General features: G+C 62.6%; 44 protein-coding genes (2 of these 44 cut by a window edge). 35 read left to right on the top strand and 9 right to left on the bottom strand.

What is annotated here, in order from left to right:
- From KVT38_RS14075 to KVT38_RS14090, 4 genes are all read left to right on the top strand, one after another.
- A protein-coding gene (locus KVT38_RS14075; protein WP_217594362.1) for a glycoside hydrolase family 2 protein crosses the window boundary here: on the top strand, positions 1-1,963 show its 3' portion. 1,016 nt of this gene lie to the left of the window's left edge; 1,963 of the gene's 2,979 nt are visible here — the last part of the coding sequence; the start codon falls outside the window, past its left edge; the stop codon is at positions 1,961-1,963.
- Positions 1,956-4,640, top strand: coding sequence for an alpha-L-rhamnosidase (locus KVT38_RS14080; protein ID WP_217594363.1), 2,685 nt, complete (start codon positions 1,956-1,958; stop codon positions 4,638-4,640). Before KVT38_RS14075 ends, KVT38_RS14080 begins: the two co-directional genes overlap by 8 nt.
- Before the next feature lie 126 nt (positions 4,641-4,766).
- Positions 4,767-5,441 carry a GNAT family N-acetyltransferase gene (locus tag KVT38_RS14085; RefSeq protein ID WP_217594404.1) on the top strand — a complete coding sequence of 225 codons (675 nt, stop codon included), beginning with the start codon at positions 4,767-4,769 and terminating at the stop codon, positions 5,439-5,441.
- A 794-nt stretch (positions 5,442-6,235) separates the two neighbouring features.
- Positions 6,236-7,054, top strand: coding sequence for an MBL fold metallo-hydrolase (locus KVT38_RS14090; protein ID WP_254639218.1), 819 nt, complete (start codon positions 6,236-6,238; stop codon positions 7,052-7,054).
- Positions 7,055-7,110: 56 nt separating this feature from the next.
- Here KVT38_RS14090 and KVT38_RS14095 read toward each other — a convergent pair whose 3' ends face one another.
- The 3 genes from KVT38_RS14095 to KVT38_RS14105 form a co-directional block, all read right to left on the bottom strand.
- Positions 7,111-7,629: a YbjN domain-containing protein gene (locus KVT38_RS14095; RefSeq protein ID WP_217594364.1), complete on the bottom strand. Its 519-nt coding sequence runs from the start codon at positions 7,627-7,629 to the stop codon at positions 7,111-7,113.
- A 66-nt stretch (positions 7,630-7,695) separates the two neighbouring features.
- On the bottom strand, positions 7,696-9,693 hold the full coding sequence (locus KVT38_RS14100) for a hypothetical protein (RefSeq protein WP_217594365.1): 1,998 nt from the start codon (positions 9,691-9,693) through the stop codon (positions 7,696-7,698).
- Positions 9,694-9,778: 85 nt separating this feature from the next.
- The gene (locus KVT38_RS14105) at positions 9,779-10,408 is read right to left on the bottom strand and encodes an eCIS core domain-containing protein (RefSeq protein WP_217594366.1); all 630 of its coding nucleotides are present in this window, start codon (positions 10,406-10,408) and stop codon (positions 9,779-9,781) included.
- 168 nt (positions 10,409-10,576) lie between these two features.
- Between KVT38_RS14105 and KVT38_RS14110 the strand changes: the two genes are divergently transcribed.
- The 11 genes from KVT38_RS14110 (at position 10,577) to KVT38_RS14160 (ending at position 20,389) form a co-directional block, all read left to right on the top strand.
- A complete protein-coding gene (locus KVT38_RS14110) occupies positions 10,577-11,029 on the top strand; it encodes an ATP-binding protein (RefSeq protein ID WP_217594367.1) in 453 nt (150 codons plus the stop codon).
- A gap of 14 nt (positions 11,030-11,043) precedes the next feature.
- The gene (locus KVT38_RS14115) at positions 11,044-11,385 is read left to right on the top strand and encodes an STAS domain-containing protein (protein ID WP_217594368.1); all 342 of its coding nucleotides are present in this window, start codon (positions 11,044-11,046) and stop codon (positions 11,383-11,385) included.
- 62 nt (positions 11,386-11,447) lie between these two features.
- A complete protein-coding gene (locus KVT38_RS14120) occupies positions 11,448-12,815 on the top strand; it encodes a PP2C family protein-serine/threonine phosphatase (RefSeq protein WP_217594369.1) in 1,368 nt (455 codons plus the stop codon).
- A gap of 13 nt (positions 12,816-12,828) precedes the next feature.
- Complete coding sequence (locus KVT38_RS14125) at positions 12,829-15,054, top strand: AAA family ATPase (protein WP_217594370.1); 2,226 nt, start codon at positions 12,829-12,831, stop codon at positions 15,052-15,054.
- A 96-nt stretch (positions 15,055-15,150) separates the two neighbouring features.
- Entirely contained in the window at positions 15,151-15,747 is a 597-nt protein-coding gene (locus KVT38_RS14130; protein WP_368859095.1) for a Pvc16 family protein, read from the top strand.
- The gene (locus tag KVT38_RS14135) at positions 15,744-16,544 is read left to right on the top strand and encodes a hypothetical protein (protein WP_217594372.1); all 801 of its coding nucleotides are present in this window, start codon (positions 15,744-15,746) and stop codon (positions 16,542-16,544) included. Before KVT38_RS14130 ends, KVT38_RS14135 begins: the two co-directional genes overlap by 4 nt.
- A 306-nt stretch (positions 16,545-16,850) precedes the next feature.
- Entirely contained in the window at positions 16,851-18,560 is a 1,710-nt protein-coding gene (locus KVT38_RS14140) for a phage tail sheath family protein (protein ID WP_217594373.1), read from the top strand.
- A 70-nt stretch (positions 18,561-18,630) separates the two neighbouring features.
- A complete protein-coding gene (locus tag KVT38_RS14145; RefSeq protein ID WP_090112549.1) occupies positions 18,631-19,065 on the top strand; it encodes a phage tail protein in 435 nt (144 codons plus the stop codon).
- Between the two features lie 294 nt (positions 19,066-19,359).
- On the top strand, positions 19,360-19,740 hold the full coding sequence (locus KVT38_RS14150) for a phage tail assembly protein (protein ID WP_217594374.1): 381 nt from the start codon (positions 19,360-19,362) through the stop codon (positions 19,738-19,740).
- Positions 19,680-19,931, top strand: a complete 252-nt coding sequence (locus tag KVT38_RS14155) for a DUF6760 family protein (RefSeq protein WP_306795318.1) — start codon at positions 19,680-19,682, stop codon at positions 19,929-19,931. The genes KVT38_RS14150 and KVT38_RS14155 overlap by 61 nt, the downstream gene beginning before the upstream one ends.
- 8 nt (positions 19,932-19,939) lie before the next feature.
- On the top strand, positions 19,940-20,389 hold the full coding sequence (locus KVT38_RS14160; RefSeq protein WP_217594375.1) for a phage tail protein: 450 nt from the start codon (positions 19,940-19,942) through the stop codon (positions 20,387-20,389).
- A gap of 252 nt (positions 20,390-20,641) precedes the next feature.
- Here the strand turns inward: KVT38_RS14160 and KVT38_RS14165 are convergent, their stop codons facing one another.
- Positions 20,642-21,082 carry a hypothetical protein gene (locus KVT38_RS14165; RefSeq protein WP_217594376.1) on the bottom strand — a complete coding sequence of 147 codons (441 nt, stop codon included), beginning with the start codon at positions 21,080-21,082 and terminating at the stop codon, positions 20,642-20,644.
- Between the two features lie 3,063 nt (positions 21,083-24,145).
- Between KVT38_RS14165 and KVT38_RS14170 the strand changes: the two genes are divergently transcribed.
- The 9 genes from KVT38_RS14170 to KVT38_RS14210 all read left to right on the top strand — a co-directional run bounded on the left by KVT38_RS14170 (position 24,146) and on the right by KVT38_RS14210 (position 37,030).
- Positions 24,146-24,859 carry a hypothetical protein gene (locus tag KVT38_RS14170; protein ID WP_217594377.1) on the top strand — a complete coding sequence of 238 codons (714 nt, stop codon included), beginning with the start codon at positions 24,146-24,148 and terminating at the stop codon, positions 24,857-24,859.
- A 14-nt stretch (positions 24,860-24,873) separates the two neighbouring features.
- Entirely contained in the window at positions 24,874-25,500 is a 627-nt protein-coding gene (locus KVT38_RS14175) for a CIS tube protein (RefSeq protein WP_217594378.1), read from the top strand.
- A 6-nt stretch (positions 25,501-25,506) separates the two neighbouring features.
- Positions 25,507-26,604 (top strand): phage late control D family protein, encoded by a 1,098-nt coding sequence (locus tag KVT38_RS14180; protein WP_217594379.1) that lies wholly within the window; start codon positions 25,507-25,509, stop codon positions 26,602-26,604.
- Positions 26,601-27,314 (top strand): phage baseplate assembly protein V, encoded by a 714-nt coding sequence (locus tag KVT38_RS14185; protein WP_217594380.1) that lies wholly within the window; start codon positions 26,601-26,603, stop codon positions 27,312-27,314. The genes KVT38_RS14180 and KVT38_RS14185 overlap by 4 nt, the downstream gene beginning before the upstream one ends.
- 26 nt (positions 27,315-27,340) lie before the next feature.
- On the top strand, positions 27,341-27,742 hold the full coding sequence (locus KVT38_RS14190) for a GPW/gp25 family protein (RefSeq protein WP_217594381.1): 402 nt from the start codon (positions 27,341-27,343) through the stop codon (positions 27,740-27,742).
- A gap of 30 nt (positions 27,743-27,772) precedes the next feature.
- Entirely contained in the window at positions 27,773-30,868 is a 3,096-nt protein-coding gene (locus tag KVT38_RS14195; RefSeq protein ID WP_217594382.1) for a baseplate J/gp47 family protein, read from the top strand.
- A 65-nt stretch (positions 30,869-30,933) separates the two neighbouring features.
- A complete protein-coding gene (locus tag KVT38_RS14200; RefSeq protein ID WP_217594383.1) occupies positions 30,934-33,204 on the top strand; it encodes a putative baseplate assembly protein in 2,271 nt (756 codons plus the stop codon).
- 33 nt (positions 33,205-33,237) lie between these two features.
- Complete coding sequence (locus KVT38_RS14205; protein WP_217594384.1) at positions 33,238-35,343, top strand: phage tail protein; 2,106 nt, start codon at positions 33,238-33,240, stop codon at positions 35,341-35,343.
- A gap of 49 nt (positions 35,344-35,392) precedes the next feature.
- On the top strand, positions 35,393-37,030 hold the full coding sequence (locus KVT38_RS14210; RefSeq protein ID WP_217594385.1) for a hypothetical protein: 1,638 nt from the start codon (positions 35,393-35,395) through the stop codon (positions 37,028-37,030).
- 174 nt (positions 37,031-37,204) lie between these two features.
- Here the strand turns inward: KVT38_RS14210 and KVT38_RS14215 are convergent, their stop codons facing one another.
- Positions 37,205-39,430 (bottom strand): MORN repeat-containing protein, encoded by a 2,226-nt coding sequence (locus KVT38_RS14215; RefSeq protein WP_217594386.1) that lies wholly within the window; start codon positions 39,428-39,430, stop codon positions 37,205-37,207.
- A gap of 2 nt (positions 39,431-39,432) precedes the next feature.
- Complete coding sequence (locus KVT38_RS14220) at positions 39,433-39,819, bottom strand: DUF4280 domain-containing protein (RefSeq protein ID WP_217594387.1); 387 nt, start codon at positions 39,817-39,819, stop codon at positions 39,433-39,435.
- Between the two features lie 201 nt (positions 39,820-40,020).
- Here KVT38_RS14220 and KVT38_RS14225 point away from each other — a divergent pair, with 201 nt between their 5' ends.
- The 3 genes from KVT38_RS14225 to KVT38_RS14235 all read left to right on the top strand — a co-directional run bounded on the left by KVT38_RS14225 (position 40,021) and on the right by KVT38_RS14235 (position 46,425).
- Positions 40,021-42,768, top strand: coding sequence for an adenylate/guanylate cyclase domain-containing protein (locus KVT38_RS14225; RefSeq protein ID WP_217594388.1), 2,748 nt, complete (start codon positions 40,021-40,023; stop codon positions 42,766-42,768).
- A 75-nt stretch (positions 42,769-42,843) separates the two neighbouring features.
- Complete coding sequence (locus KVT38_RS14230; protein ID WP_217594389.1) at positions 42,844-43,368, top strand: GNAT family N-acetyltransferase; 525 nt, start codon at positions 42,844-42,846, stop codon at positions 43,366-43,368.
- Positions 43,369-43,383: 15 nt separating this feature from the next.
- Entirely contained in the window at positions 43,384-46,425 is a 3,042-nt protein-coding gene (locus KVT38_RS14235; RefSeq protein ID WP_217594390.1) for a HEAT repeat domain-containing protein, read from the top strand.
- A gap of 64 nt (positions 46,426-46,489) precedes the next feature.
- Here KVT38_RS14235 and KVT38_RS14240 read toward each other — a convergent pair whose 3' ends face one another.
- On the bottom strand, positions 46,490-47,146 hold the full coding sequence (locus KVT38_RS14240; protein WP_217594391.1) for a thiamine diphosphokinase: 657 nt from the start codon (positions 47,144-47,146) through the stop codon (positions 46,490-46,492).
- Between the two features lie 227 nt (positions 47,147-47,373).
- Here KVT38_RS14240 and KVT38_RS14245 point away from each other — a divergent pair, with 227 nt between their 5' ends.
- Positions 47,374-48,024 carry a trimeric intracellular cation channel family protein gene (locus tag KVT38_RS14245; protein WP_217594406.1) on the top strand — a complete coding sequence of 217 codons (651 nt, stop codon included), beginning with the start codon at positions 47,374-47,376 and terminating at the stop codon, positions 48,022-48,024.
- Between the two features lie 2 nt (positions 48,025-48,026).
- Entirely contained in the window at positions 48,027-48,512 is a 486-nt protein-coding gene (locus tag KVT38_RS14250; RefSeq protein ID WP_217594392.1) for a low molecular weight protein-tyrosine-phosphatase, read from the top strand.
- Between the two features lie 531 nt (positions 48,513-49,043).
- On the opposite strand, the gene KVT38_RS14255 is transcribed toward KVT38_RS14250, so the two are convergent.
- Positions 49,044-49,787 (bottom strand): alpha/beta hydrolase, encoded by a 744-nt coding sequence (locus KVT38_RS14255; RefSeq protein ID WP_217594393.1) that lies wholly within the window; start codon positions 49,785-49,787, stop codon positions 49,044-49,046.
- A gap of 289 nt (positions 49,788-50,076) precedes the next feature.
- Between KVT38_RS14255 and pdhA the strand changes: the two genes are divergently transcribed.
- The 4 genes from pdhA (at position 50,077) to lpdA (ending at position 55,096) form a co-directional block, all read left to right on the top strand.
- Positions 50,077-51,177 (top strand): pyruvate dehydrogenase (acetyl-transferring) E1 component subunit alpha, encoded by a 1,101-nt coding sequence (gene pdhA / locus KVT38_RS14260; protein ID WP_217594394.1) that lies wholly within the window; start codon positions 50,077-50,079, stop codon positions 51,175-51,177.
- A 141-nt stretch (positions 51,178-51,318) separates the two neighbouring features.
- Entirely contained in the window at positions 51,319-52,296 is a 978-nt protein-coding gene (locus KVT38_RS14265; RefSeq protein ID WP_217594395.1) for an alpha-ketoacid dehydrogenase subunit beta, read from the top strand.
- 19 nt (positions 52,297-52,315) lie between these two features.
- Positions 52,316-53,671, top strand: a complete 1,356-nt coding sequence (locus KVT38_RS14270; protein WP_217594396.1) for a dihydrolipoamide acetyltransferase family protein — start codon at positions 52,316-52,318, stop codon at positions 53,669-53,671.
- A 3-nt stretch (positions 53,672-53,674) separates the two neighbouring features.
- Positions 53,675-55,096 carry a dihydrolipoyl dehydrogenase gene (gene lpdA / locus KVT38_RS14275; protein ID WP_217594397.1) on the top strand — a complete coding sequence of 474 codons (1,422 nt, stop codon included), beginning with the start codon at positions 53,675-53,677 and terminating at the stop codon, positions 55,094-55,096.
- A gap of 72 nt (positions 55,097-55,168) precedes the next feature.
- Here the strand turns inward: lpdA and KVT38_RS14280 are convergent, their stop codons facing one another.
- Positions 55,169-56,977, bottom strand: a complete 1,809-nt coding sequence (locus KVT38_RS14280; protein ID WP_217594398.1) for an SgrR family transcriptional regulator — start codon at positions 56,975-56,977, stop codon at positions 55,169-55,171.
- Between the two features lie 189 nt (positions 56,978-57,166).
- Here KVT38_RS14280 and KVT38_RS14285 point away from each other — a divergent pair, with 189 nt between their 5' ends.
- Together KVT38_RS14285 and KVT38_RS14290 are read left to right on the top strand one after the other, a co-directional pair.
- On the top strand, positions 57,167-57,325 hold the full coding sequence (locus KVT38_RS14285) for a hypothetical protein (protein ID WP_217594399.1): 159 nt from the start codon (positions 57,167-57,169) through the stop codon (positions 57,323-57,325).
- Positions 57,326-57,472: 147 nt separating this feature from the next.
- Positions 57,473-57,671, top strand: partial view of an acyl-CoA thioesterase gene (locus KVT38_RS14290; protein ID WP_217594400.1) — the beginning only. Its footprint extends 311 nt past the window's final position; 199 of the gene's 510 nt are visible here — the first part of the coding sequence; its start codon is at positions 57,473-57,475; its stop codon lies beyond the right edge, outside the window.

A 57,671-nucleotide genomic window follows, 5' to 3' on the forward strand; every position in this document is an offset into this window, starting at 1 on the left:
TTATACCGCCCAGGTGACGCTGCGCGAAGCCGCCCTTTGGTGGCCGGCCGGATACGGCGAGCAGCCGCTTTATCGTTTGAAGCTTAGCGTGAAGATCGCCGATTCGGCGGAAACGGACGCTTCCGGGCGCGAGGCGGAGAAGGGCCGCAAGCAAGGAAGTGACGTCCCTGCGCTCACGGTCGCCGGCACGGAGACGACGTTCGGCGTGCGTACGGTTGAGATGCACGCTGCGCCGGGCGCCCGCCCGGAAGCCGATTACCGCTGGCAGTTCGTCGTCAACGGCGTACCGATGTTCATTAAAGGCGCCAACTGGTGCTGGCCGGACCCGATGCTCGAGCAGCGCGAAGCGCTGTACGCGCGGCTGATCGGCCTGGCGCGGCGAGGGCATGTGCAGATGCTGCGCGCCTGGGGCGGCGGCATCGTCGAGGAGGACGTCTTCTATCGGCTGTGCGACGAAGCCGGCATCCTCGTCTACCAGGAGTTCCCGCTGTGCTGGGGACCGATGGACGCGCCGTATACCGACCTTGGCGTCATCGACAGGCAGGTGACGAGATCGGTAAAGCGGCTGCGCAATCATCCGTCGCTCGTCATGTGGGGCGGCGGCAACGAAAACGGCGAGCACGGCGGCGCGGACGAAGCGCTGCACCTGGTCGGCCGCCGCTGCCGCGGGCTCGATCCGTCCCGGCCGTTCCACCGGACCGATCCGTGGGGCGGCAGCGCACACAACTGGAACGTATATCACGGCGGGGAACCGCTCGACGCGGCGACGCTGGCGATGCCGTCCGTTTTTTACGGCGAATACGGCGTGCCGAGCATGCCGGAGCGTTCAAGCTGCGTGCGGTTCGTGCCGGAGGAAGCGCTGGCCGCCTGGCCGCCGACGGAGGACAGCCGCGGCTGGCTAGCGCATTTCCACCAGTTTTCCCTGAAGGACGTCATCAAGGTGATGCGGTACGGCGCATACGGTCCGATTCGGGACTGGGAGACGTATATCGCGTATTCCCAAGCCGCGCAGGGCGAGTCGATCCGCTTTACCGCAGAAATTCAGCGCGCCGGGGCGATGGAGGGGAAGACGGGGTTCTGGTATTACAAATTCACCGACCTGTTCCCCGGACATTCCTGGGGCGTCGTCGATTATTACGGTATCCCCAAGCTGTCCTACTATCAGGCGAAACGGGCGTGCAGCCCGCGCGCCGCGTTCGCGACTTATGAGCGGATCGGAGGCTGGCAGCCGGGCGAGACGTTCGAGGCGGAGCTCCATGCCGCCAACGATACCGGCCATGCGCTGCAGGGCGCTGCGGCGATTGCGACCGTATACGACAGCGAATTAAGCGAACTGTGGAGCGAGCACTCCGAAGTCGAGCTTGAGGCGAACGGCAGGGTTAAGCTGGGGCGGATCGCTTTTGCGCTGCCCGGCGAGGCCGAGCGGGTGACGCCGTTTTTGATGGCGGTGAGGCTTCAGGATCAAGCTGGCGCCGTCATCTCCGATCAGTGGTACGAATTCAATGCGCAGCCGAAAACGACGGACCTGGTCGCGTTCGAGCAGGCGCATCTGCATGACGGCAACGAATATCCCGGGGCGGTCGCGGAGGAGGCGTTTGCGCTGTACGCGGGGCTGCCGGATGCGCCATTGCGCCGTCTGCCGCGGACGTCGTTGGCGCTGTCGGTCGAACGCACGAGAGACGGCGGGAACGTCCGCATTTGCAATACGGGAGCCGTACCCGCGATTCGCGTGACGCTCGGCGGATTTCCACTCGACTGGGACTGCTACCTGTCGGACAACGAGATCGGGCTGCGTCCCGGCGAGGAGCGGACAATTCCGTTTGAAGCGCCGGCCGGGATGGCGCTTGTCGGACTAACTGCGAGCGCGTGGAACGCGCCGGCCGTTCCCGCATGCGATGCGCGCCTTGCGCAAGATCACCTGTCCGCGAACGAACCTAGCCTGGGAGGACACAGCCATGACTAATGAAGCAAGCATAGACGCGTTCGCCAAAGCGAGATGGATCGCCGCCCCCGCCGCCGATCATCTCGATTGGGACGAATATGCGATTGAACTGAGCGTCGTTCTGGAGGCCGGCACGCTGGAGCTATTGTTCGGCGTGCGGTCCGAAGCCCGGTGCAGCGGCTTTGCGCTGGACGCGGATGCCGGCGTCGCAACGCTGTTCGCCATCGCGGACGGGAAACGTCAAGAGCTAGCGCATGCGCAAGCGCCCGAGCTCTCCAATGCGTCGGCTTCCATGAGGATCAGGCTCGAGCGGAATGCGGACGAAGCCGCCTTGCTCATCGACGGACGCACCGTGCTGTCGGCGCGCGAAGCCGGACGCGAGCCCGGTACGATCGGCTTCCGTACCGGCAGCGGAGGGGCCGCCGTCTGCCGGGATCTGCGCGTTTTTGCGCCGGACGGGCGCGCCATGTACGTGAACCGGTTCTACGATCCCGCCGCGATCCAGTTCGGCGGCGGACGCATCGACGGCTCGGGCAGCGGCTTGCGGCTGGACGAGAACGTCCTGGCGATCTGCGAAGCGCCCGTCGCGCCTGACAGTCCGCTGCTGCGCAAGCCATTCGAGCTGCCGTCGCCGGTCGTCCACGCTGAGCTTAGCGTGTATGCCCTCGGCTGGTACGAGGTCACCGTCAACGGCGCCAAGCCCGACGCCCGCGTGCTGACGCCCGCGAACTCCCCGTACGAGCGCAGGCTGCTGTATGACGTTTACGACGTGACGGATTCGTTGAAGCGCGGGGCCAACGCCATCGGCCTCTGGCTCGGCAACGGCTACAATATGAATTATTCGCGCTGGGGCTGGAAGTGGAAGCGAGGCAAAGCGGTCGCCCTGGCGCTGACGGCGACGCTTGAAGACGGCTCGACGGTCGCCGTGACGACGGACGACAGCTGGCTGACCAAGCCGAGTCCGCTGCTGGCGAACGACATCTACGACGGCGAGACGTTCGATGCCCGGCTTGTCGAGCCGGGCTGGGATATGCCTGGTTTCCCGGCCGAAGCGTGGGAACGGGCCGTGCTGGCCGAGCCGCCGGAAGGCGAGCTTGTCCGGAGCGGGCAGCCGCCCGTCCGGCCGTTCGCGCCGATGCAGCCGGTTCGCGTGCTGCGGCGGCAAGCGGACAACGCCGTTTATGACTTCGGGCAAAATATCGCAGGCTGGGCGATCGCGTCGGTTCGCGGCGCGGCCGGCTCCCGGATCGAACTGCGCTACAGCGAGCTCGTCAATGCGGAGGGCGCGATCGACCCGTGGACGAACCGCAACGCCAAAGCGACCGATATTTATATTTTAAGCGGCCGTCCCGAAGGAGAGACGTACGAGTCGCGGTTCACCTATCACGGCTTCCGCTATATCGAAGTTACGGGCGATGCCGATCTGCTGGAGCTGCGCGCGGTGCCGGTGCATGCAGACGTTCCGGAGGCGGGGGAGTTCAGTTGCTCGGACGAGACGCTCGTTCGCGTACAAAGCAATCTGCGCTGGTCCATCCTCAACAACCTGTACAGCATTCCGACCGACTGCTGCCAGCGGGACGAGCGAACGCCCTGCCTCATGGATTCCGCTGTCGTAGAAGAAGCCGCCATTCACAACTTCGGCATGCAGGCGTATTACCGCAAATGGCTCGGCGATATTCGCCACGACAGCGGCAATCCAGACTGGAGCGGAGACAAAGTGACGCTGCCGTGGTATTTGTACCTGTATTACGGCGATCGCAAGACGCTTGAGACGCATTACCCCGACATGTCCGCTTACGTCGATGCGCTCGCGGCAAAATGGCCTTCCGGCATCGTCGAGGAGGGCTTCGGCGACTGGTGCGTGCCCAACGAAGACGGCTGGGAAAACTACTTCAACGAAGTCGCGATCGTGAACTCGTCCTTGTATTGGCGGTTCGCGCGCATTGTGTCCCAGGCGGCGGAGGCAGGCGGCTTTTTGGACGATGCGAAGCGCTTTGCGGCGCTGGCGGACCGGATCGGCGAGGCGTTCGAATCGCGCTTCCATGACGGCAACGGCATTTACGGCAGCGGCTCGCAGACGGCGCAGCTCATGCCGCTGGCGTTCGGCATGGTGCCGGATGCCTTCGTCGGGAAGGCGGTCGACGGATTGTTGGCCGCGATCGAGAAGAAGGGCCGGCGTCTGGATACCGGCATTTACGGCACGCGCTATTTGATGGACGTGCTTGCGGATCACGGCCACATCGATCTGGCGCTTGCGCTGCTGACGCAGCCGGAATATCCCGGCTTCGGCTATCAGATCGCGCAGGGCGCAACGACGCTTTGGGAGCAGTGGAGCGAAAAGGGCGGCATGCATTCGCACGATCACGCGATGTTCGGCGGCGTCGGCGCGTCCTTTTATACGCGGCTTGGCGGCATCGAGCCGCTCTCGCCCGGCTACGGATCGATCCGGATTCGTCCGCGCGTGCCCGCGAGCCTGCAATGGGTACGGACCCGGTTGAGGACGGTGAAAGGCGAGATCGTATCGGAATGGCGCAAGGATGGGGACGCGATCAAGCTTGAAGTCGAGGTTCCGGAAGGTGCGACGGCGATTGTCTTACTGCCGCAGCTCGGGCCTGGCGCGCCTTCGGACGACGAGCGCCGGGTCGGTCCGGGGCGTCATGCTTTTGTCGTCGCGTCTTGGGCCGCAGCGGCAGAATAAACTTTACAAGACGACGGGATTCCTTTACGCTTGATGGCGTGAGCAAGCGATCGCACGGAAGACGGGGATGCATGCCGCCCCGTCTTTCTTTATTTTGAGCCGAGTATGGAGGAGACCGATATGGCGCTGGAATATCGCAAGATCGAATCGATCGAGGACCCGTATTTTACGAAAATGCATGAACTGATGGGGCGCGTATTTCCGCCGGAGGAAGTGCTGGCGTTCGAGCTGTGGCGGGAGCCGCTGCTGGACCCGACGATCCAGGTGTTCGTCGCCGTGCTGGACGGCGAGGTCGTCGGCGCGACGGAGTATCGGTACCGTCCCGAATTCGCCGTAGCGATGACGGACTTCACGATCGTCGGCCGCCCGGGACTTGGCATCGGCCGCTTTTTGCTCGTGCAGCGCGAGGCGCATCTGAAGCGGCTGGAGGCGGAGAGCGGCGTGCCGATGCTCGGCATGTTCGCCGAGATTTACGATCCTGCGCAGCTTGGCGAGTCGGAGGCGGCCGGTCCGGTCGGTCCGATGCATCCCGCCGTCAGGCGCGAGGTGCTGTCGCATCTCGGCTTCAAGCGCCTCGATCTGGCGTACGTGCATCCGTCGTGGGATCACGAGGGCAAGGCCGTCGAAGGCCTCGATCTATGCTTCAAGCCTGCGGACGATGCAGTAGCCAAGCTGCCAGCGTCGCTGGCTGCCGGATTTTTGCGCTGGTATTACGCGGCGCTGCCGAACAAGCCCGAAGCCTGGGAGACGATGGTCGCTCGGCTCGAAGCGCAGGACAGCGTCGAGCTGCTGCCGATCTAAGCTTGGCCGTCGGGTGTTTTGCCCGGAACCAATCGACGGGGGCCCTGCTATTGCGATCACGGTCGCGAGCGGCACTTTCTCGTCTTAGAATCAAGTGCACGTTAACGCGATAGAATCACCGGGGAGTGGGGGGAGTTGCCCGGAAAAACCGTGCAACTCCCGTGGTAGCCGCTACTGGGAGCGGAGTTACACGGAAAAACCGTGCAATCCCGTGGAAAGTGTCACCGGAGAGCGGAGTTACACGGAAAAACCGTGCAGCTCCCATAGAAAGCTTCACCGGAGAGTGGAGTTACACGGAGAAACCGTGCAGCTCCCATAGAAAGCTTCACCGGAGAGCGGAGTTACACGGAGAAACCGTGCAGCTCCCATAGAAAGCTTCACCGGAGAGCGGAGTTACACGGAGAAACCGTGCAATTCCATAGCGATAAGTGCAAAAAGGCGCTAACGCCATCTCCGAGACGCTCCGGACATCGCCGATAAGTGCAAAGAGGCACTAACGTCGCCTTCAAGACGCTCCGAACGGCGCCGATAAGTGCAAAAAGGCGCTAACGGCCCCTCCGAGACGCTCCGGACAGCGCCGATAAGCGCAAAAAGGCACTAAGGCTTTTCCGCACACACGCCGGACAGGGCCGAAAAACCGCAAGGGTCGCTAAGGCCAGCTGTAATGGCACATTCTTTACAAACATATTGCGATAGAATTCAAATTTCTCCATTCCGTTGCAGGATGATGGAGTTTTGCAGGAAAGCATAATACAGCAAGATAGTTCGGGACCAACGGAAGGAAGGGTAGCGCGTTGTCGGCATCTCAACAGGATTTGATCATCAAGGTGCTGGGGAACGGCGATTCCCTGGGTACGCCGCGCGTCTACTGCGAGTGTGCGGTATGCGAGGAAGCGCGCGAAGGCGGGCGGAACGTCAGACGGCGTTCGTCCATTTGGCTGAATACGGGAGGAGAAGCGCCGCTGCTCGTCGATTGCGGGCCGGATTGGCGCCATCAGATGGAGCGGCTCGGCGCGAGACGGGTGGAGCGGGCGCTGCTGACGCACGCGCATGTCGACCATATCGGCGGTCTTGCCGAATGGGCCGACGCCTGTCGCTGGCTGGAAATGACGGCAGAGCTGTACGCGCATGCCGAGGTGCTACAAGACGTCGCCACCCGGTATCCCTGGATTGGAGGACGGCTGCTTCACCGGCCGCTCGAGCAGGCCGGAGCTCTGGCGTACGGCGGATGGGCGATCCGGGCATGGAAGGTGAACCACGGCAAAAACGGCTATTCGTACGCATATCGCTTCGATCATGCAGAGGGCGGATCGTTCGCGTACTGCCCCGATTCGATCGACTTGTCGGACGAGCAGAAGGCGCCGCTGCATGGGCTGTCGCTGCTCATCCTCGGGACGAGTTTTTACGAGGAACCGTATCCGATGGAGACGCGGTCGTTGTACGACGTCAAGGAAGGTCTGCGTTTAACCGAGGAAGTCGGCGCGCCGGCCGTTGTGTTCACGCATATGTCCCACGATATCGACGTCAGACGGGATTACGGATTGCCTGCTTGGGCGCGATTCGCTACCGAAGGGATGGAGCTGCGGGTGTCGGCAACAAAAAGAGGGGTCTAGTCCATGGAGGCTAGCCCCTCTTTTTTATATGCGGCCGAAACGATAACCGTCTACGCTTAAGAAGACAAGGCGGCGATCGCTTCCGCGGCGGAGCGGTTGCCCGACGCTACGTCGCCGACCGTCCGTCCGAACATGCCAAGCGTCATGAGGAACAGATCGATAACATGCAGCGCGTCGGGCTGCGGCAGCTTGTGCGCGGCGCCGACGGCCCATACGTAGCGGTAATACAGTTCGCCTGCGTCGTTTAAGCCGAAGTGGCCGAGCGGGAGACGGCTGTTGACCGTCATAAGCAGCTCGGCGAGTCCGGCGCGCGCATCAGAAGCGACGGCTGGGGCAACGACGGTGTAAATTTGAAGCAGGCGAATGTCGCCGATATCCTCGTCATCGAGCGGTACGAACGTAAAAGTCAAATACCGTTCGCCGTTGTCTTCATCGGCGTCGGGAGCGGCGAGCAGGGCGGGGATCGGTATATCCTCGGTCGGTTCGAGCAGACGGCAGGGCAAGCCGGCTTCCTCCAGCGCTTGCTGCAAAAAGCCGAGCTCCGCCAAGTCGCGCGCATTCGTATAGTTGTCCATAAGCTCACCCTCTCAATCAAAGTACAAACCTGGCCTAAACGAAAGACCGCGGCCTTTGGGACCGAATCAACGTTGCTTCATGCCGTTTACGAGCAGCTCGCGCTGCTTTTCGACGTTGCCGTTCAAGCGGAACAGCTCGGCCGTCGAGACGCCGCTGGCCGAGATGAAGTTTTCGACGCGCTTGTATTGCTTAAGGATGTTCTCGTCACCGGGACGGTATTCGGGCAGCGCGGCGACCATCTCCAAGATCAAGTTGCTGTGCTGGATGCGCTTGGCCAGCTTGGCGGAGGAGGACTTGTCCGCGTTAAAGACGGCCTTTGTAATGCCCCACGCGCCGGCTTTGGCGGCTCGGTCCCGGCCCGCCTGCTTGACCGTCCGCGCTACCTTCATCGTCGCGCCTGCGCCGCCTGCTGCCGCCTTCAGCGGAATGCCGACCTGCGCGCCGACGCCGGACAGCGTCGCGATGTCGCCGGCGATGTTGGTCATCTCCAGGCCGATCTCGATCGTGCCGCGTACCTGCCGCTTGCGGTTGATGTATTTCATTTCCTTGGCGAGCTCGTAGTCCTGGATGTCCTTCAGCTCCTGCACTTCTTCCGCTGACGCTCCAGTGCCGAGCGCGGTCAGCTCGTCTTTGCGCTGCTTGAGCTTGACCGGATCGGTGCCTGCGTTCGTGGTCCACAGATGCACGCCGCCGAGCGTTCGCTTTTTGCCCGCCGTCACATAATCCTTGTTTTTGCCGCCGGCGCCGTAGGCGGATTTGAACTCTCGCTTGGCCGTCGTCATCTTCATGGCGGATACCGTCGCCTTGACCGCGTTGTACGTCTTGATCGTGATGGAGATGCCGCTGATCGCGATGCCGACGCCGGGGATGGCCGCGGCGAGTCCGGCGGTCCCCATGTCAAGTATATCCTTGATCGCCTTGACGGTTTTCAGGACGCCTTGCGCGGCTTGAAGGCTGTTTTCCAGCGCCTCCAGCGTCCCGGTCACCGCTTCGTCCTTGCTGAGGCCTTCATCGCTCATGCCTTTCTTGAACATGTCGTAGATGCCTTTGACGACGCTGAAGGCGCTCTTGATGGCGGCGATCGCCTCGCCGACCGAGCCGGCCCAATCGCTGACGGCGCCCGCATCGCCGACCTCGCCCGTCCCGTGAACGACGCCCGCATCGTTAATGAGGCCCGAGCTGCTTTCCACCATCTTCGTTCCGGACTCGGCGGTGTCGATGACGCCTTCTGCCACGTCCATTTTGGACTGCTCGGGATCTTTGATCGCGCCGATCGTTTTTTTCATGGCGATGAGGCCGCTCACGCCGGACATGGCGAATTCAAGCGGATTGGTGCCGACGTCCAGGTGGCTCTTCTGGTTTTCGAGCGCTTCCTTTTGGTCCTCGGCGCCCTCTACGCCCTTCAGGTTGTCGATCGCGTCCTCGAGTTGTTCGGATTTGGTGCCGGGCACGAGCGTGCCCAGCTCTTTCAGGTTGTCCGCCGTCTCGACATTCTCTTCGGTTCCTTCTTCCGCTTCGGGATTGGCGCCGACGGACGACAGCGCGCCGCCGGATTGCTGGGCCTTGATGTCGGCCAGCTTGTCCCGCGCGCCGGCGATGCCGCCGAGCGCCTTCACTTTGTCCTTGCGGATAAAGCCGTAATCGGAGCCGAACTTCGCGAGCTTCCAGCCGCCCGACTTGTCGTATACCTCGAATACGTCCACCTCTCCGCGATACTTGATCTTGCCGCCGACCATCTTGCTCTCGTCGACCTCGAACGACTCGGAGCCGCTTGCGTCAAGCTCCTTTTTGAAGCTGCGCAGATGCGCGCCTGCGAGCGAAGTCTGCTTCGAAGCGTTGGGGGAAGGCATCGAAGCCGGAAGCTGGGCGGGGTCGGCCAGCATCTGGATCAGGGCCGAATTGCCCAGGGCGCGCTGGAGCTGCAAAAGGCCGGCCGGCGACTGCATGCGCTGCAGCGTCGCGACCGACGGAGCGGCGGACGACCGGGAAGGGGCAGACTTGGCCTGGGCGGCCTGCGAGGCCGCGGGTCCCGCGGAGCGGGATGGGGCTTGAAACGAGCTCATGAATGCACGACTCCTTAGCGGTGGACGAGTGGCGTTGAAGGATGAAGGCGGCCGATCCGGTCAAGACCGGGAAAGAGGACGGCGGTCACGAATGCTGAACCGGGGTGAAGGGAGCGACATGTTCGGGCAAGCCGGGCGTCGGACGATCGGCCATCCGCTGGATCGTCGGCGCGGCTTGATCCGGCGTCGACGCCGCTCGTTCGCCGAGATCGTCCGCTTCTTTTTCAAGCGCGGGGTCGTCGTTCAGGCGCATTCCGCTCTTGAGCTGGGCGGTCGGCAGCACGCGCCCTTGTCGCTGCTGTACGACATGGGCGAGCTCGTGACCGATGATCTTCTGGCCGCCCTGCGTGTCGGGATTGTATTGTCCCGGGGCGAAGTGGATGTCGTTGCCCTGTGCGTAGGCGAGCGCGCCTACGCTCGAAGCCTGCGAGGAATTGGCGTGGACGTTGACGTTGGAAAAATCGGCGCCCATCACTTTTTCCATCTTGGCCTGGACGTCGAGCGGCAGCGCGCCGGGACGTTCCTGCTTGCGCTGGGCGGGCGCGTTCGACTCCTCTGGCGACAGCTCGCCCGCGCGCATCATCTGCAGGACGGCCCGGTTGCCGACGGCGCGCTGCATCGCGAGCATCTGAATCGGCTTGCCCTGCCGCGGGCTCTCGGCCTGGCCGGCGCGGGAGTCGGCTTGCCGGTGATTGTTGGCATAAAGACGGCTCAAGGTCGCGACCTCTTTTCCGTGCTAAGATTTGTTTTCTATTATAACTTATATTTTCCCGCGTAAATACGATTCGTTTACCGTAAACGGCTATTTTTTTGTCGGATTATGGTATGATACGCGTGAATAAAAACGTCCTGGCATCGCCTGGAGGCGGACGGAGGGAAGCCATTGACCGCTAGGAACGACAGGTTGGACGAGGAGCCGGGCATGGACGGTAGCTATGCGATCGCACTCGACGAAGGGATGGCTGCGATCGATTCGCTGCATCGCTTCATGGAAGCGGCCGGCGACCGCATGGGCTGGTCCGAGCGTACGAGGCTTCAGTTGACGCTTGCCTGCGAAGAACTTTTGACGAATATCGCGTCCTACGGCTACCCGGACGGCGGCGATCCCCGTATTCGGCTGAGCGTCACGCCGGTCGCGGGCGGTGCGCGTCTCGTGCTGGAGGACAATGCCGCGGCATTCGATCCGCTGGTCCAAGCCGACCCCGACTTGACGCAGGACCTGGACAGCTGTCCTATCGGCGGGCTCGGCGTTTATTTCGTGAAGCGGCTGATGGACGAGCTCGATTACGAGCGGCTCCCTTCGGGCAACAGGCTCACGATGATCAAATACGATTAAAAGAGGTGCGGCAGATGGAATTGAAGTCGGCGGTAAAGAACGGAGTCGCCGTTTTATCGATAGAAGGTCGTCTCGACGGACAAAACGCATCGGAGGCCGAAGCGGCGTTCGTCAACTTGGCCGGCGAGGGACATACCCGTTTCGTGCTGGATTTTTCTTCGCTCCAGTACATCAGCAGCGCGGGGCTCAGAGTCGTGCTTGTGGCCGCCAAAAAAACGAAGGCGCTCAAGGGCAGCTTGATCTGCGCCGGCATGAGCGAAGCGGTACGCGAAGTGTTCGAGATGTCGGGCCTGCTCGGCATCCTCGAAACGGCGGATACGGTGCAGCAGGCGACGGCAGCGCTGGCGGCCCGTTAACGGCCGAAGGCGCAAGCGGCGTTCGACGGCCTGGGCCGCGGACGCGGAAGGGGATGGAAGCGATGGACATGCTGTGGGCGGCGGTCGTCCCGGCGCTGGTCGCGGGCGGGCTGGCCGGCGGCGCGGCCGTATATTTGTCGTGCCGCTCTCGTGTGCGGCAGGCCCGCACGCTGCTCGACATCAGCTTGCAGCTGAACTCGACGCTAAGGCGCAGCGAGCAGATCGAGCTGATCGTCGAGCGGGCGAAGACGATATTGCCGGTCGAGGCTGCCTCCGTGCTGCTGGTGGATCGGGACAGGCAGGAGCTGTTTTTCGAAGTCGCCACGGGCGGCAAAGGAGACGAGGTCAAGCGCATCCGGCTGCCGTTTGGCGAAGGGATCGCGGGTCTTGTGGCGCAGTCGGGCGACAGCATCGTCGTCAACGATCCCGCCGCGGACCCGCGCTGGTCGAGCCGGGTGGCCGACGCCACCGGCTTCGTGACGCACAACCTGCTGACCGTGCCGATCGTCAAGGGCGGATTGGTGGAGGGCGTCCTGCAGGTCGTCAACAAGCGCGGCCGCCGTCCTTTCACCGATCGTGACCGGCAGCTGCTCGAAGCGGTCGCCCAGCCGATGGCGGTGGCGCTCGAGAACGCGAGGTTGTACGAGCAGCTCGAGAGCTCGATGAACGCGCTGGCCGCGACGACCAAGATCAAGGATCGGCTTGAGAGCGAGCTGCAGATCGCAGGCGGCATTCAGATGAGCTTTCTGCCGCGCACGATGCCTTCCGCGCATGAGCCGTACGACGTTTGCGCGCTGCTCAAGTCGGCCAAGGAGGTCGGCGGCGACTTCTACAATTTCTACAAGATCGATCAGAATCGATTGTTTTTCACGCTCGGCGACGTGTCGGACAAGGGCATTCCCGCGGCGCTGTTCATGGCGGTCGCGCTGACGCTGCTCAAGGGCAAGATGAAGCCGGACCTGTCGCCCGGCGAGCTGCTGCGCATGGTCAACGACGAGCTGGCGGCGGACGACCCGATGCTGTTCGCGACGATCGTATGCGGCGTGTTCGACGCCGGCACCGGCGAGATGACGCTGAGCGAAGGCGGGCACTGCACGCCGTACCTCGTGCGCGCGACGGGTGAGGTGCAGCCGGTCAAGCTGAGGAAAAGCCTGCCGCTGGCGGCGATGCCCGAATCGAGTTATTACGATACGGTCGTATCGCTGGCAGAAGGCGACCGGCTCGTGCTGTATACGGACGGCATCACCGAGGCCGAAAACGCCGCGCAGGAGCAATACGGCGGCGGGCGGCTGCAGCAGTTTTTGCGGATGACGCCGGGCATGTCGAGCGCCGAGGTCATCGACGCCCTGTTGATGGACGTGTTCATGTTCGCAGACGGCGCCCCGCAGTCGGACGACATCGCGGTGCTGAGCCTGATGAGACGATCGTGAAGGAGGAGCGGCCTTGAGCGGCAACGGAACATATCGGGACGGCGCGCAGCTGCTCGCGGACGAGCTGCTCGTGCTCGAGGAAGGCATGCGGACGCTGCTTGGCCCGACGGGGGAGGACCCGTTCGCCGACCCGCTGGCCGCGCTGAGAGGCCTCGTCGTAACGCCGGAGGAGCTGCTGCGCAAGGAGCCGGAAGACGAGCGGGCTTCGGCGGAATGGCGCTCCTATGCCGCACGGCGGCGCGAGGCGGAGGCGCGAATGGCGGAACGCGAGCAGGAGAGCGCGGCGGCGGGGATCTCGCTGCCGCTCGCCGCGTTGACGGAGCGGCTCGGCCTGTCGCGATGGGAGCGGCGGCTCGTCGTGCTCGCGATCGCTGGCGAATGCAGCCGCCGGTACGAAAAGTGGTTCGGTTATTTGAACGACGATGTGACGCTCAAGGCGGCGACGCCGGATTTGGCGCTGCGCCTGCTGTGCGACGACGCGGGCGAGCGTGCCGAGGCTCGCCGCTCCCTCGCGAGTCCGCTGCTGCGGCGTCTGCTGCTCGATACCGGCGAGGAGCCGCACGCGCGAACGCCCGCCTTCCGCGATCCGCTGCGGCTCGACCCGCGCATCGTCAGCTTCGTGCTGGAGGCGGAGCTGCTCGATGCACGGCTCGATGGCATCGCACGCGTCTACGGGCCGGACGACGGGGAGTTGCCGGAGCTGCCGGCGAACGACGAGGCTTGGCGCATTCTGGCGCCGCTGGCCGAAGCGCGGGAAGCGCGGGCGCAGCCGCACTGGCCGATGGTTCAGCTGTGGGGGCCGGCGGGCGCCGGCAAGCGGCTTCGCGTCCGGCGGCTGGCGGCGGCGCGGGGACAGGCGCTGCTCTGCGCGCAGGTCGAGCGGCTGCCGGCGGAGCCCGCCAAGCTCGCCGCCGCGCTCGCGCAGCTCGTCAGGGAAGCGCTGCTGACCGGCGCGGCGATTTGCTTCGCCGAAGGCGAAGGCGCGAAGGCGCCCGATCCCGCGGTGCTGGGCATGTACGGCGATGCGCTCGCAAGCTACGCGTCCTACGCCACGCAGCCGCTCGTCTGCTGGTGCAGCCGCGAACGGCGAACATCGCACAGCTTGCCTGCGGCCGAAGGACGCATGTTCTGGCAGGCCGAGGTCGGCCTGCCGGATGCTTCGCGGCGCGAGACGCTGTGGATGGCGTCGGCGGCGGGAGGCCGCGAAGGCATTTCGGGGCCGATGCCCCACCGGTACGAAGAAGGCTTGTTCCGGACGCTCGCCGACAAGTACCGGCTATCGCCGGGACAGACCGAGCAGGCCTGGCGCCAGGCGCGGACGCTCGCTGTGGGCGCCGGACACGCGTGGCCTGCCGCCGCGGAGCTGGAGGAAGCCGCGCGCGGCCAGTTCCGCCACCGGCTGGCGGATATGGCGGAGCGGATCGTGCCCAAGCGGAGCTGGAGCGACCTTGTGTTGCCGCCGGAGCCGCTCGCGCTGCTGCGCGAGGCTTGCGGCCGGTTCGCGCATCGCGGGCGGGTGCTTGAGGAGTGGGGCTTCCGCGACAAGCTGCCTTACGGCACAGGGCTCCATCTGCTGCTCGCGGGACCGCCGGGAACGGGGAAGACGATGTCCGCCGAGATCGTCGCGGGCGAGCTGGGGCTTGACATGTACCGGATCGACCTGTCCCGCATCGTGAGCAAGTATATCGGCGAAACGGAGCAGCGTTTAAGAGAACTATTCGCCGAAGCCGAGCAGAGCGGGGCCATTTTGTTTTTCGACGAAGGCGACGCCCTGTTCGGGAAACGGACCGAGGTCAAAGACGCCCACGACAAGTACGCTAACATGGAAGCGGCCTACCTGCTGCAGCGGATCGAGGCGTACGACGGGGTCACGATATTGGCGACGAACCTGCTGCAGAATATGGACGAAGCGCTTATGCGGCGGATGAGCGCGGTCATCAAGTTTCCGGCGCCGGACGTCGCGGACCGCGAACGCATTTTCAGAACGCATCTGCCGTCGTCCGTACCGACCGCGGACGATCTCGACCTGGCATTTCTCGCTGCGAGACTCGACGTAGCGGGCGGCCATATTAAAAATATCGTGCTGACTGCCGCTTTTTTGGCGGCAGGCGAAGATCGGCCGATCGGAATGCCGCATTTGGTGCGCGCATCGGCCCAGGAATTGCGCAAGATGGGAAAAATTTGGGTCAAGGACAATTTCGCTCCCTATGATGGGGATTCCGACGCAAGTTTTGGATAGCCACTGCGTGTAAATGCCGATATAATGAATTTATTGGCGAAAAATGTAGCAATGTGCTTTTTGGCCAAGCTTATCATTCTATCGCCTTCGAGAGGGGTGTCATCCATCGGCTCCTATACCGCGATCGCGGAGGTCGGCGCAAGTCTTTTGAAGCTGCTCCGCGAACAGCTGTCGCCCGATCCGATCGCCCGTCCGGACTTGATCGGCCTGGCTTCGCCGGCGGACAAAGGAGACCTTAGCTTGTCTCTGTATCTCGTAGGCGTCCGCGAGAGCGGGGAAGCCAGGAGGAACGCGATGCAGGCGCAAGGCGGCCAGCTCCGCTATCCGCCGCTCGCGCTCGATCTTACATACATGGTCACCGCGCATTCGGCCGCGGAGCCGCTCGCCCGAACGCTGGACGAGCATCTCATGCTGGGCAAGGTGATGCAGACGCTGTACGACAACGCGGTGCTTCGGGCGCCCTATCTCGAAGGCTCGCTCGCGACGTCCGGAGAAGAGCTGCGCATCACGGCGGAGAACATGGATACGGATCAACTCGTACGGCTCTGGCAGTTCGGCGATCTGCCTTACAAGCTGTCGCTCGTCTACCGGGTCGGCCCGATCTTGCTGGAGTCGACGCGGGTGAAGCCGGGACCTCGCGTCGTCGAGCGGCGTATCACGCTGCGCGACATCGGCGAAGGAGAGCCGCGATGAGCGCCGAATCGACCTTCGTTTCCCGCTGCTCGCTCGTCGTGTATCCGATCGACGCTTGGACGGGGCGGGCGCTTGCCGGCGCCGATGTATTGGTGCGGCTGGAAGGGCTTACCCACAAGCCGCTGCGAACGGCGGACGGCGGATATGCGTTCATGGACGTGCAAGCGACCGAATGCAGCTTGACGGTGTCCGCGCCGCTGCGGATGATTGTGCGAAGGGCCGTCGATCTGACAGCGCTCCCGAAGCAATCGCCGGTCGTCATCGCGCCCGTGCTGCCCGGCGCAAGGCTCCCGGCGCCGCCGGGAGCGACAGGGCTCGCACTGCTGGTGGTCGACGCGGACGGCAAGCCGGTTCCGGATATCGACATTTATGCTTGGGTCGAAGAAGACAGCTGCGGTCGGGGCCGCTTGGCCGACGATCTGCCGGCCGGTTCGGACATGCTTCGCTACGCTTCGGAGGGCGGCCGGCTGCTGCCGGGAGACCGCTTCATCCTCATGGAGCGCGGGGGCAAGGCGACGGAGCGATGCCGCGTCGGACCGGACACGGGCCAGCCGGGACTGCTGTCGCTTGAGGTGCCGGCGGTACGCGACTGGCGGCGCGGCGCGCTGCTGCTGCCGGCGGCAGCGGCGCTCACCGACTGCGACGGAGCGGCGACGCTCGCGCTGCGCGGCGCTTATCCGCAGCGGTTCCGCGTACATGCGGAGCTTGTGCTCGGTAAGAAGCGGACGCGCGTGGAATGGACCGCGGCCGGCGGCACGGTGACCCGGCAGGATCGCGTCGTATGGCCGGCCGGCTGACGAAGGCGATTGAGCGGTCGACCGCGACAGAGGCGGCGGCCGCGCGGACAAAGGGCATGACGATGCCTCACTTGCGGCTTTAACCGCTTGCGAGGCGGCGATTTTTATAGATTATCGATAGGCTGCGGTCAACCGGGCGCGTTTCTAACGCCGGCATCGAATGCAAGTTTGGTCATTCGTGCCGGCTGTCTGAGCGTCCCGCTTGTCCCGCGGCGATTAACCCACCAGCAGAGAGGAGGAACTGGCCGCTGACGGATGCCGCATCAAGTACGACATCAGGATGCATCCGTGAGGGAGCCGGGGAGTATGGCAGAATATTTGTCGCCTGGGGTATATGTAGAGGAATTCGAGAGCGGGTCCAGACCGCTTGAGGGCGTCAGCACCAGCACGGCCGGTTTTATCGGCCTTGCCCAGCGGGGCGCGGTAGAGGGTCTTCCTTTGCTCGTGACCGGCCCCGCCGATTTCCAGCGCGCGTTCGGCTCGTATTTGTCCGAGAGCGCCTTCGGCAGTTATCGTTATTTGGCTTATGCGGTCGAACAGTTTTTCATGAACGGCGGCTCGCGCTGCTACGTGATGCGGGTAGCGCCTTCCGACGCGAAGCCCGCTACTAACGGCGATCGACTTGCCGACGCGCTCTCTGTCTCTGCCAAGAATCCCGGCGCGTGGGGCAACCTCGTCAGCGTATCGCTGGCGCCGGCCAGCAAGGCGAAGACGCAGATCTACGAAGTGACCGACAAGCGCTACCGCGTTAAAAACGCGAACGGCTTTTACGCCGGCGACGTCGTCTCCTTCGCGGCCGGCGGCGAAGTTCAGCTGGCCCGCATCGTCAGCATCCAGGACAACATCATCGAGCTGGCCGAGCCGCTGGCCGGCGACGTCGTCGATACGGCGCTGCTGCCGACGAAGGTGCTGTCCACGAGCGAGTTTACGCTGACTGTCGTGTTCGGCGACGAAGTCGAGATTTTTGAAAAAGTATCGCTTAATCCCGAAGCGCCTTCCTACCTGGACAAGGTAGCGAGCCGTTCCAACTTGGTCAACGTCACCGCGCTCGTCACTTCGACGTCGGCGACGGCGCCGTTCGAACAGCTGACGGGCGACGCCGAAGGCGTAGTCGAGTTCGTACTGACGGGCGGCAGCGACGGTACCATCGGCAATCTGTCGGCCGCCGATTTCATCGGCGAAGACCGCGGGCCGGGCCGGCGCACGGGCATTCAGTCGTTCATCGACAACGACGTGGTCAGCATCATGGCCATCCCGGGCGTGACCGATCCGAACGTCCAGCTGTCGCTCGTCGCGCACTGCGAGAATCTCGGCAGCCGCTTCGCCATTCTCGACATTCCGCGCGAGAAGACGAAGGTAGCCGACGTGCTGACGCACCGCGACTTGTTCGACTCCAGCTACGCCGCACTGTACAATCCGTGGCTGTCGGTGTTCGATCCGCTCGACAAGCGCAACATTTTCGTGCCGCCGTCCGGCACGATGGCAGGCATCTACTCGCGCTCCGACACGACGCGCGGCGTACAGAAGGCGCCTGCCAACGAAGTGCTGCGCGGCGTCGTAGGTCTCGACGTGCAGTACAACACCGGCGAACAGGACATCCTGAACCCGGCCGGCGTCAACCTGATCCGCTCGTTCACCGGCCAAGGCATCCGCGTGTGGGGCGCCCGCACCGCGTCCTCCAACTCGCTCTGGAAGTATATCAACGTGCGCCGTCTGTTCATTTTCCTGGAGGGCTCCATCAAGGCCGGCACGAACTGGGTCGTATTCGAGCCGAACAACGATCAGCTGTGGGCGCGCGTGCAGCGCACGATCGACGCCTTCCTGACGCGCGTATGGCGCGATGGAGCGCTCGTCGGCTCAAGCCCGTCCGAAGCGTTCTTCATCGATATCGGCCGCTCCACGATGACCCAGGACGACATCGCCAACGGCCGCCTCATCTGCGTCATCGGCGTCGCGCCGGTCAAGCCGGCGGAGGTCGTCATCTTCCGCATCACGCAGAAGACCGGCTCCGAATAAAGGACGGCAAGGCAGCATAGCGCCGTCCGCCGTCCGGATGCGCGCATGATATTCATGGAAGGGGATACCCATGACAGGAGAACGTACAGATCCGTACCGCAATTTTAGATTCCGCGTTGAGCTCGAAGGCTTGCAGCAAGCCGGCTTCAGCGAAGTGTCTGGCTTCGACGCTTCGTTCGACGTCATCCAGTACCGCGAAGGCAACGAAGTCATCACGCCGCGCAAGCTCCCCGGGCTGGCGCGCTACGGCAACATCAGCCTCAAATGGGGCGCGACCGACTCCCTGGAGCTGTGGGAATGGATCCAGGACTGCGTGAACGGCACGGTCGAGCGCAAGACGGTCACGATCATCGCTATCGACGAGGAAGGCACGGACGTGGCGACCTGGCAGGTCATCGAAGCTTGGCCGGTCCGCTATACCGCGCCGAACTTCAACGGCCAAGGCTCCGAAGCGGCGATCGAGCTGCTTGAGCTGGCGCATGAAGGCATGACCCGTACGCAATAATTCAAACTTCTAGGCCCCTCGGGGCGGCTGGAGAGCTGACCGGCAGGCGCGTTGTTCGACTGTCGGCAGCTTTCCCGCATTTTTCGAACGATACGAGGCTCGGGGCGTTCCCAAGATTGAGCGGCGTGTATCTTATGTAGGCTTATGTAGCCGGTTGCCAGAAGCGCAGGTCGCGATTCGTTAGACCCGCTTTTCTTGCAGTCCGCCGTTACCGCCAGAAGCAGGCTTGCATCCGCGGTCGATGCCGTTCGCATGGCCGATCGCGAATATGATTTTTAAGACTGGAGGAGCATCATGGCCTTTCAAACCGAATACGAATTCGAGCTTCCCCGCGGATACGTCGACGATGCCGGCAATTTGCACAAGCGCGGTGTCATGCGGCTCGCTACGGCCGCCGACGAGATTTTGCCCATGAGGGATCCTCGTGTCCAGCAAAACGCCAGCTATTTGACGATCATCCTGCTCGCGCGCGTCGTGACGCGTCTTGGCGAGCTGAAGCATGTCGATACGAAGGTAATCGAGAAGCTGTTTACGGCAGACTTATCCTATCTTCAGAATATATACCGCCAGATCAACGATCTTGAATCACCTAAATTGCAAACCGCATGTCCGAAATGCGATCACGAGTTCGAGGTGGAAGTGGATTTTTTGTCCGTAGCGGAGGGCCTCTCGTAACGTACGCCGCAGACCGGTTGTACGAGGAGGTCGGCTTTATCGCTTACTATTTCCATTGGCCGCACGACGACATCATGAACATGGAGCATCGCGAGCGCAGGCGGTGGTGCGACGAGATTTCGAAGATCAACAAGAAGCTGAACGACGAGCCCGATAAAAACAATCCGTTCGACGTATTCGGCAGGAGGTGACGGGCGCTATGGGGGCAAACGGCAATACACGCGACGTGCTCGGCAGCTTCCGTTTCGACGTCGAGCTGGACGGGATGCTGGTGGCCGGCTTTTCCGACGTACAAGGGCTTGAATCGCAGACGGAGTATGAGGAATATCGCGAAGGCGGCGTGAACGGTTATACGCACCGCTTCCCCAAAGGAACGCGCTTCGCCCAGATTGTGCTCCGTCGCGGCTTTTCGTCGTCGTCGGCGTTGTGGGACTGGTACGATCAGACCGCCCGCGGGACGGTCTCGCGCAAGAGCGGTTCGATCATTCTGTACCGTCAGGACGGAGAAGAGCTTTGCCGCTGGAACTTTTTCGAGGCTTATCCGGTCAAATGGACCGGACCGGCGCTCGATGCAAGGTCGAGCGACGTTGCGATCGAATCGATCGAGCTCGTGCACAACGGCATCAAGGCGATTTTCTCTAAAAAGTAGAAAAGGCGTTCGTGTCTTGCGGCCGCGCTTCTCGCAGGCGTTCCGCGCGGAAGGAGGGGGAGCATGAAGCGATTCAAGGGTGGACTACGCCGTCTGTCGGCGGCTGTCGCGAAGCCGGAGAACGGCGTTTTCGCCGAAGCGATCAAGCGAAAATACGCATCGCTTCATGGTCAGGCCCGGTCGTCCCGACCCACTCTCGTCTTCCGAGCGGTGCCGACTTCGAGCAAGCGCGCCCGGGCGGCGCATACGCCGCTAGAGAGAAAACAGGCTCTTTTGGCTCCGCCCTCCAGGCAGCCGATCGGCGCGCCGATGCGCAGCGAGGTCCGCACGATCGTCAAGGAGCGCGTCGTCGAGCGGCACACCGTCGTCGTACGCGAAGTCGAGCGCATCGTGAGAGAGCAGCGAATCGTGCGGGAGCAGGCGATTCAGTCGCCATATGCGCCTGCGCAGCCTAGATCGGATGCCGGACGGAGAGATCGCGGCCTCGAGATGACGGACGCTGCGCGTGCCGGTGAAAGCGGCGGCTCGCGGCAGCAGCAGATGGGCGGAAGCGAACGTATGCCGCAAAACAACAACGGCCGCGAAAGCGAACGGCAAAAACAACAAGTGCGTCGGCCGAATTCGGACGTTCGCGGACGCGGACAGCAAGATCGGCGACCGCATGCCCGCGACAACGCGGCGCTCCGTCAGCACAATCGCGCATCCGCGTTAGATCGGCGAGAGGGCGAGCAAACAAGGGAACGCGAAGGGCAAAGCGTCGTTACGCCGCAAGAGCGAACAGATGAGGAGATCGTCGCTCAGAACGGTTTCGATTCGAACGAGTCGCCGCCGCAATCGGAACGTGTCGCCATTATCGACCGGCAGCTTGACGTTGAATGGGCCGAGCGCAAGCACGGGAACGAACAGCCTTTGCAAAAGGTAAACGGCGGCCACCGCGTCTACGGACATCATAAAGATTCGAAGCCGACCCTTCCTAATGCAACACAGCATCGTGGAAGCGGCAGTGCAAAAGCTGGCGCGGATTCCGGGCGATGGCGTGCGCGAGTTTTACAGCGAAATACTGTGAGCGGCAATAGCTTTTCCAGTAAGAGGCACCGAAAACCTGCTCCGATTAAAAGCGGCATCGCATTGTCGGCGCCGGCCGTCCGGCAGCTGTTGAGCCGTTTGGTCGCGGGTCCGGCAGGGAAGGATTTATCCGCCGTCAGGCAGCTAACGTTGTCTCCACAGGGTTTTGTGCACGCGCGGGTCCGCAGGCAGCGGCGGGATGTTGGTCCTACTCAGGTTCGAGCAGCGGACGTGCGCCCCAGCGCGCACACGGCGGACGCGGACAGTAGGTCTTCCTCTATGGATACGGAGCAACGACATAGCATACAGCCCACGCCATCGGATGCCCACCGGGCTCCGGGGGCGCCGCCTGTCGCAGGACAGGACCGGCGGGACGATTCGGTACCCGCGTTGCCGAGCAAGCGCGACCGCCGGGGGACAACTCCGCAAGACGTCCATCGAAACGATTTGCCCAGTGCGGACGCGAACATGGGCGGCCCTGCCGAGGCGAAAACGGGCGCGGGTTCTAACGCTAGTACCGGCGCTGTTGTTCAGCAAGTCGAGGCTGTTCGTGACGCGGAAAATGTTTATGATGCAGCCGCAAGCGCACAGCCGGTAGATTTTAAAGGTCCAACTCGTATTCAACGGACGGCAGACAAGAAGCTATTCGAACGGCGAGCACTCGACGGCAGCAAGTTCGGCCCAACGTCGAGCGATCTCGGCAATGATACTTCGGCTTCCAATACCGAGCTTGCCTTGGACAGCGAAAGCCATCGAGATGCAGGCCTTGAGGGACAAGCCATTTTATGGCCGTATCGTCTATCGTTATTCGCTAGAGCCGCCGGTAGAGAAACGTTAAATAGAGAAACGTTAAATAGAGAAGCGTTAAACAGAGAAACGGAACCCGGGCTTGGCGTGTTGGTGCACAACGTCGCACGTCGGGCGTTCGTGCCGGGAGCGCCGTCGACCCGTTTGAGTCGCATGTACGGCTCCCGTTGGCAGCCAGTCGGGATCCAGGCGCCTTATTTACGATCGGACGAGCCGACGGCAAGAGCGGCGAAAATCTATGATGAAAACGAGCGGACACGAGGGTATCGCAAGGACTTGACGGATTTGTCGGAGCCTTCTGCGCGCACCGTTAACGAGCGTGCTGTCATGGACGAGAATGCCGGCAATCGAACGGCAAGAAGCCGCATTCAGGGCAGTATCAGCGCCCGCCGTCAACAGGCGCCTATGGCGTACGAGCTTCAAGCGTCGGAAGCGAGATCGCCAAGTGGCTCGCCGCAATCTCCCCGTGCTTTGCAGCGATTGCAGGCCGAAGCGGCCGATCGATCGGCAATCGCTGCGGTTACGAAGCTGCCGAGCGGCAGCCGCGTTCGGTTTAAGGCCATAGGCGTTCACAGCCTAGATACAGCGGTTTTAAATGAAAGCGGCCAAAAGGGCTTGGCCCCGGCCCTGGTGTTTAAACGCCACGCAAGACTTAGGCTTCCAGCCGAGGGCCGGGCGATAGACATCAGGCGCATGGATAGACAGGACCGTATTCAAGCTTCAAACCTGCCTCAGAAGGCTAAGAGTCGTACGCAAACAGGAAGGAAGGCTAGCGAAAACGAATCTCGCTCGCAGACGGAGCTTGGTTCTGCCGCTCGCGTTTCGCAATTAAAAGGAAGCGCGGGCTTGCAGGCCGATGCGCCGCGGCTCGTTTATAAGCTTGGTGCCGTTCGCAGCTTGTCATCCGAGCGGGAAGATGGATCGTCAACGGAGGCCGGTCGTTTCCGGGCGACTGGAACGCCGAGCGCAAAAGCTGGATCGCGCAGTCATGCCGCGAACGGGACGAGGCGCAGCGAAGGCGGTAACACACCATTCAAGGCGCTGATCCCGGATGTACGGCTCCCGTATCGCGGCAGCGCTATGCAATCCGGTGTCCGCCTTTCCAAGGTCGGTTTCGAACAACGCCAGCCTATGACGATCACGGCAAGCCGCGACGCCGCGAGGCACCATCGTTTGCGGACTTCGGGCGCTGCGAAGGTTACCGAAGCCGGTAAGGCAGACCGGAGCGCGGGGGAGCAGCAGTCACCTTCGATTCCACTGCTAAGGCTGAGCGATTCCAACCGCATCCTACCTAGCGTAAGGCCGGCGGTGTTGCATCGCAATGGACCAGCCGCATCGTTCGTAGACGTTTCTGCGGCAAGGCTCACGTTGCGAGATCGAAAGAGATCGTTCGACGTGCAACCTGTAGCCTCTGCGGCGCAAAGCTTGCCGCCTTCGCAAAACGTTGCTGTGCAATTGTCGGGCGAAGCTGTCAATCTATCGAGCGAAGTAGCTAGCCGTACATCCGTTAAAGGAACTGTGCATCCGCAAAGTCCAGGCGACGGCGAGGTCGGATTTGCACATGTTTCTGAGCGTGTCGCCCATGCTCGGCAAAGCGATAGTCTGCAAAAAGGCAGTGCAATGGAATCGGCGGCGGCGTTCTCGGCGGATTCGCGTCCGGCGTTTCGTGCGGCAAGGCCGCTGATCGCGCATGACATGACGAAGTCGCGCCAAGCGCGACAAGAGGAACCGGGACGGCAGAGAAGCGGGGCAGGCCGGTTGCAAGCCGCGACGATCGAACACCGAACGGGAAATTTTCTAGAAGCGTCCAGCTCGCAGGCCGCTCAGCGACTCGCGCGAAACAGGGATATGCCAAGCGTATCCACAGCAAGGACACCGCTTGCGATGCGTTCCCCGCTCACACAGCCGGATCGGGGCCGCTCGGTTCAGCGGAACGTCCAGTCGGCTCAGCGGATCGCTCAAGCGACGCCGAGTCGGCACTCAGCTTCGCAGGCGTCGTCTTCTGAGCTTGCGGCGCTTCGCCCTCTGACGTCGACCGGCACGTTGACGGCGGACGGTTCGCGATCCCCGATCGATGCGCGTCTGTCAGTCGCCGTACGTTCGCCACGCGTAGTTGCCCGTTCGCTCGCAACCGCGCGTTCGTCAGTCGCGTCCGGCGAACGCGCCGGCTCGTCAAGCGCCGCTGTCGCGCAGGCGACCCGCGCGGCATCACGGAACGCTGCGCCGTCGGATTCGGCATTGGCGCCGGCGGCCGCGCTTCAGCTGCGCGGCGAGCAGCGGGCAGGCGCCCAGAACGCGCAGCCCGGGCTGGCGCCGGCCGCAGAACTGCGGCTGCGCCGGTCACAGCAAGCCGGCGCCCCGGAGGCGCAGCCTTCGCATGCCGCCGAGCTGGAGCTGCGCCGCACGCCCAAGACAAGCGCTCCTGCGCAGCCGCCGCAGGCACAACCGGCCGCGCAGGAACCGCCGCGGCTCAGCACCGAGCAGCTTCAGCAGGCGGTGCGCGAGATGCCGGAGCTTGATCCCGAGCGGCTCGCAGACACGGTGTACACGGCGCTGATGCGCCGCATGAAGTTCGAACAGCGTCTTAGCGGATATTGACGGGGGAATACACGATGGCCTTGTCCAAAGCCAAAATCGTCATCATCAAGAGCAATTCGCAGGAGACGGTCGACGTGCTGTTCAATCCGGGCGAATATATGCTGCAGGCCGGCAACAGCTATTCGTGGCATGCCGTGCCCGGCCTGCAATCTCCGATCGCCCAGTTCGTTAGCGGCGAGGCGACGACGCTGACGATGGATCTATTTTTCGACACGTACGAAAAAGGGACCGACGTCCGCGCGCATACGGCGAAGATCAGCGGGCTGCTGCAGGTCGACAGCGACCTGCACGCGCCGCCGTTGTGCAGGTTCGTGTGGGGCTCGCTCAACTTCAAAGGCGTCGCGGAGAAGGTGTCGCAGCGGTTCACGATGTTTCTCGATACCGGCATACCGGTGCGCGCGACGCTGAACGTCACGCTGCGCGCGGTGCTTAGCATGACGGAGCAGTACCAGCAGGTGCCGCGCCAGTCGGCCGACCGCACGAAGCAAAAGACGCTGAAGCAGGACGAGCAGCTCTGGATGCTCGCCGCCGAGGAATACGAGGACCCGTCTAAGTGGCGGGCCATCGCAGAGGCCAACGGCATCGACAATCCGCGGCGCCTGCCCGCGGGGCGCAAGCTTATCATCCCGAGATTGGAGTGAGGACGGTTGACGGTCAAGTTCGATACGACGACGTACGATTTGTCGCAGCTTGAGAGCAAATACCGTTCGTTTTTCGCTCCGGCGTTCGAGATTCTCATCGACGGGCAGAACCTCGTGCGCATCGGCGCTGCCGTGCAAGGCTTGCGCGTGACGTCGCGCACCGGCATGTTTTCCGACCACTTCAGCTTCCGCATCTCCAACGCCTTCGATCCGGTCGCCCGGTCGCTCAAGTGGCTCGGCTCCCTGGTCGACGTCGGCAAGTCGATCACGATCAAGATGGGGTATACCGACCGCTTCGAGACGGTGTTCGAAGGACTCGTCACCGGCGTCGGCGTCGACTATCCGATGGGCGGTCTGCCGGTCGTGAGCGTCAAGGGTATGGACAAGTCGATGCTCATGATGCGAAGCAAGCAATCGAACCAGTGGAAGGACAAGAAGGCGAGCGACGTCGCCCGGCAGATCGCCTCGAAGTACGGGCTGACGCCAGACGTCGACGACACGATGACGCCGATTCCGCGCATCGAGCAGCACCGGGCTAGCGATTTTCACTTTTTGCACGCCCTCGCGTTCGAAAACGAGCGGGACTTCATGGTCGTCGGATCGAAGCTCTATTTTAAAAAGCGCAATCCGTCTGCCGCCGAGGTGCTCACGCTTACGTACGGGAAGAGCTTGCTGAGTTACTCCGCCGAGGTGGACATCTCGAACCAGGTGACGCAGGTCGTCGTGCGGGGGATCAATCCCGAGACGCACGAGCCGATCGAAGCGAAGTCGAAGGCGGTCGACATTATCGGCACGAACGGCCGCTCCGGCCCGAACATCATGGGCGCGCTGTCGTCCTACTTGATCGAGACGGAATTCATGGAGGACACGACCGTCGCGGCCGCGCAGAAGCTGGCTGACTCGATCATGCACGACAAGGCGATGGAGCTTGTGACCGGCTCGGGTACGTGCATCGGGCTCCCCGAGCTTCGCGCCGGCCGGTACATCAAGCTGCAGAACGTCGGCCGCCAGTTCAACCAGCCGATGCTGCTGAATAATGTCGTGCACGCCATCGATACGAGCGGTTACGTCACGAGCTTCAACGTGGAGGGGAACGCCATATGATGGGGCAAGACTACTCGGGCTCGCGGCCGAACGCGGGCAGCGTGAACGGCGTCATGGTCGCCACCGTCACGAACAACAATGATCCGGAGAAGCGCAATCGCGTCAAGCTCAAGTTCGCGGTGCGGGAAAACGACAACGAAACCGACTGGGTGCCGATCGCCTCGCTCATGGGCGGCGGAGATCGGGGGACGCTGTTCGTGCCGGAGGTGGGGGACGAGGTGCTCGTCGCTTTCGAAATGGGCAGCCTCAAGCTTCCCTATGTCATCGGCAGCCTGTGGACCAAAAACGCACTGCCGCCGGCCAAGCACGAAAAAAACGACATCCGCAAAATCCGGTCTCGCGGCGGACACGAAATGTTGTTTCAGGATACCGACGGAGACGGGAAAATCACGCTTAAGACCGCCAAAGGCTTTAAGGTCGACATTTCCGAAAAGGAAAACAAAGTCGAGGTAGCGACGAACGACGGCGTTCAATCGGTCGTGCTGACCGGAGGCGGGACGGGAACGGTCGTCGTCAAGTCGGCGGGCGCCAAGATCACGCTCGACAAGAGCGGGAAAATCACGATCGAGGCGCCGAACGCCGTCGAGATCAAAGGCACGCAGCTCAAGATCGAGGCTTCGGCCCAGCTTAGCCTGCAGGCGTCGGCGAGCATCGACATGAAAAGCGACGGCATCATCAACATCAAAGGCTCGCTCGTCAAGATCAATTAGCGCGGTCGCGCGGCAGGGGGAAAGAGATGTCCGCTTCGTTTCTGGGCAAAGGCTGGCGCTTCCCCGTCGGGGTCGACGCCACGACAGGCCGCATGCTGATGTCGGAAGGCGAGGACGATATCGCGGAGGCGATCCGCATCGTTCTCATGACGTCGCGCGGCGAACGCGTCATGCGTCCCGGCTTCGGCAGCGGGTTGTCCGGGTACGCTTTTTCGGGACTGGACGAGACGACGCTGCGCCTGCTCGAGAGCGACGCGCGCGAAGCGATCGTCGTCTGGGAGCCGCGCGTCAAGGACGTGGAGGTGCGCGCCGAGACGGACCCGTCCGAGCCCGGCCGCATCCGGTTGTCCGTGGACTATGTCGTCCGATCGACGAACAATCTGTTCAACCAGGTGTATCCGTTCTATCTCGACGAAGGCACCAAATAACGTGATCGCGCAGCGGGAGGACTTTAGGGCATGAAGCCAGATGCAACGGAGAGGACGGGCATGCGCCTGCCTCCCCCGATCGACGGCAGCGACGTTGCGGCGTTCGCGGAGCGCTTCAGGACGATGGCGCCTCATTACACGCCGGAATGGCGGTTCTCGCCGGACGATCCCGACGCGGGCACCGCTTTGTTTTTTCTGGCGGCGGAAATGCTGGAGGAAAACGTCAAGCGCTTGAATCGCGCGCCGGTGAACAACTTCATAGCCTTCCTCGAGCTGCTCGGCGTCAAGCTTCAGCCCGCTCGCGCGGCGCGCGCGACAGCCGTTTTTCGTCTCGCGGACGGCGCTTACGAACCGGTGTACGTTCCGCAAGGGACGCAGTTGACGGCCGAAGCGCCCGACGGCGGCGACGATATTTCATTCGAGACGGAGCATGCGCTGCTCGTGACGCCGGCGAGACTTGTCGAATGGGTTAACGTCCATCCGCAGCGCGACATCATCGTGCGCGTTTCCGGCGCCTACGAGGACGAGGCGGCGGCGGGCGCCGCGCCGGAGATCGCGGTGTTCGGCACGGAAGGGGACGACCTTCAGCGGCATGAGCTGTATATCAGGCACGACGGGCTGTTCGAGCTGAACCATCCGGCGCGTGTGACGCTTTCCTGGTTCAATTCGGCCAAGCGCTATGCCGAGCCCGAGCTGGCGCGCGGCATGGCCGACACGGATTGGCTCGAATGGTCCTGGTACGACGCGTCTGCGGGCGATTGGCGGCTGTTCGACCGGGTGACGAGCGTTCGCAACGAAGTAACGCTTTGGAAGACGTCCCAAGGCCGTGTCGGTACGGCAGTCGTCGGAGAGGCGGAAGGCCGCTGGATCCGCGCGCGGGTCAAGCCCGATCCGGACAAAATCGCCGTCTCGCCGGCGCTAGCCAAGCTGCCCGAGGTTGAACAACTGGCGCTTCGGGGCGAGCATGATCTGGCGTCGGATCCCGCCGGCATTCCGCCGGCGCTGCTTTATTCCGGCGACCTGGAGCTGGACGCTGCGGGCTTTTTCCCGTTCGGACAGCAGTTTTTCCAATACTCGCTGTTCCATCTGGCCTGTCCCGAAGCGTTCAGCAAACAGGGCAGCCGCCTGACGCTGCGGTTCGACGCCCGCTTCGACCCCTGGGAGCTGCGCATGGCGCCCGATCCGGAAGTTCGCTGGCGGATGGTCATGCGGACGGCCGACTTCGCGCGCAAGCCGCCGCAGCGCCTGTATGTCCGACGCGTGCTGTGGGAGTATTGGAACGGCGAGAGCTGGATGCGCCTGCCTGGCAGCGGCCGCTACGAGGAGCTGTTCGCGGACTTGCCCGAGGCGCAAGCCGGCAGCTTTGCGCTCGAGCTGGACTGCCCGTCCGATTGGGAACGGACGTACGTCAACGGCTCTTGGGACTGGTGGCTGCGGGTGCGTGTCGCTTCGATGGATACGGTCAATCAGCCGGTCGTAGAATACATGACCCCGCATCTGTCGCGGATGTCGCTGACTTACGCGTATTCCTCAGAAGTCCGGCTTGCGCCGGACAGCGCTTTTACGCTCAACAACGCGGAATGGACGGACAAGACCGCACAGCTGCGCCAAGGCGGAGCGCCGTTTCGGCCGTTCGTGCCGATCGATTGTCCTTCGCCGGCCATATATTTGGGCTTCGATCAAGCGCCGGTTAAAGGGCCGATCCGGCTATCGTTTCAGCTGGGCCGGCAGGTTCCCGCGAACGAGGGCGCGCCTTGGATCGAATGGGAGGCGCTCGTCCGCGACGGTTTGCGGCTCGCTTGGGTACCGCTCAAGGGAATGGACACGACGGACGGATTCACGGAGTCCGGCGCGTTTCAATTCGCGGGACCTCCGGGGATGGAGCCGGTGCGCTTGTTCGGCGTCGAACGGGTATGGCTGCGCGCGCTGAACCGCGACGGGAGGTTCGGAGCGAAAGGGGCGTCCGTGCCCACGCTGCTGCGCGTCGACCGCAACGCCGTCTCTGTCGTGCAGCGGCGGACGCTGCGGGACGAATACCCGGAGCAGACGAGCGACGGGTGGCAGCTATCCGCCGCACCGGTCGTCTCCCAGGAAGTATGGGTCGAAGAGACTGGCTTCGTGAACGAACAGACGCTGGCGGAAATGGACGAAGACCGCTACGAGGCGCATCGGGACAGCGAAGGACGCCAGACGCGCGTTTGGATTCGCTGGCAGGCGGTAGCGACGCTGGCCGGCTCGCTGCCGGACGATCGTCATTATACGATCGACGAAGCTTCCGGTCGGCTTCGTTTCGGCGACGGGAAAACCGGCATGGCACTTCCGCTCGCGGGCACCGACAAGGTGCGCGTGACGTACCGGGTCACCGAAGGCGCGAGGGGCAACGTGCCCGCGCGCGCGATCCGCGGGCTGCTGCAGCCGTTCGCCTTCGTCGACAGCGTCGGCAATCCGTCGGCGGCCGTCGGCGGCGGCGACGCGGAGACGCTCGCGCGCGCGATGGAACGCGGCCCGCAGCATGCCCGCCACCGCGGCAGAGCGGTATCCGCGTCCGACCTGGAATGGATCGTGCGGGAAGCGGACCCGTCGATCGCGCAGGTCCGCTGTCTTCCGGGAAGGGATGCCCGGCTGCGGCGCGCGCCCGGCAAGGTCGTCGTCGTGGCGCTGCCGCTCGGCGGCCGCGAAGGCGTCGCCTTTTTCCCCGAGGTCAAAAAGAAAATCGAGGCTTCGCTGCGGGACAAGGCCTCCAATCTGCTGCTGCAAGGCGGAAGGCTGGCGATCATGCCCCCGGCGCTGGTCGAAATATCCGTCAAAGCCGTCGTGCGGACGAGCACGGCGGACGACATCGTACCGACCGAAGCGGCCTGCCTGAAGGCGCTGGACAGGTATCTCGATACGCGCGGCGGACAGATCGACGGGCGCGGCTGGCAGATCGGGGAGACGGTGCACGCCTCCGCGCTATACGGATTGCTTCAGTCGGTAAGAACGGTGCTCGAGGTCGAACTGCTTCATATGACCGTCATCGTCATCGAGCACGGCGAAGCGCGCGAAGTGCCGGAAGCGGCGCTCCGCGACCTGCCGCACGGCATCGTCGTGTCCGGCAGCCATCAGGTGACGGTCCGGCTCGGTTGAACGGCGAACGCGCGGGACGAATCCGGTACGCAACACCATACGCTTAAAAAGGAGGCAAGGCGCCGATGCTGCCCAAGCTGCCGCTTGACGATCGCACATACGAGAGCATTCTGCAGGAAGCACGCCAAGGGATACAGCGGCGCCTGCCGGAGTGGACCGACGAAAACGCGCACGACCCCGGCATGACGATGCTGGAGCTGTTCGCTTGGATCAGCGAAATGCAGCAGTTTTATTTGAGCCGGGTGCCCGATCGCAACCGCCGCAAGTTTCTCGAGCTGCTCGGCGAATCGCCGCGGCAGGCGATGCCGGCGGCGGCGCTCGCTTCGTTCGACGGCATACGGGAGACGGTACGGCTGCCGCGGGGCACGAAGCTGCTCGCCGAGGACCAAACATTTGAGACCGCGGCGCCTACGACGCTTCGGCCGCTCGCCGTCGACCGCATCGTCACGCGCACCGAACGGGAGGCCAGCGACCGCACGGCGTCCAATACGCAGGGAGATGTCGCCTTCTACGCGTTCGGCGCGGATGCGAGGGCAGGCAGCAGGCTGTACGTATCGTTCGACCGGGAGCCGCCGGTCGGAGAGCCGATCGAGCTGACGATCTTGCTCGCGGAGGAGGGGGCGCACGGCGGCCCGGAAGCCTGGCGCGCGATGCCGTTCGACGCTTCGGAAGCGGAGGGGTACGCGCCTCCTGCCATCGTGCCTTCCGCGCGCGTCGCCTGGAAGGGCTATGCGTTCGACGAGCAGACCGGCGGTTCGGGATGGCTGCCGCTGGAGACGATGAGCGACGAGACGCTGCATTTAAGCTTCAGCGGTCGCGTCACGATCCGGCTGACCGCGCCGCTCCGGCCGGTTCTCGTCCATCCCGCGAACGACCGGCCGCGCTGGTGGATCTGCTGCGCGCTCGAAGAGGAAGGCTATGAAGAGCCGCCTCGCATCGACCGGATATTGCTACATACGGCGCTTGTCGTTCAGCGCGATACGCTCAGCGAGACGATCGATTGCGACGTGCCGGAAGAGGGCGCAGTCGAGCTCTCCGCGGAAACCTACTTATCGCGGTACGGCCTGCTGCGCGTACAGGTGCGCGAGCCGGACGGCAGATGGCGGGAATGGCAAGAGGTGCCGGACACCGGCGAGGCAGGACAGACAGACCGCGTCTATTCGGTTCGCATGCCTGACGAAGGCGGCGCGGTCGTCGCCTTCGGCGACGGGGAGCGCGGGCTGCGTCCGCCGGGCGGACCGGGATCGGTCAGGCGCATCCATGCGGACAAGACGTTTGCGGACAAACGCTTCATCGGACGAAGCAACGGCTTGCCGATGCAGCGCTTTACCGTCTACGATCTCGCTTGCCGCAGACGGGAGCACTTCTTGCTGCAGGTCGGCATTCCAGGCGAGCGTGCCGGCGAGTGGCTGTGGGAGGATTGGCTGCCTGTCGAGAACTTCGACCGTTCGGGACCGCTCGATCGCCACTACATATTCGATCCGGACACTTGCGAGGTGCGGTTCGGCAACGACGAGCGGGGCGCGATTCCGGCAGCCTGCGACGAGCCGAATCTGTGTCTGGTCGTCTGTGTGCTCGGCGGCGGAGAGCGGGGCAACATCAAGCCGAATCTTCTGACAGGCTGGGTGTCGGAGGAGCAGCGGGCGTACGGCGTGGCCGTGACGAATGCGGGATACGGCTACGGCGGCGCCGAAAGCGAGAGCGTAAGCGACTGCATCGCGCGCCTGCAGCAGCGATGGCATGAACCGTATCGCGCTGTGACTGACGAGGATTACGCCGCGCTGGCGAAGTCGACGCCCGGCCTTCGCGTCGCAAGAGTCCATGTGATCGCCGGCTATGCCCCGGGACGCTCCGATCCGGTGCCGCACGCGGTAACGGTCGTCGCGATGCCCTTCAGCCGACAGCCGACGCCGAAGCCGAGCCGCGGATTTTTGCAGACCGTCGCCCGCCATTTGGACGAACGCCGGCTGATCGGGACCGAGGTTCACGTGATCGCCCCCGAATATATTAAGGTGACCGTTCACGCGGTCATCGTCGTCGAACCCCAGTTCGCCCACGAGACGAAGCGGATCTCCGCCGTTTTGAACGAGCTGCTCAGTCCTTCGGGAGGATTGAAGTCCGCGTCGGGCTGGCCTTTTGGAAGGCCGGTCTACCGCGGCGACGTCTTCGCCGCGATCAGCCGGATCGGCGGGGTCGCGTACGTGCAGGATCTGTGGCTGGACGGCGAAGGCCGGTATGCGGCCAAAAGCCAGGCGGGAGACGTGCTGCTGCCGCCGAACGGTCTCGTTTATTCGGGCGAACACCGGATAGAGCTGCTGAGCCGGACTCAATTGTAACGGCCCGATAGGAACCGGAAAGGAGGCGAGCGGATGGACGATGAAGCGTTATATTTTTCGATCAATAGTCCCCCGCACTGGAATCGCCGCGGCCAGGCGGAAAACCTGGACGTCGGCGAAGCGGTGCGGCTGCGCAGCGATGCTCGATACGGCGTGCTCGATATAGCGTCCTTCGGGGAGCTCGAGGGCGTCGGCGCGGTACGCGCTTTCGCCGTCGGCTTGTTCGGTCGTCTGATTCTGCTCGACGACGCCGGCGACCTATGGACCTACGACAGGCATAGCCGGCATCACGAGCGGTTGTTCGTATCCAGGCACGGCTTGTTTTCCGTCTCCGCGATGCTCGCGGCGACCGGGGACACGCTGATCGTCGCGGATCCGGACGGCGAGCGGACGTTGGCCGCGTACGACGTGAACAGCGGGCAGACGCGTTGGAGCCGCGCGGGAGAATGGATGGAAGGCGTCTACTGCCGGCCGCTGGCCCTTTATGCCGACGGCCGCGGCATCTTTGTGCTCACCTTCGCCGAGCAGCCTGCGGAGGAAGAGGGAGAGACGCCGTTGTCCGGCAATGCGCCCTTGCGCATTTTAAAGCTCGGGCTGTCGGGCGGGCTGATCGCCGCGATCGAGCACGACCGCTTTGCGCTGAAGCTGCCTGCGGATGGCGGCCGGCACGGTCAGCCCTTTTTGACCGTATCGCCGCTCGGCGACATGTACGTCTACGATAGCTTGGGCCGTACGCTTTTTGCATTCTCGGCGGCCGGCGAGCTGCTGACCCGCATGATGCTGCCTCCGCTTTCGTTCGCGGGCCTTGCCGTCGACTCGAACCGGCAGATTTACGTAGGCGACTCGCGCAGCATGGCGTCCGAAGGCGAGGACGACCGGTTTATTTTACAGTTCGAGGAGTCGGGCGAACTGATCGGCAAGGTGGGCGGCTTTCGCGGAAAAGCGGATGCGATTCTCATCGACGGCAAGGACCGGATGTACATCTTGAACGGCGAGCAGCAGACGCTTGCGGTGCTCGACCTGCAGCCGCAGACGCTGGCGATGCCTGGCGGAGGCGCGCTCGAAGGCTTTTGGCTCTCGTCGGCGTTCGACAGCGCGGACCGCGAGACGGTTTGGCACAAGTTTACGATGGAGGCCGACATTCCGGACGGGACTCAGCTTCGCGTCCGTTATTTCGCGGACGACACGGGGGTCAGGACGATCGAGGGCGGCGTGTGGCGGATCGACGATTGGATCGCGCGAACCGACCTCGGGGCGTCGGACAAGCTTCGGGGCTTGCGCGAATTTTGGTCGGAGCCGGTCGTCAATCCGGGCGACGCTTTGTTTTTCGGGGCCAAAGGAAGGTACTTGTGGATGCTGGTCGAATGGATCGGCAGCGAACGCAGTACCCCGGCGCTCAGTCGGCTGCGCGTCTATTTTCCAAGGCAGACGCTGCTCTCGTATTTGCCCGCGGTCTACCAGCAGGAATCCGGAGGAAGGGGCTTCCTCGAGCGGTATCTGGCCTTGTTCGGCACGTTGTTCGACGAGATGGAGGAGCGCATCGACGGCATGGCCAGACAGTTCGACCGGGAGACGGTCGGCGGGGGACAGCTGCGATGGCTGGCTTCCTGGCTCGGTCTCGACACCAACGAATATTGGAGCGACGACGCGATCCGGCGGCTCATCCGCGCCGCGCCCGAAATGTACCGGTATCGGGGGACGCGCCGCGGCATCGAGCGCGCGATCGAGACGCTGACCGGCAGGAAGCCGATTATCGTCGAGCCTGCGCAATACAAGGCGCTGCGCGAACGCGGGGATTGGCGCGAGGTCGTCGATCGGCTGTACGGCAACGATCCATTCACCTTCTCTGTGCTGCTGCATCCGGACCAGGCGCGCAGCGACATGGAGAAGGTGCTGCTCAGGCAGCTGGTCGACGATATCAAGCCGGCCCATACGGAGGCGAAGCTCGAGTGGCTGCAGCCGTGGTTATATCTGGACCTGCATACGTATCTGGGCGTCAATACGGTGCTGGCGGAGCCGTCCATCTTCACGCTGGGCAGCGACCGCGCGATGCCGAACGATACGTTGATCGTGGATGCGAACATGAATCGCCGGCTCGATGCGCATATGCGTCTTGGCATGGATTCGGAGATGGAATGACAACGGCGGAGCCGCCGCGCGGTCCGATGATGAGGAGGGGACTTGACGGATGAGAAAAGCGAGGATGTACCCGTTCGAGCGCAATCGGTATTTTTACGGCAAGCTGCTGACGGTTCGGGACTTCGAATCGGAGCAAAAGTATTTGAACGACAAGCGCAGGCTGCTCAATCGGCTGCTGTTCGGGAGCGGCGTCGTCGCAGGCATGCAAGTCGTCGCCGTCGACGACAAGACGGTAACGGTGGAAATGGGACTTGCCATCGACTATTCGGGCCGGGAGGTCGTCATTCCTTCGCCGGTCACGCTCAAGCTGTCCATGATCGAAGGCTTCACGAACAACGAGTACAAGAAAAACGTATACTTGTACGTCGCCTACGACGAGAAGGGCCGCGAGCCCGTCCATTCCGTCGGCAACTCGTCGATTCGCGGCGAGGAGGTCAGCGAGTACAATCGCGTGCTCGAGTCCTACCGGCTGTTCGTCAAAGAGGAAGCGCCGGCCCCGACCAGCTTCGAGCATGTGCGCCTGCTCGAGGACGTCGCCGTCCTGTATCAGGACGCGCACGTGCGTATCTCTCAGCGCATGCCCAAATACGTCAATCCGGACGACGTCGTCGACGTCACGCTGGTCGTGGAAAAAACGCTGCAGACGGCCCGAGTGGCGGTCAGCTTCGATTACGAGTCCGACGGCTTCGATCCGGTCGGCAGTGACGGTCGGCATGTCGAATTTTTGGAGCCGGGAGACGGTCAGGATACCGAGTATCGGCTGACGTACAGCGTCAAGGTGAAGGATCGTCCGGACACGGTCGCCACCCTCGCTCTGCCGCCGCAGGCGGTGACGCTGACGATCGGCGACCAGCGCGTACCGATCGATCATGCAGCCGTGCACAAGGTGGACATCATTTCTCAGCCGGTCATGGAGCGAATTCTGAAAACCTGGTACGAACGCTCGCTGGATCAGGCGGCCGAAGGCTCTGCCGATCAGGAGCTGTGCCTGGCAAAAATCGGATTGCTTCAGCTCGGATCGACCTACATGATCGAGCAGGTCGAACGCGTGCCGTTCGGCGAGTACGTACCGAACGCTTCCTTGCTGCAGCGGCTGTCCCATACGGACCGGGCGGGCTCGCTTCACCGTTTTTTTGCCGAATCGCAGGCTTACGACCTCGAATACGACGCGAAGCCGAAGCTGGACGTCCACTATCATCCTGAACGGAACACGTTCGACTTCAAGCTCGGCATTCCGCGTCCGCAGGCGATTCAGGACGAGATCGCCACGGGCACGATCGAAGTGCCGCTTGAGCTTAACGCCAAGACGGGATTAAAGTTTTTCTCGCGCGGCAGACGCAACTACGTGACGGACGAGATCAAGCACGGGCTCGGGTCCGGGCAGGTGACGGTCCTGGTCGGCTTGGCGCCTCAGGAGACGCTGAAGGCTTCGATCTATTACGGCGTTCAGGACGTGTTCAAAGGGACCGAATACGAATCCGACGTGCCGAACGTCGATTTTGGCACGATCGTGTACCCCGAGCAGGGAAGCTTCCGCATCGGCATGCGCCTCAACGGCTCGGCGGAAGCGGACAAACTGCACATTCGCTGGTGGGCGTTCAAAAAGCTGCAGGAAGGCGCGGAGGGAACGGGGGATGCGCCCGCCGAGAGGGCCCTCTATCGCGAGGCGGCGCCGGGCAAGGAATAGAGAACGGAAGCCGCTGGGCTGTCTCGAAGGGTGCACGCTGCCCTTTGTGCCGGCCTATTTTTTTTGGTTTCTTCTCACGTGGAAGCAGTCAAATCGACTCTCAGTAAAAATATCCCCTCGCTTCAGGAAAGGCGCTCCTGTAACAAGGGGATAAGTGTAAAAGAAATAGCGGAACTATAGTTGGAAAGTACCTATCGTCAGCCGAACGGGCTTGTCGTTGTTGTAATTGAAGCTGTAAAGGCAACTGTTCCATTCATAGGCCATCGTATAAAGCTTGCCGTTGCTCTCGGTCTTCACGCCTTTGATCGCCGCTTTTTGCAGGCGATCGAGAAGTGTCGTCATGACGTATTTGTTCCAGGTGCGGACCAGGGTGACGGCATAAGCTTCGGGATTGTCGGGATCGGACTCCAGCTTGAAGCTGAATTGAACGCCGCTGTATACCAACTCGATCGGCGCCGCAGGCAACGAATCGGCTGCCGCCTCTTCGCTCAAGCCGTCGGTTGCGGGGATAACGGCTTCGGTGACGGTCGTACTCGCGCTCGAGCTGCCGGCGACGTTGACGACGGCGACAGCGAGTGCGTGAACAGTGGAAGCTCCCGCGCCGGTTCTGGTTAGCGCCGAGACCCGATTCGCGGCAGAGACTGCTTTTCCGTTCGAAACGGCATTCGCTCCGCCGCTCGTTCCAGAACCCGTCACGGCGCCTGCCTGCGCGCTGCTCTCGCCTGTTCCCGCGCCGCCGTTCGCGCCGGCGTCGGTCGTACTGTCGGTGCCGGCTCCTGTGTCCGTTCCCGCGCCCGTTCCCGTGCCGCTTTCATTGCCAGTTCCGGCATCCGCGCCAGTCCCGGCACCCGCATTCGCGCCCGAGGCCGCTCCGCTACCGCCGCTGCCCGCGCCCGAGGCGGCCCCGCCGCTCGCGCCGGCTGCCGCGCTGCCGGCTCCGCTTCCCGAGCTTGCGCCAGAGGCAGCTCCGCCGCCGCCGGCCCCGCTGCCCGACGTCGCGCCGCCGCTAGCGCCGCCATTTGCTCCGGCCGCCGCTCCGCCGTCGCCGCTCCCGACGCCTGCGCCTGCCGCGGTACCGCCACCCGCGCCCGCCGCCGCTTCTCCGCCGGCTCCCGGGTCCGCTCCGGAACCGGCATCGCCGGCCGTACCGGGAGCCGCCGCTCCGTCGTCGCTCTCGGCGTCAGGCTCCGCGTCGGTCGCGGCATCCGCCCCCGCCGCCGGCGCATCCGGCGCGCCCAGCTTCTCCTGCAGCGTAGCCGCGGCCATCGCGAGGAAGCCTGCAGGGTCCGCTTGCCCGGCGCTGAACAAGCCTTTGTACACGACCGTGCCGTTCGCGTCAAGCAGCGCGCCGAAGCCCTGGTATTGCCCGGCGCGGTACGTGCCTTTGTAGAGCGGCGTGCCGTCCGCGTTAAACGCTTCGCCTTCGCCGTCACGCAAGCCCGCCACGAAGGAGCCGGTATACAACGCGACGCCTTGCTCGTTTAGCAGGGAGCCGGTCCCCTGGTAACGCCCGCGCTCGAACGCGCCCTTGTATACCGGCGCGCCAGACGCCGCGTATTCGGTTCCTTCGCCGGACAGCAGTCCGCCGGCGAACAAGCCTTCGTACAGCAGCTTGCCGCCTTTGTACTGCTTGCCGGCGCCTTCATAAAGGCCCCCGGCAAATGAGCCTTCGTATACGAGCTTGCCGTCGTCGCCGAACAGCTTGCCCGCGCCTTCGTACAGCCCTTTGGCAAAGGCGCCGGTATAGAGCGGCTTGTCCTTGGCGGCGTAAAGCGTGCCTTCGCCTTCGTATTTCCCGGCGACAAACCCTCCTTCGTACAGTACGCTGCCGTCCGGCGCGTAAAGCGTGCCCGCGCCGTTGTACGCGTCCGCAGCGAACTCGCCGCGGTACAGCAGCGACCCGTCGGCCGCGTAGGCTTCGCCGGAGCCGGCCCGCGCGCCTTTTTCGAAATCGCCGAAATAGATAAGCTTGCCGCCGTCGCCGAACAGCTTGCCGACGCCGCTGAATTGGCCGCTCGCGAGCGGTCCGGCATAGACGAGAACGCCTGCGCCGTCCACGATCTTGGCATTGCCGGTAAAACCTTTCTCGAGCGCGGCCGACGCTTCCATCGTAGGCGTGCGCGAGAACCAGCGGTCGACGAACGCCGGCGGATTGATGAACCCGAAGTACGCGATCGCAAGACCGATGAGCACGATCAGCACGACGAGCTTTTTGGCGATATAATAGCTGCCGATCTTCCAGTAGTTGTCCAGCGAGCGCAGCCCGCTGCCGAGGACGGCGCGGGCCCATTGGATGAGCCATCTGAGCAATATTTTCGGCAATTTGGCGGACTGCTTGAGCGGACGCATGACCTTCCGCTGGATCGGCTTGATAAATGGCTTAAGTATCGTCTCGATCATGATCAGGGCACCTGTATCGTAAATTGGCCAGGCGCGCCGAATTGTATGACGCCGCCGTAGCTGCACATACATTTGGAAGAATTGTTCAAGGCAGGCATGTTGCCGACCATCACGGTCGGAGAGCCGGGCGTCCACGGCGCGGCCGTCACCGGCGTGCAGGGCATAGGCGTAAGCGCGCCGAACGCGGCGGCGGGCGCCGAGGCGACGATAGGGTTGGCCATCGAATTGCACATGCCGAACGGCATGATGTTCACGAACGGTTTATTGTCCATGATGTTGGCGATCGGCATGGCGGTCGTCGTCCGGTTGACCGGCAGCACATTTAATACGGAGGGGGCGGCCCCAAACGAGCATTGCATCGTCGCTCCGCCGCACACGAGTTGTCCCACGCCAGGTTCACGCTCTCTTCACGAAAATGGTGGAAGCTGTCAAAGCTATATTCATAGTAACTCAATTCTCGAAATCTGTCATTTTGAGTTGTAAGGGGGTGAATTAAGGAAGAACTTGTAGTACGATAAAAACAGAAAGTACCATTCGTGACTTCCTATTGAATAAGAACAGTCGCACACAAAGGCGGGCGCCGATTTTCGATGAAAAAACTTGCTGTACTGCTGTTGTTGGTGTCGCTCGTCATGTCCGGCTGGTCGGGCTTCGTGCTCGCGGAGCGGGGGGAGCGGAGCGAGGCGCCCTGGAAGACGTCGGAGAGCCTGAGCAACTTATCCCGAGCCGCCGTCGGCGGGGACGGTTCGCTTGCGGTAGTGAGCGATTCCAAGCAAAGGATCGAACGACTCGGCGCCGACGGCACGCTGCTTGGGCAGATGACTTACGAGGCCGCCGAAAGCGGCGCGCGCGTCGACTTCAACGAAGCGGTCTCGGACGGCGACGGCCGTACGTACGCGCTGGCGACGGTGCTCGATTCCTACGGCCTCTACGTACAGAGCGAGCGCATCGTCCGTTACGATCGCGGCGGCAAAGGCGACCAGGTGCTATACGAACGCAAAGGGGACGGCGCGAGCAAGCGGATCGGACGGATCAAAGGCTTGCAGCTGGCGGGCAGCTCGCTTTATTTTTACGAAGCGGACGCCGACAAGCTGCAGCTGAAGCGGATCGCGATGCCCGACGGCGCGCCTCAGGACGTATTCGCGTTCACGCTCCCGAAGGATCGCTATTTGTCCGAGATTACGGGAACGGAGCCCGGCCAAATCTACTATACGACGCGAAGGGGCGGCATTTATCAAGTGTCCGCGGACGGCGCCAGCGCCAAGCTGTATCCGAGCGGGACGCAGGCAAGCCTTTCAAAAAATTTCCCCGAGCTGCCAACGCTTCGCTCGGACGGCTCGCTTATGTTCGTCGATCGGCTCGTCAATGCGGTCGTGACGCTGGACCCGCTCGCTCCGGACGCAACCAAGACAGCTTTGGACGATGCCGCGCTGCAGCGCATCGCGCCGGGGCTGGACAGCTACGAGATTATGGACATCAAGCAGACGCCGACGGGCTATGCGGTCGTTTTGAACGACCGGATGGTGCTGCTCTCGGCAGACTTCGCGCCGGCGGGCCAAGTTGCGAAGATTATTTTCGATAGCCGGACGCTGTGGGACCGCCGCCTGCTGTGGGGCGTCTTTTGGCTCGGCTTGCTGCTGCTCGTGTTCTCGGTCCGCTTATTTCATATTCACGTCCTCGAACGTCGCACGTCTCTATTTCTCAAGCAGGTGCTCGCCACCGTACCGGCCATCTTGATTGCGATGATTCTCCTCTCGAACTTTATTTACGACAGCTTCTCCGCGCGTATGGAGACGCAGATGCAGCGCGAGCTCGCGCTGCTCGCCCGCAACGGCCAGAACCTCATCGACGGGGACCGTCTCGCGAGGCTGCAGTCGCCATCCGATTACCGCAACGAAGATTACAACGCCATTCGCGCCAAAATGAACTTCCTGTTCGAAGGCGAGGACAGCGAGCAGCGGCAAGGCTTGTATAGCACGCTGTACAAGTACGAAGACGGCCAGATCTATATCGTCATGGACGACGACGACGGCGTCAACATGTTCAAGCCGTTCGAGAAAAGCGAAGCAAACGAAGCCGTGCTGAACCAAGGCGTCGTGCGCACCGGCCAGTGGGAGGACGCGGACGGGAAGTGGCTGTACGCCATCGGCCCGGTCTACGACAGCGCCGGCGCGATCGTCGGGGTGTACGAGACCGGCCGCGATCTTAGCGTGCTTCACCGCGAGAACCGCAAAATTTACGATAATATCATCCAAAATATTTTAATGATAACGGCAGGCCTGGTCGTCCTCGTCGTGATCGTCACGTTCGTGCTGCTGTCGCCGATCCGCAAGCTGAGGCGAAGCGTCATGGCGATGGCCAACGGAGACTGGGACGCCGAAGTCAAGCTGCGCAACCGCGACGAGGTCGGCGATCTCGGCGTGCAGTTCAACCGGATGGCCCGATACATACGGCAGCATATTGCCGACATCACGTCGTTCAGCGAAGCGTCCTACCGGTTCGTGCCGCAGCAATTTTTCCACTCGCTGGGCAAGAAAGGCATTCTCGACATTCGGCTCGGCGACCAGATTCAAAAAAATATGGCGGTCATGGTCGCCAACCTGCGCGATTTCCGCCAGCTGTCGAAGACGCTGAGCCCGAAGGAAAATTTCGATTTCATGAATTCGTTTCTCCGCCGCTTCGGTCCGATCGTGAGGCAGGAAGACGGGCTGATCAGCAAATACTTGGGCGCGGGCTTCATGGCGCTGTTCCCCGGTTATGCGGAGGAGGCGATCCAGGCGGCCGTGGCGATCCGCAGAGAGCTGTCGACGTACAACCAGCACCGCCGAAGCTCCGGCTACGCGACGGTCGACATCGGCATCGCGATTCACAAAGGACCGCTGATGCTCGGCATCATCGGCGAAGAGCGCCGCTGGGAAGGCAACGTCATCTCCGACGACGTGCAGCGCACGACGATGCTCGAGCAGATCTCGGATATCGTGGGCTGCTGCATCGTCGTCACGCGCGATTATTACGAACAGCTGCGGTCGCCGGAGCGGTTCATGCATCGTTCGCTCGGGCGAATCCGGCTCGAGGGCAGCGACGAGGCGATGGAGCTGATCGATGTGTTCGAAGGCGATCCCGAGCAGCAGCGGGCGGCCAAGGAGCGGACGAAGGCGCTTTTCGAACGCGGACTCGCGCTTTGTCAGGCCGGGCGATTTTACGATGCCCGCGAGACGTTTGTCGAAGTCATCAAGCAAAACCGGATGGACAAAGCCGCGAAGCTCTATTTCTACTTGTGCGACGAGTACTATCAGAAAGGCGCTGGGGCCGGCTGGAACGGTACGCTTGCCGTCTGACGCAAACGCAGGTTCCGGCGATTGCGGTCCCGACTCGTCGAACATCGCCGGAGCCAAGGAGCGGAGGGATCGAAGTTGGCTATTGTTGAATTGGCGGTGCGCCGCGTGGATTCGCGGGAAGACGCGGATGCGGTCGTTGCGTTTCTCGTTTCGCCGCAGGCGTTCGACGACGAACGTCCGACGCCGGGCGAGGAGGAGCACTTCCGTACGCTGCCGTATTTGGCGCTTGAGGGCAAGACTGTCTACTGGTATATGACGGACGGCGCCGGAGAAGTCGTCGCAGTCACGGGCGTCGCGCCGAACGAGCAGCGCACTGGCGGATATACGTGGGATTACCTCGTGGTGAGAAAAGATTACCGCCGCGGAGGCGCGGCTTTGCGCCTTGCCGGCGCCATGCTTGAATATTTGCGCGGACAAGGCGCCAGATATTTGGTGACCTATACGTGCGACTTGCCCGTGTATGCCGGCGTCAGACGCTTGTTCGACCGATTGGGATTTTCCATGAACGGCCGTCTGCCTGATTATTACTTCGATGGCGAGGATCGTCTGATCTATTATATGGATCTGCGAACATCCGGCCTTTCGGAGACGCAACAGTAGAAAGAAGTGACAGTCATGAATTTGGCGCAAGCCCTCGGCAGATTGGGCGTTCGTTCGGAGGACCGGCGCAAGCTGCGGTTGATGACCCCTATATTTCTGATATGCGGCATCGCCGAGGCGCTTACCTACAACGGCTTCATTACGTTGTTCAGCCAGCGCTTCGGAAGCGAGTATCTGCCGTATTTGTACACGGGAGAAGCTTTTATCTTGCCGTTCGAGGCGTGGTTTATGAGCTGGCTGGCCATGAAGCTGTCGAAGCCCGCGCTGATGAAGACGATGTATGCCGTCATGACGGCGATATTGCTTGCGGATACGGGCGTGCTGGCGGCGCTTAAGCTGGCGGATCTTGACGCGCGCTGGTTTTACCCGGTTTTGTTCCTGACCTCGAGCTTCGTCGTGCGCCAGCAGACGGTGCTGCTGTGGAGCCTGGCCGTCGACGTATGTCCGACGCAGCAGGCGAAGCGGCTCATGCCGCTGTTCGTCTCGGGCGCGACGCTTGGCGGCGCGGCAGGCGGTCTTATTACGCAGGCGCTAAGTCCGTTCGGCGCCGAATGGGTGTACGGACTTGGTCCTGTGCTGCTGATCGCGGCGTCGTTTAACTACCGCAAGGCGATCGCGCAATATTTGGTGCCGCTCGCGCTGAAGGCGCAAAACGCCGCGGAGGACGAGGCGGAGGCGTCTTCGTTCGATTATATGAAACGCACGTTTCGCTCCCCGTTCTTGCTCGGCGTCATGGGTCTCATGACGCTCATGCCCGCTTTGTATTATTTGGCGGAGTTTTTGTTTTTGAATACCGCGCATGCAGCCTTTCCGGACGAGCAGCAGTTCGCGCGCATGTTCGGCATCGTGTCGACGCTGCTCTTTTTGCTGGCGTTTTCCGTCCAGCTCGTATCCGGCAAGCTCGTCGCCTGGTTCGGCGCGAGCGGAATGCTCGTGGCGATCGCCGCGGCTTACGCGGCCGCGTTCGGCTTGTCGGCCTTGCTCCTCGGCAGTGGGACGGCCGCCGTGACGGCCGCCGCGGGCGCCTATATGCTCACGAACGTACTGATCTTTTATTCGGCGGAGCCATCTTACCAGCTGTACTACAAGACGCTGCCGATGCGGCATCGGGACGGGTACCGGTATGCGGCGCAGGGGCTCGCCTCCTTTTTCGGCATCCTGCTCGGCGCGGGTCTGCAGTCGCTCCACAAGGCGGCGGGCTTCGGCTTTCCGGCATTGGCCGCGATCGGCGCAGGCGCGGCGCTGCTGCTTACGGCACTCGCGTGGGCTGTGCGTCGCCTCTATATGCGCGAACTCGTCAAAGGCGTCCAGACGCTGGGTCTGAGCGACCTTGAGCTGATGGACTCTTACCGCGAGTTTTTCAGCAACGCCAAAGCGATGGGCGCGGTGCTGGCGCTGCTCCGGCACGAGCAAGAAGGCGTGCGGCAGATCGCTGCCGACATCGTAGGACGTACGCAGGACGAACGATATTTGCCGGAGCTGCTCGAGCTGCTTGGCGACGCCAGCCCCGGCGTTCGTACAGCAGCGCTTCGGGCGATGAAGCTGACGGGCGCCGAGCTCCAGGCGCTCGTGCGGATCGGCGCCGTCCTAGAGGACGAAGAGCCAACGGTGCGGGCGGAGGGCGTCAGGCAGATGGCGCAGATGAAGCATTTATCGGCGCAGGCGTTTTTCTTTTTGCGGGTGAAGCTGCTGGATCCTCATCCCGCGGTCGTCGCCGAGGCGGTCAAGGCGATGTATGCGCTGGAAAGCGAATCGAGCTACGAAGCATGCTTCGAAGCAATCGAGCGACTGCTCGGGCAGGGCGGAGAGCCCGCCGCCCATGTCTGCGGCGTCGTGGCGGAGCTTCGTCTTAACCGCTTCGAGGGACAGGTCGAAATGCTGCTGCGCGACACCCATCCGTCCGTTCGCCTCGCGGCGACGTCGTGCCTGGGCAAGCTGGGCTCGGCGCACGTCGTCCCGCAGCTGCTGGAGCGGCTGCCGGCGGCAGACCAAGAGCTGCTTCTCGTCACCGAACAAGCGTTGATCGACATGGGCGACCGGTCGATCGAGCCGCTGCTCGAGGCTTTGCCCGGCGCGCACGCGCAGGCGTGGCGCGTTGCGGTCGGTGCGCTCGCCGCGCTGCTGCCCGAGCCTGACATTCGAGGGAAGTTGACGGACGAAGCGCTGCGGCGCATGGGGGAGCTTGACAAAGTGGCGGGTTATGCATCCGCTTTTCGCGCGGTCGGCAGGGAAGAACTGGCCGAGTTGGCCTCGCTCCGCTTCAATGGCCAACGGCAGCGGGTGCTTGAAGGTGTCTGGTCTTTGCTCGTGCGTCTGACTGACGAGCAGGTCGTCGCTTCGATTAGGCGCGCGCTCGACGATCCGGACGACGAGACGAGGAGCAGCGGGCTCGAGGTGCTTGCCGAAGGCGCGGGAGACCGGCGGCTCGCGCAGCGACTCTCGGTCGTGCTTCAGACGGATTACGACGAGCGGGGACGGCTGCCGGCAACGATGGAAGAGGCGCGGACTGCGCTCGATCATGCGGCAAGCTCGGCGGACGATTGGTGGCCGGAGATGGCGGCGGAAGCGGGAAGGGAGCGTGGAGGTCAATTGGAAGCGCAGGGAGCGCTCGGCAGGCTCGGCAAAGTCATCTATTTAAAAAACGTGCCGTTTTTCGCGGATTTGACGCTTGAGGAGCTGGGCTTGATCGCCGGCATCGCATCGGAGCGCGTATTCGAGGACGGCGAAGCGCTGCTGCTTCGCGGCGAGACGAGCGACGCGCTATATGTGATCGTGGACGGTAACGTAGAATTGACGAGCGTTACCGCGGCCGGCCTGGAGGCCACGCTCGGCGTGCTGGGCGCGGGCGAAGTATGCGGTGCTACCTCGGCGCTGGACAAATCGGCGTCGACCGTATCGGCGCATGCACTGCTCGGCGACGTGCGGGCGCTTGGCTTGCAGCGCGAGGCGCTTACCCGCCTCATCCGGCTATACCCGGACATCGGCCTTGGGCTGCTTCGGGCTTCGCTCGCGCGCGTGCGATTGCTCGAGGAAATGTTGATGCGGATCGATTCGTAAATCTTCGTGCCGGTCGCCCCGCCCGCAACGAGCAAGCGGCCTGCGCCGGCTTCTTGCGCGAGCTTCAGTCTCTGCTGCGTATGACGAGCAGCGACCCGCTGCGTAGCGAGATGAAGCCTTCCTCGCCAGTCAGCAGGTTGCTGATGCCGAGCGACATGCCGTGGCGCAGCGTCGCTTCGACAAGCGGATAGGCGAAGCCGGTCAGCGTGACTCCGGTGACCTCGGTCGACAGCGGGAGCAGGGACACATACGGATAACGATCATCCGCCGCCAGCCGGCCATCTCCGGTCAAAAGGCGGATCTCGTTGTGTTCGTCCACGAGCAAGGCCGCGGCGCCCGCCTGGGCGGCGACGGCGAGTAGCTGGACGTTCGCCAGGCTGTGGTCGAACCGGGAACCGAGGCCTCCCGCAATGACGATATCCCGGTAGCCGCGCGACAGCGCCTCCCGCAGTGCGAGCTCGGTGTCGGACCAGTCCTTGTCGACCGCGTCGTATTCGGATGTCTCCGCCGCTGCTGCACGAATTTTTGCAAGCGCATCCGCATCGACCGAATCGAAATCGCCGAGCGCCAGATGGGGCGCGATGCCGTTCTGTATGAGGTAATAAGCGCCTTTGTCGGCGCCGATGAGATAGTCGTCCGGCCTCGCCAGTGAAAGACTCCAGGGACCAAGGCTGCCTCCCGTAAAGATGACGGCGCGCCGGGCGGTTGCTTGCTGAGACAAGGGCTGTTCCTCCTGCAGATCGTTTGCGGCCGAGCCGCGTCTTTTTCAAGCCTTCATTCAGTATAAGGGCTGACGCGCCGAGATGCGATGGCCTATCCGACGTTTTTGGTTCAAATTCTCCGTTGCAGCCTGCATGCGGTTGCCGATAAAATAGATAAGGCGGTTCGTGGGATCGCATGACGGCGCCGCCTCGAATTGAGTAATGCCCGGGGGTATTCATTTTGACGTTGGACGTATTTGAATGGTTCAGCATCATCGGCACCATCGCCTTCGCCGTGAGCGGCGCGATCGTCGCGATGGAAGAGCATTACGATATGCTGGGGGTGTTCGTGCTCGGTCTTGTGACCGCCTTCGGCGGCGGGGTCGTGCGCAATCTGCTCATCGGCGTGCCCGTCACGACGCTCTGGAGCCAAGGTCTTCTCTTGAAGACGGCTGTATTTTCAATCGTGATCGTGTTCGTGCTTCCGACCGCGTGGATTTATCATTGGAAAAGAAGCGAAGCGTTTTTCGACGCCATCGGCCTGGCCGCGTTCGCGATTCAAGGCGCGCTGTACGCCGTAGAAGCGGGGCTGCCCGTCAGCGCGGTCATGGTCGCCGCGATGATGACCGGCATCGGCGGGGGCATGATCCGCGACATTATGGCCGGACGCAAGCCGGTCGTCCTTCGCGACGAGATCTATGCCGTATGGGCGCTGCTCGCCGGCCTGGCCGTGGGGATCGGGCCGATCCGGGCCGCCTGGGCGTTGCTTGCGCTTTTCGCGGCGACGGTGACGATGCGCATGCTGTCGGTACACTATAAGTGGCGGCTGCCGCGTAGAAAGCTGCATGCGTACGGCAGCTTTGACGGAGCGTCTGCAGAAGAAGGGAAGGGAATTTAAGCATGTATCGCGTATTGTTCGTTTGTCTGGGCAACATTTGCCGCCCGCCGATGGCCGAGGCTGTGTTCCGGGACCGGGTAGAGAAGGCAGGACTCGCGGAATCGATCGAGATCGACTCCTGCGGCACCGGCGATTGGCACTTGGGCAAGCCGCCGCACGAGGGCACGCGCAGAATTCTGGACGGCCAGGGCATTTCCTACGAGGGCATGCTGGCGCGCGGCATTCGGGCGGAAGACGGGGAGCGTTTCAACCTGCTCGTCGCGATGGACGAGAGCAACGTGAAGGCGATCCGCGAAGCGCTCGGGAGTGCGTCGAAGGCGGAAGTCGTTCGCTTCCTGTCGTTCGTGCCCGACGCGCGTCTGGCCGACGTGCCGGACCCTTACTATACCGGGAATTTCGTAGAGACGTACGAATTGATAAGCGAAGCGAGCGACCGGTTGCTGGCCCATCTGCTCGAGACCGGCAAGGTCAAGGCAGCCGGGAAATAAGCGATGTTCGTCGAACAAGCAATTGAAACGGGATGAATCAGGCGCAGCGCCTGTCTCATCCCGTTTTCTTTTCCGCGATTCAGAATGTATAAGTCTCCGATAAAAGCGTATCGCCGTCTTTTAAGGCGCAGGTACAGTGCGAACAGTAACGGGATCGTTCAATCGCCCCGCTGGCTTCACTTGCTAATCTTAAGAGGTGGTGATAGGCGCCAAAGTAAGGCGTGAAATGCAAATGAGACCTGCTGAGTAGCCGAATGCAAACCGGGCAGGGAAACCGGACTCAGATGACGCTATTTCGTACAAAACAGTGCAATTGCGACCATTTCGGACTGGAGAGTCGTTATTCACCCAGATTCAGGCTAGAAAAGGCCTCCACTATCGCATTAGAGCCTCCTGGGTCCGCGAGCGGGCCGCAAAGCGCGATAGGAACAAAAATAAGGGCTCCTCAGTCCGTCCACTGTGCGCCGTTGCGCAAATAAAAGGCCATCGGTACCTGCTTCGAATGATACGCCTATTCGGGACAGCCCACAGTTACATATGCGCCTTCGGCCCGAGAAACGCGCCGAGCGCCTCCGGTAGCTCTTTCTGCCAAAATCCCCATTTATGCTCGCCGTCTTTTTCCCGGTAATCGACGTAAGCGCCCTTGTCATCGAGGATTCGCTTCGCCGCGCGGTTCAGTTCGACGAAGTTGTGTACGCCGCGCTCGGTCTCGTACGCGGTCTCCTGCAGGCCGACGGTCATCCAGGCGGACAGCCAGGACAAATCGCCGGCTTCCTTCATCTGTGCGATCGAAGCGCCATAGTACGCGCCGGACAGCGACAGAAGGCGGTTAAACAAATCCGGGCGCCGCAGGGCGATCGACATAGAGACGGTCGCTCCGAGCGAGTCGCCTGCAAGCAGACGCGCGTCCGCGGAGGAGCGGGCGGCGAACGTATTTTCAACAAAGGGAACGAGCTCGTGCATCCAGAAGTTTAAATAGGCTTCATGCCGCTCGCTGCCGGGCAAGTATTCTTCGGTTCGAACCGATTTGTCGACGTCGACGGCCGCGATGATGAACGGGTCCCAGCTCTCTTCGAGAATGAGGTTGTGGGAGATCGTGGCGATTCTGCCGAAATTGAAAAAATCTTCTCCGTCCTGGCAATAAACGACCGGATAGCTGAGCCACTCCTGGTAGCCGGGGGGTAAATAGAAACGGACCGCGCGTTCCCCGGTCTCCAGGTAAAGACTGGAAACGGTGTGCTTGACGACGGTTCTGCGGACGGGCGAATCGGACATGGGGTATCGTTCCTTTCTCCGGACCCGAATCGGGTATGACAGCGCTCCGGCATGGGCAAAACATAGGAATGTTCGTTGCCGCGTCTGCCATTTTAAGGTCGGCCGAATCGGATTTGTATTAATGTGTTATACAACAAAATTGAATCTGTACTAGAAACATATTGCGCTTTCAACGATGAAGAATTCAATAAATATGCCTTTTTTGCTTTGACCAAACCACTAGGGCAGGGATATAATAATTCTATAACAGAAACCCCTCTTCCACAATTCATGACGAGGAGATGTAACGATGAGCAAAGGATCTTTGGACGCGCCGGCCAAGCCGGGGCAGCAAGCAGCGCATATTGTGCATTCGGAAGACGTCACGCCGCTTCAAGTATTGTCCCCCGAAGGCGAAGTGGTCAATGCGGCAGCGATGCCGAACCTGACCGACGAGCAATTAAAGGAAATCATGTACCGCATGGTGTTCACCCGCACTTGGGACGACCGCGCGGTCAACCTGGGCCGTCAAGGCCGTCTCGGCTTCTATGCGCCGGTATCCGGCCAGGAAGGCACGATGGTGGGCAGCGAATACGCGCTGACCAAGGAAGACTTCATCTGCCCGGGCTATCGCGACATGCCGCAGCTCGTCTGGCACGGCCTGCCGCTGTATCAGGCGTTCCTGTACTCCCGCGGCCACCAGCACGGCGGCCAGATTCCCGAAGGCGTGAACGTGCTGATGCCGCAGATTATCATCGGCGCGCAGATTCTTCACGCGACGGGCGTCGCCATGGGCTTCAAGCTGAAGAACGAGAAGCGTGTCGCCATCACCTACACCGGCGACGGCGGTTCCTCCGAGGGCGACTTCTATGAAGGCATGAACTTTGCAGGCTCGTTCAAGCTGCCGGTCATCTACTTCGTGCAAAACAACGGCTACGCCATCACGACGCCGTTCGCCAAGCAGACGGCCGCTCAGTCGATCGCGCACAAGGCGCTCGCGGCGGGTATCCGCGGCGTGAAGATCGACGGCATGGACGTGCTGGCGGTCATTTCCGCCGTGCAGGAAGCCGCCGAGATCGCCCGCGAAGGCGGCGGCGCGACGCTGATCGAAGCCGTCACGTACCGTTTCCGTCCGCACTCGATGTCTGACGACGCGACCAAGTATCGCACGAAGGAAGAAGAGCAGGAGTGGGCGCTGCGCGATCCGCTCGTACGCTTCGGCAAGTATCTGGAAACGAAGGGCCTGTGGTCGGAAGAGGACACGGCTCGCGTCAAGGAAGAAGCCAAGGCTGCGGTGAACGAGCATATCAAGAAGGCCGAGCAGACCGAGAAAATGACGGTCGCGGGACTGATCGACTCGATGTTCGAGACGACGCCTCCGCATCTCGAAGAGCAAAAAGCCGAATTTTGATTCGGCTGCCGCGGACGCGCCGGACGCTAGGCGTCGGGCGCTCCCGGCTTGGGACGGCTTAGGTCGGTCCGTTCGTTCAATATATGGTACAGCCGCGATGAACGCGGCCGTCATCCTCTAGATGGGAGAGAACAAAATCCAATGGCGCAAATGAATATGATTGAAGCGATCAAGGACGCATTGCGCGTCGAACTGAAGCGCGATCCCGGCGTTCTGCTCTTCGGCGAAGACGTCGGCAAGGTCGGCGGCGTCTTCCGCGCGACGGAGGGGCTTCAGGCCGAGTTCGGCGAGCTGCGCGTATTCGATACGCCGCTGGCCGAATCCGCCATCGGCGGTCTGGCCGTCGGCCTGGCGACCCAGGGCTTTCGCCCGATCGCCGAGATTCAATTCGTAGGCTTTATATTCGAAGCGCTCGACCAAATGTTTGTGCAGGCGGCCCGCTTGCGCTACCGTTCCGGCGGACGCTACAACGCGCCGATCGTCTTCCGCACGCCGTTCGGCGGGGGCGTCAAGGCGGCCGAGCTGCACACCGATTCGCTCGAAGGCCTCGCTATTCAGACCCCGGGCATCAAGGTCGTCGTGCCATCGAACCCTGCAGATGCGAAGGGCCTCATGATCTCCGCGATCCGCGACAACGATCCGGTCTTTTTCATGGAGCACCTCAACCTGTATCGCGCGTTCAAGGACGAAGTGCCGGAAGGCGAGTACACCGTTCCGCTCGGCAAGGCGAACGTCGTACGCGAGGGTAAGGATATTACGATCATCGCCTACGGCCTGATGGTGCACACCGCGATCAAGGCGGCCGACGAGCTCGCCAAGAACGGCGTGTCCGCTGAGGTCATCGACCTGCGCACGCTCGTGCCGCTCGACATCGACACGATTGTCGCTTCGATTCAGAAGACGAACCGCGCGATCGTCGTTCAAGAGGCCCAGAAGACTTCCGGCGCAGCCGCCGAGATCATCGCGCAGATCAACGAAAAGGCGATTCTCCACCTGGAGGCGCCGGTGCTTCGCGTCGCGGGTCCGGATACCGTTTATCCGTTCGCGCTAATCGAGGACGCCTGGCTGCCGACGCCTGCACGCATCGTGAAGGCCGCCAACCAAACGCTTCAGTTCTAAAGTGAAGGAGGGATAGCGCATGGCTAGATTTGAATACAGGTTCCCGGAGCTCGGCGAAGGCCTGCACGAAGGCGAGATCGTCAAGATGCACATCGCCGCCGGACAAGCCGTGACCGACGAAGATATTTTGATGGAAGTGCAGAACGACAAGGCGATCATGGAAGTGCCTTGCCCGGTCAACGGCAAGGTGCTTGAAGTGTTCGGCAAAGACGGCCAGACGATGCGCGTTGGCGAAGTCGTCGCCATCATCGATGCCGAAGGCGAGCTGCCCGAGCAAGCGGGCGGCGATCACGGCGCCGAGCCTTCCGGCCACAGCGGCGAAGCCGCTTCCGCCCAAGGCGGTGCCGACCTGAAGGGCCAGCCTGCCCAGGCGCCGGCCCAAGACAACGCAGGCGAGGCCGCGAAGCCTGCCGAGGCCGCAGCATCCGCGCCGGCCGCCAAGGACGCCGCGCTTGTGCTCGCTACGCCTAGCGTGCGCAAGTTCGCCCGCGAGAAGGGCGTCGCCATCGCCGACATCTCCGGCACCGGCAAGAACGGCCGCATCACCCGCGAGGACGTCGCCGGCTTTGCCGAAGGCGGAGCGCCCGCGAAGAGCGAAGCCGCGTCTGCCGATACCGCACCGGCAGCCGCGCAAGCCACAGCTCCTGCAGCGCGCGCCGCGCAATCCGGCCCGGGTGTCGAAGAACGCGTGCCGTTCAAGGGCATCCGCAAGGCGATCGCCAACGCGATGGTCAAGTCCGTCTACACGGCGCCGCACGTCACGCTGATGGACGAAGTGGACGTCACCGCGCTCGTCGCGCTGCGCAACCGCTCCAAGGCGTTCGCGGAGAAGAAGGGCGTCAAGCTGACGTACCTGCCGTTTATCGTCAAGGCGCTCGTCGCCGCCGTGCGCGAGTTCCCGATCATGAACGCGATGATCGACGAAGCCGCGAACGAGATTGTTTATAAGAAGTACTACAACATCGGCATCGCCACCGACACGGACAACGGCTTGCTCGTGCCGGTCGTCTTCGACGCCGATCGCAAGAACATCTGGAACATCGCGAAGGAAATCAAGGATCTGGCGACCCGCGGCCGCGACGGCAAGCTTAGCGCCGGCGAGCTGAGAGGCAGCACGATCTCGATCACCAACATCGGCTCGGCAGGCGGCTTGTTCTTCACGCCGGTCATCAACTTCCCCGAGTCCGCGATTCTCGGCGTAGGCCGCATCGATCAGAAGCCGGTCATCAAAAACGGCGAGATCGTGCCCGCTTCGGTCATGGCGCTCAGCCTGAGCTTCGACCACCGCATCGTCGACGGCGCTACCGCGCAACAGTTCGTCAACTACATTAAACAGCTGCTTAGCGATCCTGAGCTGCTCGTCATGGAGGTGTAATCGATGGTAGTAGGAGACGCTTCTCTGGACATCGACACATTAGTAAGCGGCGCGGGCCCCGGCGGATACGTCGCGGCCATCCGCGCGGCACAGCTCGGCCAGAAGGTCATCATCGCGGACAAAGGCAAGTTCGGCGGCGTGTGCCTTAACGTCGGCTGTATTCCGTCCAAGGCGCTGATCAACTCCGCGCACCACTACGAATCGATGCTGCATGCCGAAGATTACGGCCTGTCCGCCGACAACGTCAAGGTGGACTTCGGCAAGGTGCAAGGCTACAAGGACTCCGTCGTCAACAAGATGACGAGCGGCGTCGAGATGCTGCTCAAGGCGAACAAGGTTCAAATGTTCCAGGGCGAAGTCATGTTCATTAACGAAAACGAAGCGCGCCTGTTCAACGACCAGGAGGCGCCTCGCTATCGCTTCAAAAACTGCATCATCGCCACGGGTTCCCGCCCGATCGAACTTAAAGCCTTCCCGTTCGGCGGACGTATCCTGTCGTCGACCGAAGCGCTGTCGCTGCCCGAAGTGCCGAAGAGCATGGTCATCATCGGCGGCGGCTACATCGGCATCGAGCTCGGCCAGATGTACGCCAAGTTCGGCACCGAGATCACGATCCTCGAGGGCGCGGACACGATCATGCCTGGCTTCGACAAGGACATGAGCAATCTTGTCGTGAAGAAGCTCAAGAAAAACAAGGTCGAAATCGTCAACGGCGCGCTCGCCAAGGGCGCCGAGCAAACCGACAAGGACGTCACCGTGACGTACGAAGTCGGCGGCGAACAGAAGACCGTTACCGCGGACTACCTGCTCGTCACCGTCGGACGCCGTCCGAACACCGACGGCGAGCTGGGCCTCGACCTGATCGGCATCAAGACGACCGACCGCGGTCTGATCGAAGTCGACGAGCAATGCCGCACGAACATCAAGCACATCTTCGCCATCGGCGATATCGTGCCTGGCGCGGCGCTGGCGCACAAGGCTTCGTACGAAGCGAAGGTCGCTGCCGAAGCGATCGCGGGCCTGCCGTCCAAGGTCGACTACAAGTGCATCCCGGCCGTCGCGTTTTCCGATCCGGAATGCGCAAGCGTCGGCTACACGGAGAAGGAAGCGAAGGACAAGGGCCTGAACGTCAAGTCGAGCAAGTTCCCGTTCGGCGGCAACGGCCGCGCGGTCACGCTGAACGGCGCGGACGGCTTCCTGAAGCTGATCTCCGAAGTCGACACGGGTCTTGTCGTCGGCGCGCAGATCGCCGGCGTCGAAGCTTCCAACATGATCGCCGAGCTGGGCCTCGCGATCGAGATGGGCGCTACGATCGAAGATATCGCGCAGACGATCCACGCTCACCCGACGCTGGGCGAGATTACGATGGACGCGGCCGAGCTCGCGATGGGTCACCCGATCCACACGATCGCGCCTAAAAAATAAGTTTTTGCCAAATAAAAGAGGAAAGCGCCGAGTTACGCTCGGACGCTTTCCTCTTTTTGCGTGGACGCGAAGTCAAACGATCTTTTCCAGCCAGATTTGTTTGAAATCGATCCATCCTTGCGGGCTGAAGCTGGCGCCTCTGACGGACGGATGCATTTGCGTGCTCAGGCGGCGATGGTGCAAAAAAACGAGATAGCATTCCTCGCGAAGCCGGTCCTCGATCTCGCGCATATGGCTGCGGCGTTCCTCGGCGCTGTAGGCGGCGAGCGCGCGGTCGATCCGTTCGACGATCCATTGCTTGAGCGACGCGTTCAAATAAGCGCTTGTCATGCAGGCTTCATGCTCGTACAGATCGATCTCGCACACCTCGTCCTCGGCCAGGACGATGCCGGATACCGTGAAGTCACCGCTTGCGATAATGGCCGGATCGACCGACTGCCGCCAGTCGGCCACGAATAGATCGACGCGCACGCCGTAGCGCTCTAGCCGGTCCGCAATCCATTTTCCGTCCAGCTCGTATTTTTCGTGCACGAGCAGCCGCAGCGTCTCGCCGTCATAGCCGGAAGCGCGCAGCGCCTCGCGGATTTGCGTCTCGCTGGCGGGCTTGGCGATGTATCGCAAGCTGTCTTCGGGCCGAATGCAATAGGCGGGCAGCGCGCGTTCTCCGCCGAGATCGGCCTGCATCGCCACCGGGTCGAGCATCTGGCGAACGGCTCTGCGGAACGCCGCCTGCTGCGGCCAGCCGTTTTTGTTCGTATTCCAGGTCAGCATCGTACAGCCGTTGCACAGCCTGGCCAGCGCCTGCCAATCCATGGCCGGATCGTGGCCGTCCTCCTCGTCTCCGTCGCCCGGCGCGCGCATGACGGAAGGCATCCCGATCGTGGACCGCTCGCGGCAATCCTCGGGCATGATGACGATGTCCACGACGTCAAGAAACGGGCGTCCCGAGTAGTACGCCGTATTGGCGCTCAGCTCGATCCGATGGGGAGTCAGCGAGACGAGCCTGAAGGCGCCCGTGCCGACCGGCAGCCGCCAGTAGGCTTCGCCCAAGCCGCACAGGTCGAGCGGCAGGATGGAGGCCGCGGCGGCGCACAGGAAGCGGTCGAAAATGCGATTCGGCTTCGAGAGCGAAAAGCGCACGGTACGGGGGCCCAGCGGCTCGATACGCGCCAGGCTGCGCATCATCCAGCTGTTCGGCACGTCCGGCTGCCGGAGCCGCTCGAACGTGAAGACGACGTCGTCGCTCGTCAGCTCGCGCCCATCGTGGAAGTGCACGCCCTTGCGCAAATGAAAGGTCCACTCCGTACCGGCAGGATCGGAGCTCCACGCATGCGCGACGCCCGGCACAATCCGGCCGATCGACTCGTCGAAGGTGACGAGCCGATCGTAGATGTGATACATCAGGTGGCCGTCGAACGCGAAGTTCGCGCAGCCTGGATCGAGCGTTTGAACTTGCCGGTAGACGGGAATCCGCAGCGTGTCGCAGTCCGTACGACCGTTGACCGTTTCCTTCTGATAGCCGAACCTGACGTTTAACCAATCGATGAACCGGGTCTTCACGTCGGTGCCTTCTCCGAAGCTTGAGATCAGTTCGAAGGACGCCCGGTAGTCGCCTTGCTCCGCCTTGGCCGTAGCGAGTTCGAACAAAAACGGCTCCTTGTCCGCCTTGAACGCGATGCGGGAGCGGTTGCCGCGGCCGCGGCCGGGCAGCCAATCGATCAAGCCGTCCTCCTCGAGCTTTTTGAGCACGAGCTTGGCGTTGCGGGTCGTGCAGTACAGCGCCTCGGCCAGCTCCTCCAGCGTGGCTTCGACCGGCTCCCCGGGGCCGCCTCCGCCAGCGAAACGCTCGAAAAGGGTCAAATATCGTTCCGCCGTCAGCATAGCGTTCCTCCTTGATTCGCGATTTCGCCGCTTGTTTCCGGTTGTTTCCGGTGCTTGTTTTTCGTTAAAAGAGGAAATTTATTGATTGCATTATACGCTTTTTATCCTCTTTTGAACATCGCATAATGGAGACAACAAAGCCGCGCCGGACGCGTAAGCGGGCGGGCGGCGCACGGAGGAGGAACCCCCATGCTGGATATCCAATATACGCTCGAAAAGCTGGCCGAATACCGGGAGCTCGAACACCTGGACGCGAGCCGACGCGTCGGCGCATCGTCGCCGGGCCCGAGGCTGCCGCGCTCGCTCGCTTCGCTGCTTGCTTGGATCGTCATGTTCACAGGAAGATAAGGCAGCCCGCCGCGGCTGCCTTCTTTTTATGGACGGCGCTGCCAGAAGCGTCCCGCGCGATCTTGCGTTATAATGTAGAAACACAAGATTAAGCGAGTCGCGGCAGTTCGAACGTCTCGCAGCATAAGAAAAGAGGAAATGCATACGATGACCGCTTCATCTTCATCCAGACCGATCTCGGCGTCCCGGTCCATCCTGACCGAGATGCTGTTCCCGGGCGATACGAATTATCACGGCACGATGTTTGGCGGCACGCTGATGCAGTATATCGACAAGATCGCGACGATCGCCGCGATGAGGCACTGCCATATGCCCGTCGTGACCGTCTCCCAGGACAGCCTCGATT

Origin of the sequence: Cohnella sp. GbtcB17 (assembly GCF_019091135.1) — a bacterium.
Lineage (GTDB): Bacteria > Bacillota > Bacilli > Paenibacillales > Paenibacillaceae > Cohnella.

Coding starts and splice junctions, on each gene's coding strand:
- KVT38_RS14170 (WP_217594377.1), top strand. CDS start 24,146: ATGCGTTCCCCGCTCACACAGCCGGATCGGGGCCGCTCGGTTCAGCGG.
- KVT38_RS14145 (WP_090112549.1), top strand. CDS start 18,631: ATGACAGGAGAACGTACAGATCCGTACCGCAATTTTAGATTCCGCGTT.
- KVT38_RS14185 (WP_217594380.1), top strand. CDS start 26,601: ATGATGGGGCAAGACTACTCGGGCTCGCGGCCGAACGCGGGCAGCGTG.
- KVT38_RS14140 (WP_217594373.1), top strand. CDS start 16,851: ATGGCAGAATATTTGTCGCCTGGGGTATATGTAGAGGAATTCGAGAGC.
- KVT38_RS14250 (WP_217594392.1), top strand. CDS start 48,027: ATGTATCGCGTATTGTTCGTTTGTCTGGGCAACATTTGCCGCCCGCCG.
- KVT38_RS14255 (WP_217594393.1), bottom strand. CDS start 49,787: ATGTCCGATTCGCCCGTCCGCAGAACCGTCGTCAAGCACACCGTTTCC.
- KVT38_RS14265 (WP_217594395.1), top strand. CDS start 51,319: ATGGCGCAAATGAATATGATTGAAGCGATCAAGGACGCATTGCGCGTC.
- KVT38_RS14115 (WP_217594368.1), top strand. CDS start 11,044: ATGGAATTGAAGTCGGCGGTAAAGAACGGAGTCGCCGTTTTATCGATA.
- KVT38_RS14120 (WP_217594369.1), top strand. CDS start 11,448: ATGGACATGCTGTGGGCGGCGGTCGTCCCGGCGCTGGTCGCGGGCGGG.
- KVT38_RS14270 (WP_217594396.1), top strand. CDS start 52,316: ATGGCTAGATTTGAATACAGGTTCCCGGAGCTCGGCGAAGGCCTGCAC.
- KVT38_RS14190 (WP_217594381.1), top strand. CDS start 27,341: ATGTCCGCTTCGTTTCTGGGCAAAGGCTGGCGCTTCCCCGTCGGGGTC.
- KVT38_RS14285 (WP_217594399.1), top strand. CDS start 57,167: ATGCTGGATATCCAATATACGCTCGAAAAGCTGGCCGAATACCGGGAG.
- KVT38_RS14195 (WP_217594382.1), top strand. CDS start 27,773: ATGAAGCCAGATGCAACGGAGAGGACGGGCATGCGCCTGCCTCCCCCG.
- KVT38_RS14100 (WP_217594365.1), bottom strand. CDS start 9,693: ATGAGCTCGTTTCAAGCCCCATCCCGCTCCGCGGGACCCGCGGCCTCG.
- lpdA (WP_217594397.1), top strand. CDS start 53,675: ATGGTAGTAGGAGACGCTTCTCTGGACATCGACACATTAGTAAGCGGC.
- KVT38_RS14160 (WP_217594375.1), top strand. CDS start 19,940: ATGGGGGCAAACGGCAATACACGCGACGTGCTCGGCAGCTTCCGTTTC.
- pdhA (WP_217594394.1), top strand. CDS start 50,077: ATGAGCAAAGGATCTTTGGACGCGCCGGCCAAGCCGGGGCAGCAAGCA.
- KVT38_RS14155 (WP_306795318.1), top strand. CDS start 19,680: ATGCGATCACGAGTTCGAGGTGGAAGTGGATTTTTTGTCCGTAGCGGA.
- KVT38_RS14200 (WP_217594383.1), top strand. CDS start 30,934: ATGCTGCCCAAGCTGCCGCTTGACGATCGCACATACGAGAGCATTCTG.
- KVT38_RS14210 (WP_217594385.1), top strand. CDS start 35,393: ATGAGAAAAGCGAGGATGTACCCGTTCGAGCGCAATCGGTATTTTTAC.
- KVT38_RS14150 (WP_217594374.1), top strand. CDS start 19,360: ATGGCCTTTCAAACCGAATACGAATTCGAGCTTCCCCGCGGATACGTC.
- KVT38_RS14215 (WP_217594386.1), bottom strand. CDS start 39,430: ATGATCGAGACGATACTTAAGCCATTTATCAAGCCGATCCAGCGGAAG.
- KVT38_RS14235 (WP_217594390.1), top strand. CDS start 43,384: ATGAATTTGGCGCAAGCCCTCGGCAGATTGGGCGTTCGTTCGGAGGAC.
- KVT38_RS14080 (WP_217594363.1), top strand. CDS start 1,956: ATGACTAATGAAGCAAGCATAGACGCGTTCGCCAAAGCGAGATGGATC.
- KVT38_RS14135 (WP_217594372.1), top strand. CDS start 15,744: ATGAGCGCCGAATCGACCTTCGTTTCCCGCTGCTCGCTCGTCGTGTAT.
- KVT38_RS14175 (WP_217594378.1), top strand. CDS start 24,874: ATGGCCTTGTCCAAAGCCAAAATCGTCATCATCAAGAGCAATTCGCAG.
- KVT38_RS14225 (WP_217594388.1), top strand. CDS start 40,021: ATGAAAAAACTTGCTGTACTGCTGTTGTTGGTGTCGCTCGTCATGTCC.
- KVT38_RS14095 (WP_217594364.1), bottom strand. CDS start 7,629: ATGGACAACTATACGAATGCGCGCGACTTGGCGGAGCTCGGCTTTTTG.
- KVT38_RS14205 (WP_217594384.1), top strand. CDS start 33,238: ATGGACGATGAAGCGTTATATTTTTCGATCAATAGTCCCCCGCACTGG.
- KVT38_RS14280 (WP_217594398.1), bottom strand. CDS start 56,977: ATGCTGACGGCGGAACGATATTTGACCCTTTTCGAGCGTTTCGCTGGC.